At 69.7% G+C, this 55,939-nt stretch carries 55 protein-coding genes and 3 tRNA genes (1 of these 58 cut by a window edge); 13 read left to right on the top strand and 45 right to left on the bottom strand.

Annotation, left to right across the window (positions count from 1 at the left end):
- Together NQ152_RS08845 and NQ152_RS08840 are read right to left on the bottom strand one after the other, a co-directional pair.
- Positions 1-473, bottom strand: partial view of an ABC transporter permease gene (locus tag NQ152_RS08845; RefSeq protein WP_257523710.1) — the 5' portion only. The gene continues 562 nt to the left of window position 1, outside the view; 473 of the gene's 1,035 nt are visible here — the first part of the coding sequence; the start codon lies at positions 471-473; its stop codon lies beyond the left edge, outside the window.
- Positions 474-711: 238 nt separating this feature from the next.
- Positions 712-787 (bottom strand) — tRNA-Glu (locus NQ152_RS08840).
- A gap of 104 nt (positions 788-891) precedes the next feature.
- Between NQ152_RS08840 and NQ152_RS08835 the strand changes: the two genes are divergently transcribed.
- A complete protein-coding gene (locus tag NQ152_RS08835) occupies positions 892-1,530 on the top strand; it encodes an MBL fold metallo-hydrolase (protein ID WP_257501995.1) in 639 nt (212 codons plus the stop codon).
- A 75-nt stretch (positions 1,531-1,605) separates the two neighbouring features.
- On the opposite strand, the gene NQ152_RS08830 is transcribed toward NQ152_RS08835, so the two are convergent.
- The 4 genes from NQ152_RS08830 to NQ152_RS08815 form a co-directional block, all read right to left on the bottom strand.
- Complete coding sequence (locus tag NQ152_RS08830) at positions 1,606-1,875, bottom strand: HPr family phosphocarrier protein (RefSeq protein WP_257501994.1); 270 nt, start codon at positions 1,873-1,875, stop codon at positions 1,606-1,608.
- A gap of 67 nt (positions 1,876-1,942) precedes the next feature.
- Positions 1,943-4,015 (bottom strand): fructose-specific PTS transporter subunit EIIC, encoded by a 2,073-nt coding sequence (locus NQ152_RS08825; RefSeq protein ID WP_257523709.1) that lies wholly within the window; start codon positions 4,013-4,015, stop codon positions 1,943-1,945.
- A 48-nt stretch (positions 4,016-4,063) separates the two neighbouring features.
- Complete coding sequence (gene pfkB, locus NQ152_RS08820; RefSeq protein ID WP_257523708.1) at positions 4,064-5,053, bottom strand: 1-phosphofructokinase; 990 nt, start codon at positions 5,051-5,053, stop codon at positions 4,064-4,066.
- The gene (locus NQ152_RS08815) at positions 5,050-5,835 is read right to left on the bottom strand and encodes a DeoR/GlpR family DNA-binding transcription regulator (protein ID WP_257501991.1); all 786 of its coding nucleotides are present in this window, start codon (positions 5,833-5,835) and stop codon (positions 5,050-5,052) included. Before NQ152_RS08815 ends, pfkB begins: the two co-directional genes overlap by 4 nt.
- Before the next feature lie 88 nt (positions 5,836-5,923).
- On the opposite strand from NQ152_RS08815, the gene NQ152_RS08810 reads away from it, so the two are divergent.
- Entirely contained in the window at positions 5,924-6,829 is a 906-nt protein-coding gene (locus tag NQ152_RS08810; protein ID WP_257523707.1) for a phosphotransferase, read from the top strand.
- Between the two features lie 9 nt (positions 6,830-6,838).
- Here the strand turns inward: NQ152_RS08810 and NQ152_RS08805 are convergent, their stop codons facing one another.
- A complete protein-coding gene (locus NQ152_RS08805) occupies positions 6,839-7,543 on the bottom strand; it encodes a hypothetical protein (protein ID WP_257523706.1) in 705 nt (234 codons plus the stop codon).
- 157 nt (positions 7,544-7,700) lie between these two features.
- On the opposite strand from NQ152_RS08805, the gene NQ152_RS08800 reads away from it, so the two are divergent.
- From NQ152_RS08800 to NQ152_RS08790, 3 genes are all read left to right on the top strand, one after another.
- Entirely contained in the window at positions 7,701-9,185 is a 1,485-nt protein-coding gene (locus NQ152_RS08800) for an aldehyde dehydrogenase family protein (protein WP_257523705.1), read from the top strand.
- Positions 9,186-9,280: 95 nt separating this feature from the next.
- Positions 9,281-10,339: an alcohol dehydrogenase AdhP gene (gene adhP, locus NQ152_RS08795; RefSeq protein WP_257523704.1), complete on the top strand. Its 1,059-nt coding sequence runs from the start codon at positions 9,281-9,283 to the stop codon at positions 10,337-10,339.
- 125 nt (positions 10,340-10,464) lie between these two features.
- Complete coding sequence (locus NQ152_RS08790) at positions 10,465-12,066, top strand: carbohydrate-binding protein (protein WP_257523703.1); 1,602 nt, start codon at positions 10,465-10,467, stop codon at positions 12,064-12,066.
- 198 nt (positions 12,067-12,264) lie between these two features.
- Here NQ152_RS08790 and NQ152_RS08785 read toward each other — a convergent pair.
- From NQ152_RS08785 to NQ152_RS08775, 3 genes are all read right to left on the bottom strand, one after another.
- A tRNA-Gln gene (locus tag NQ152_RS08785) sits at positions 12,265-12,336 on the bottom strand.
- Between the two features lie 77 nt (positions 12,337-12,413).
- Positions 12,414-13,925, bottom strand: a complete 1,512-nt coding sequence (gene gltX / locus NQ152_RS08780) for a glutamate--tRNA ligase (RefSeq protein ID WP_257523702.1) — start codon at positions 13,923-13,925, stop codon at positions 12,414-12,416.
- Positions 13,926-13,984: 59 nt separating this feature from the next.
- Complete coding sequence (locus NQ152_RS08775; RefSeq protein ID WP_257523701.1) at positions 13,985-14,917, bottom strand: LysR family transcriptional regulator; 933 nt, start codon at positions 14,915-14,917, stop codon at positions 13,985-13,987.
- A gap of 81 nt (positions 14,918-14,998) precedes the next feature.
- Between NQ152_RS08775 and NQ152_RS08770 the strand changes: the two genes are divergently transcribed.
- Positions 14,999-16,063 (top strand): aminotransferase class V-fold PLP-dependent enzyme, encoded by a 1,065-nt coding sequence (locus NQ152_RS08770; protein ID WP_257523700.1) that lies wholly within the window; start codon positions 14,999-15,001, stop codon positions 16,061-16,063.
- Here the strand turns inward: NQ152_RS08770 and NQ152_RS08765 are convergent.
- The 5 genes from NQ152_RS08765 to NQ152_RS08745 all read right to left on the bottom strand — a co-directional run bounded on the left by NQ152_RS08765 (position 16,060) and on the right by NQ152_RS08745 (position 22,065).
- Positions 16,060-17,340, bottom strand: coding sequence for an MFS transporter (locus tag NQ152_RS08765; RefSeq protein ID WP_257523699.1), 1,281 nt, complete (start codon positions 17,338-17,340; stop codon positions 16,060-16,062). The genes NQ152_RS08770 and NQ152_RS08765 overlap by 4 nt on opposite strands.
- Before the next feature lie 23 nt (positions 17,341-17,363).
- The gene (locus tag NQ152_RS08760; RefSeq protein ID WP_257501982.1) at positions 17,364-18,128 is read right to left on the bottom strand and encodes a fumarylacetoacetate hydrolase family protein; all 765 of its coding nucleotides are present in this window, start codon (positions 18,126-18,128) and stop codon (positions 17,364-17,366) included.
- Positions 18,129-18,179: 51 nt separating this feature from the next.
- Positions 18,180-19,286: a branched-chain amino acid aminotransferase gene (locus NQ152_RS08755; RefSeq protein ID WP_257523698.1), complete on the bottom strand. Its 1,107-nt coding sequence runs from the start codon at positions 19,284-19,286 to the stop codon at positions 18,180-18,182.
- Between the two features lie 45 nt (positions 19,287-19,331).
- Complete coding sequence (locus tag NQ152_RS08750) at positions 19,332-20,429, bottom strand: 3-isopropylmalate dehydrogenase (RefSeq protein WP_257523697.1); 1,098 nt, start codon at positions 20,427-20,429, stop codon at positions 19,332-19,334.
- A gap of 94 nt (positions 20,430-20,523) precedes the next feature.
- The gene (locus NQ152_RS08745; RefSeq protein WP_257523696.1) at positions 20,524-22,065 is read right to left on the bottom strand and encodes an MFS transporter; all 1,542 of its coding nucleotides are present in this window, start codon (positions 22,063-22,065) and stop codon (positions 20,524-20,526) included.
- A 106-nt stretch (positions 22,066-22,171) separates the two neighbouring features.
- Between NQ152_RS08745 and NQ152_RS08740 the strand changes: the two genes are divergently transcribed.
- A complete protein-coding gene (locus NQ152_RS08740; protein WP_257523695.1) occupies positions 22,172-22,717 on the top strand; it encodes a TetR/AcrR family transcriptional regulator in 546 nt (181 codons plus the stop codon).
- Between the two features lie 15 nt (positions 22,718-22,732).
- Here the strand turns inward: NQ152_RS08740 and serA are convergent, their stop codons facing one another.
- The 3 genes from serA to NQ152_RS08725 form a co-directional block, all read right to left on the bottom strand.
- A complete protein-coding gene (gene serA, locus NQ152_RS08735) occupies positions 22,733-24,337 on the bottom strand; it encodes a phosphoglycerate dehydrogenase (protein WP_257501977.1) in 1,605 nt (534 codons plus the stop codon).
- A gap of 146 nt (positions 24,338-24,483) precedes the next feature.
- Entirely contained in the window at positions 24,484-24,834 is a 351-nt protein-coding gene (locus NQ152_RS08730; RefSeq protein WP_257523694.1) for a bacitracin resistance protein, read from the bottom strand.
- On the bottom strand, positions 24,831-25,322 hold the full coding sequence (locus NQ152_RS08725; RefSeq protein ID WP_257523693.1) for a DNA polymerase III subunit gamma/tau: 492 nt from the start codon (positions 25,320-25,322) through the stop codon (positions 24,831-24,833). The genes NQ152_RS08730 and NQ152_RS08725 overlap by 4 nt, the downstream gene beginning before the upstream one ends.
- A gap of 64 nt (positions 25,323-25,386) precedes the next feature.
- Between NQ152_RS08725 and NQ152_RS08720 the strand changes: the two genes are divergently transcribed.
- A complete protein-coding gene (locus tag NQ152_RS08720) occupies positions 25,387-26,304 on the top strand; it encodes an oxygenase MpaB family protein (RefSeq protein ID WP_257523692.1) in 918 nt (305 codons plus the stop codon).
- Between the two features lie 199 nt (positions 26,305-26,503).
- Here NQ152_RS08720 and ilvC read toward each other — a convergent pair whose 3' ends face one another.
- The 6 genes from ilvC to NQ152_RS08690 are packed head-to-tail and all read right to left on the bottom strand — an operon-like array spanning position 26,504 to position 33,864.
- Complete coding sequence (gene ilvC / locus NQ152_RS08715; protein WP_257501973.1) at positions 26,504-27,529, bottom strand: ketol-acid reductoisomerase; 1,026 nt, start codon at positions 27,527-27,529, stop codon at positions 26,504-26,506.
- Between the two features lie 39 nt (positions 27,530-27,568).
- Positions 27,569-28,078 carry an acetolactate synthase small subunit gene (ilvN, locus tag NQ152_RS08710; protein ID WP_257501972.1) on the bottom strand — a complete coding sequence of 170 codons (510 nt, stop codon included), beginning with the start codon at positions 28,076-28,078 and terminating at the stop codon, positions 27,569-27,571.
- Between the two features lie 3 nt (positions 28,079-28,081).
- Positions 28,082-29,884, bottom strand: a complete 1,803-nt coding sequence (locus NQ152_RS08705) for an acetolactate synthase large subunit (protein ID WP_257501971.1) — start codon at positions 29,882-29,884, stop codon at positions 28,082-28,084.
- Positions 29,885-29,926: 42 nt separating this feature from the next.
- On the bottom strand, positions 29,927-31,636 hold the full coding sequence (gene ilvD / locus NQ152_RS08700) for a dihydroxy-acid dehydratase (protein WP_257523691.1): 1,710 nt from the start codon (positions 31,634-31,636) through the stop codon (positions 29,927-29,929).
- A 9-nt stretch (positions 31,637-31,645) separates the two neighbouring features.
- Positions 31,646-32,443, bottom strand: a complete 798-nt coding sequence (gene otsB, locus NQ152_RS08695; protein ID WP_257523690.1) for a trehalose-phosphatase — start codon at positions 32,441-32,443, stop codon at positions 31,646-31,648.
- A complete protein-coding gene (locus tag NQ152_RS08690) occupies positions 32,440-33,864 on the bottom strand; it encodes a trehalose-6-phosphate synthase (protein WP_257523689.1) in 1,425 nt (474 codons plus the stop codon). The genes otsB and NQ152_RS08690 overlap by 4 nt, the downstream gene beginning before the upstream one ends.
- Positions 33,865-33,995: 131 nt before the next feature.
- Here NQ152_RS08690 and NQ152_RS08685 point away from each other — a divergent pair, with 131 nt between their 5' ends.
- Positions 33,996-34,250, top strand: a complete 255-nt coding sequence (locus NQ152_RS08685) for a hypothetical protein (RefSeq protein WP_257501967.1) — start codon at positions 33,996-33,998, stop codon at positions 34,248-34,250.
- Between the two features lie 60 nt (positions 34,251-34,310).
- Here NQ152_RS08685 and NQ152_RS08680 read toward each other — a convergent pair whose 3' ends face one another.
- Genes NQ152_RS08680 through NQ152_RS08670 form a run of 3 tightly spaced genes read right to left on the bottom strand, consistent with a single transcriptional unit; the run spans position 34,311 to position 36,938 of the window.
- Positions 34,311-35,495 carry an acetyl-CoA C-acetyltransferase gene (locus NQ152_RS08680; RefSeq protein WP_257501966.1) on the bottom strand — a complete coding sequence of 395 codons (1,185 nt, stop codon included), beginning with the start codon at positions 35,493-35,495 and terminating at the stop codon, positions 34,311-34,313.
- The gene (locus tag NQ152_RS08675; protein ID WP_257523688.1) at positions 35,492-36,160 is read right to left on the bottom strand and encodes a CoA transferase subunit B; all 669 of its coding nucleotides are present in this window, start codon (positions 36,158-36,160) and stop codon (positions 35,492-35,494) included. Before NQ152_RS08675 ends, NQ152_RS08680 begins: the two co-directional genes overlap by 4 nt.
- Position 36,161: 1 nt before the next feature.
- Positions 36,162-36,938 carry a CoA transferase subunit A gene (locus NQ152_RS08670; protein ID WP_257501964.1) on the bottom strand — a complete coding sequence of 259 codons (777 nt, stop codon included), beginning with the start codon at positions 36,936-36,938 and terminating at the stop codon, positions 36,162-36,164.
- A gap of 119 nt (positions 36,939-37,057) precedes the next feature.
- Here NQ152_RS08670 and NQ152_RS08665 point away from each other — a divergent pair, with 119 nt between their 5' ends.
- Entirely contained in the window at positions 37,058-37,840 is a 783-nt protein-coding gene (locus tag NQ152_RS08665; protein ID WP_257502225.1) for an IclR family transcriptional regulator, read from the top strand.
- 3 nt (positions 37,841-37,843) lie between these two features.
- Here the strand turns inward: NQ152_RS08665 and NQ152_RS08660 are convergent, their stop codons facing one another.
- The 11 genes from NQ152_RS08660 to NQ152_RS08610 form a co-directional block, all read right to left on the bottom strand.
- On the bottom strand, positions 37,844-38,758 hold the full coding sequence (locus NQ152_RS08660) for an alpha/beta hydrolase (RefSeq protein ID WP_257523687.1): 915 nt from the start codon (positions 38,756-38,758) through the stop codon (positions 37,844-37,846).
- Entirely contained in the window at positions 38,755-39,507 is a 753-nt protein-coding gene (locus NQ152_RS08655) for a 3-hydroxybutyrate dehydrogenase (protein ID WP_257501962.1), read from the bottom strand. Before NQ152_RS08655 ends, NQ152_RS08660 begins: the two co-directional genes overlap by 4 nt.
- Positions 39,504-40,199, bottom strand: coding sequence for a TetR/AcrR family transcriptional regulator (locus tag NQ152_RS08650; protein WP_257501961.1), 696 nt, complete (start codon positions 40,197-40,199; stop codon positions 39,504-39,506). The genes NQ152_RS08655 and NQ152_RS08650 overlap by 4 nt, the downstream gene beginning before the upstream one ends.
- Entirely contained in the window at positions 40,183-41,736 is a 1,554-nt protein-coding gene (locus NQ152_RS08645) for a class I adenylate-forming enzyme family protein (protein ID WP_257523686.1), read from the bottom strand. The genes NQ152_RS08650 and NQ152_RS08645 overlap by 17 nt, the downstream gene beginning before the upstream one ends.
- A gap of 8 nt (positions 41,737-41,744) precedes the next feature.
- A complete protein-coding gene (locus NQ152_RS08640) occupies positions 41,745-42,848 on the bottom strand; it encodes a branched-chain amino acid ABC transporter permease (RefSeq protein ID WP_257501959.1) in 1,104 nt (367 codons plus the stop codon).
- Positions 42,845-43,720, bottom strand: coding sequence for a branched-chain amino acid ABC transporter permease (locus NQ152_RS08635; RefSeq protein WP_257523685.1), 876 nt, complete (start codon positions 43,718-43,720; stop codon positions 42,845-42,847). Before NQ152_RS08635 ends, NQ152_RS08640 begins: the two co-directional genes overlap by 4 nt.
- Positions 43,717-44,469 carry an ABC transporter ATP-binding protein gene (locus NQ152_RS08630; protein ID WP_374113580.1) on the bottom strand — a complete coding sequence of 251 codons (753 nt, stop codon included), beginning with the start codon at positions 44,467-44,469 and terminating at the stop codon, positions 43,717-43,719. The genes NQ152_RS08635 and NQ152_RS08630 overlap by 4 nt, the downstream gene beginning before the upstream one ends.
- Entirely contained in the window at positions 44,466-45,233 is a 768-nt protein-coding gene (locus NQ152_RS08625; RefSeq protein WP_257523684.1) for an ABC transporter ATP-binding protein, read from the bottom strand. The genes NQ152_RS08630 and NQ152_RS08625 overlap by 4 nt, the downstream gene beginning before the upstream one ends.
- Positions 45,234-45,248: 15 nt before the next feature.
- Entirely contained in the window at positions 45,249-46,454 is a 1,206-nt protein-coding gene (locus NQ152_RS08620) for a substrate-binding domain-containing protein (protein ID WP_257523683.1), read from the bottom strand.
- 132 nt (positions 46,455-46,586) lie between these two features.
- Positions 46,587-47,150 (bottom strand): ribonuclease H, encoded by a 564-nt coding sequence (locus NQ152_RS08615; RefSeq protein WP_257523682.1) that lies wholly within the window; start codon positions 47,148-47,150, stop codon positions 46,587-46,589.
- Between the two features lie 124 nt (positions 47,151-47,274).
- Positions 47,275-47,347 (bottom strand) — tRNA-Lys (locus NQ152_RS08610).
- A gap of 91 nt (positions 47,348-47,438) precedes the next feature.
- Between NQ152_RS08610 and NQ152_RS08605 the strand changes: the two genes are divergently transcribed.
- Positions 47,439-48,287: an inositol monophosphatase family protein gene (locus NQ152_RS08605; RefSeq protein ID WP_257523681.1), complete on the top strand. Its 849-nt coding sequence runs from the start codon at positions 47,439-47,441 to the stop codon at positions 48,285-48,287.
- The gene (locus tag NQ152_RS08600; protein ID WP_257523680.1) at positions 48,284-48,859 is read left to right on the top strand and encodes a hypothetical protein; all 576 of its coding nucleotides are present in this window, start codon (positions 48,284-48,286) and stop codon (positions 48,857-48,859) included. Before NQ152_RS08605 ends, NQ152_RS08600 begins: the two co-directional genes overlap by 4 nt.
- 57 nt (positions 48,860-48,916) lie before the next feature.
- Here NQ152_RS08600 and NQ152_RS08595 read toward each other — a convergent pair whose 3' ends face one another.
- The 3 genes from NQ152_RS08595 to NQ152_RS08585 all read right to left on the bottom strand — a co-directional run bounded on the left by NQ152_RS08595 (position 48,917) and on the right by NQ152_RS08585 (position 50,904).
- A complete protein-coding gene (locus NQ152_RS08595; protein WP_257523679.1) occupies positions 48,917-49,549 on the bottom strand; it encodes a class F sortase in 633 nt (210 codons plus the stop codon).
- Positions 49,550-49,579: 30 nt separating this feature from the next.
- Complete coding sequence (locus NQ152_RS08590) at positions 49,580-50,413, bottom strand: DUF4397 domain-containing protein (RefSeq protein ID WP_257501952.1); 834 nt, start codon at positions 50,411-50,413, stop codon at positions 49,580-49,582.
- 113 nt (positions 50,414-50,526) lie between these two features.
- Positions 50,527-50,904 carry a nuclear transport factor 2 family protein gene (locus NQ152_RS08585; RefSeq protein ID WP_257523678.1) on the bottom strand — a complete coding sequence of 126 codons (378 nt, stop codon included), beginning with the start codon at positions 50,902-50,904 and terminating at the stop codon, positions 50,527-50,529.
- Between the two features lie 65 nt (positions 50,905-50,969).
- On the opposite strand from NQ152_RS08585, the gene NQ152_RS08580 reads away from it, so the two are divergent.
- Entirely contained in the window at positions 50,970-51,848 is an 879-nt protein-coding gene (locus tag NQ152_RS08580) for an LLM class flavin-dependent oxidoreductase (RefSeq protein WP_257523677.1), read from the top strand.
- A gap of 15 nt (positions 51,849-51,863) precedes the next feature.
- Here the strand turns inward: NQ152_RS08580 and NQ152_RS08575 are convergent, their stop codons facing one another.
- Genes NQ152_RS08575 through NQ152_RS08560 form a run of 4 tightly spaced genes read right to left on the bottom strand, consistent with a single transcriptional unit; the run spans position 51,864 to position 55,792 of the window.
- Positions 51,864-53,081 (bottom strand): PLP-dependent aminotransferase family protein, encoded by a 1,218-nt coding sequence (locus tag NQ152_RS08575; protein ID WP_257523676.1) that lies wholly within the window; start codon positions 53,079-53,081, stop codon positions 51,864-51,866.
- A 17-nt stretch (positions 53,082-53,098) separates the two neighbouring features.
- The gene (locus NQ152_RS08570) at positions 53,099-54,052 is read right to left on the bottom strand and encodes an FAD-dependent oxidoreductase (protein ID WP_257523675.1); all 954 of its coding nucleotides are present in this window, start codon (positions 54,050-54,052) and stop codon (positions 53,099-53,101) included.
- Positions 54,053-54,098: 46 nt separating this feature from the next.
- A complete protein-coding gene (locus tag NQ152_RS08565) occupies positions 54,099-54,773 on the bottom strand; it encodes a methionine ABC transporter permease (protein WP_257501947.1) in 675 nt (224 codons plus the stop codon).
- Positions 54,767-55,792 carry a methionine ABC transporter ATP-binding protein gene (locus NQ152_RS08560; protein WP_257523674.1) on the bottom strand — a complete coding sequence of 342 codons (1,026 nt, stop codon included), beginning with the start codon at positions 55,790-55,792 and terminating at the stop codon, positions 54,767-54,769. Before NQ152_RS08560 ends, NQ152_RS08565 begins: the two co-directional genes overlap by 7 nt.
- Positions 55,793-55,939: the final 147 nt, after the last annotated feature.

Below are 55,939 nucleotides of genomic sequence, written 5' to 3'. Positions count from 1 at the left end.
CAGATCACACCGGTGTGGCTGTACTCGGCATCCTGTGAGATCCCGGCCACGGTGAAGGTGTCGCCGAAGATGGTGATCTCCTGACCGACATCGGCCAGCAGCGCCTCGTGCGAGCGCTCCGACAGGACCACGGTCCCCGCCTCGGTCGGAATCATCTGATCGGGCGAGATGTCCGCGAAGGAGCTGTCGACTCCGAACAGCGACGCGGTCTGCTCGCGGCCACCCGCTGCCGTGACTCGGCTGGTCAGGATGCCGAGCGGCTCGGCTGCCTCCACGCCGTCCGCCGCGGTCCAGATCGCCGCGGCCTCCGCGCTGATCGTGGAGTCCGAGAAGCTGAGGGACTTGCCGTGCGCGGGCTCCGAGAGCACCACCCTGTCGGCCTGGAAGGGAAGCACCGCCGAGATGTTGGCGTTGGCCAAGCCCTGGGTCAGACCACCGAGGAAGCCGACCAGGAGAGTGATGAGAAGCACCACAGCAGCGATGAGAGCGAATCGGCCCCGGGCGAAGCCGAGATCACGCCATGCAACGAACACAGTGAACCTTACTGACAGTTGTGTCGGTATAACTGCCGTCGCCAGCGTAGCACCGCGGAGCGGAGCCTCTCGCAGGTGGCTCACAGGCGGCGCGAGTGCCCCGGCACTGCGGCCGGGCGGAGCGGCATCCGCGGCCGGATACTCGAAAACCCCCCGGAATCCGGGGGGTTTTCAGTGTTGGTGACCCCAGCGGGATTCGAACCCGCGTTACCGCCGTGAGAGGGCGGCGTACTAGGCCTCTATACGATGGGGCCGCACAGGACAACCGTATAAGTATGCCATGGGCTCGGCGTACCCGACAAATCCACCCGGGTGTCAAGAACTTGCCCCGACCGCCCTCGCCCGGTTGACTCGGACGATGCGAGTCACAAAGCACCTCCACGCCGCGCTCACCGTCCAGGACTCCGGCAAGACCCTGGTCATCGACCCCGGATCATTCACCGACCCCCTGGTAGACCTGGGTGAGGTGGTGGCGATCGTCATCACCCACGAGCACGCCGACCACTGGACGCCGGACCACCTGGACCGGCTCCTGCGCAACGCCCCCGACATCCCCATCTTCGCGCCGGAGGGTGTAGTGAAGGCCGCGGCCGGCTACGACATCACCATGGTGAACCCCGGCGACACGGTGCAGATCGAGCCGTTCACCCTCAGGTTCTTCGGCGGGCAGCACGCCGTCATCCATGAGACGGTGCCCGTGGTCGACAACGTCGGCGTCCTCGTGAACGATCAGTTCTACTACCCCGGGGATTCGTACGCCGTACCCAAGGGCGTGGACGTGCGGCTGCTGGCTGCGCCGTTGGGCGCACCGTGGCTCAAGATCGGCGACGCGATGGACTTCGTCCTCGCCGTCGCGCCCCAGCAGGCGTTCGGCACGCACGACATGACGCTCTCGGTGATCGGGCGGACGATGCACCGCGCGCGGTTGCGCTGGGCCACCGAGAAGAACGGCGGCGAGTTCCTCGAGCTGGAACCCGGGGACGCGACAGACCTGTGAGGCCGGAGACGACGGATGCCGCGACCCCGAGGGCCGCGGCATCCGGGCGTCATCGTCCGATGACGCCCGGACGCATCACTCCGCGTCGAGGTCCGTCTCCAGCAGCGCCACGAGCTCGTCGAGCGCCTGCTCCGATCCCTCGCCCTCGGCTTTGAGCGTCACGACGGTGCCGTGCGAGGCACCCAGGCCCATGAGCGACAGGATGCTTCCGGCGTTGAGATCGGCGCCCCCCTCCACGGCGATGGTGACCGGGATCTTCTTCTCCTGAACGGCCTGCACGAACAGCTTCGCGGGCCGCGCGTGCAAGCCGGAGCTGCTCGCGATGGTTGCCTGACGTTCGCTCATGGGGGTTCACCTTTCGTAGAAGACGGCTGACTCCAGCATTCCGCATCCGAGGCGCGGGGGGCGAGGGTCACGCCGGAACCGCTACCGCGCCGATGTTCTCGGCCACCTTCAGCTCCTTGGGCGCGATGAAGCGCTTGAAGGCGACGACCAGGAAGGCGGTGACGAGCACGCCGGCGATGAGCGCAGCCAGGAAGCCCCAGACGGGACTGATCGCGAAGAGGACGAAGATGCCGCCGTGCGGTGCGTAGGACTGCACGTTGAACACCATGCACAGCGCACCGGTCACGGCGCCGCCGACCATCGAGGCCGGGATGACCCGCAGCGGGTCGGCCGCCGCGAACGGGATCGCGCCCTCGGAGATGAACGAGGCCCCGAGCAGCCACGCGGCCTTGCCGTTCTCGCGCTCCACCGGAGTGAACACGTTCCGGGCCAGGACCGTCGAAGCCAGAGCCATGGCCAGCGGCGGGACCATGCCCGCGCACATCACAGCGCCCATGATCAGCAGCGGTGCGGGGTTATCCGCCGATCCGGCCGCCAGTCCGGCGACCGCGAAGGCGTACGCCACCTTGTTGACCGGACCGCCCAGGTCGAAGCACATCATCAGGCCCAGGATCACGCCCAGGCCGATGGCAGCGCCGCCCGACTCGGTGAGACTGGTCAGCCAGTCGGTGAGCCACATCATCAGTGTCGCGATCGGGCGACCCAGGATGAGGATCATCAGACCGGACGCGATGATCGAGCCCACCAGCGGGATGATCACCACCGGCATCAGGCTCCGAAGCCAGCGCGGCGCCGGCAGGCGGCCCAGCCACCACGCCACCAGACCGGCCAGCAGACCGCCGACGATGCCGCCGATGAAGCCCGCGTTCATCAGCACGGCGACCGCGCCGGCGACGAATCCCGGTGCGATCCCGGGTCGATCGGCGATCGCGAAGGCGATGTAGCCGGCCAGCGCTGAGACGAGGAAGCCCATCGACGTCGAACCGATCATGTAGAACACCGAGCCCAGGTACTGCCCGAGCGCGCCCAGTGGCGAGGTGATCTCCTCGGTCGGCAGATCCCACAGCGAGTTCTGCGTGATCACCGTCGCGGCGTTGGTGGTGACCTCGTACCCGCCGAGCAGGAAGCCCAGCGCGATCAGCAGACCGCCGCCGGCGACGAACGGGATCATGTAGCTGACGCCGGTGAGCAGGATCCGCTGGATGCGCGCGCCGAAGGACAGCGGCGCGGCCGTGGGCGTCGACGCCGCGGTCGCGGTGCCGCTGACTCGTGCGGAGCTCGGATCGTTGGCTGCGGCGACCGCCTCGGCGATCATCTGATCGGGCTGTTCGATCCCCCGCTTCACCCCCGAGCGGACGACCGGCTTGCCGGCGAAGCGCTGCGGTTCGCGCACATCGACATCGGTGGCGAAGATGACCGCGTCGGCGTTGTCGATCACGTCTCGCGGCAGCGCCTGATATCCGCTCGAGCCCTGCGGTTCGACGACGAGGTCGATCCCCGCCTTCTTTCCCGCGGCGGTGAGGGCGTCGGCGGCCATGAACGTGTGGGCGATGCCGGTCGCGCACGCCGTCACGGCGACCACCCGGGCAGGGCGCCCGTCGACGCTCAGCGCAGCGGCGACGGGCGGCGTCGAGGCGGCTGCGCCGGCCGACGCAGCCGAGGTCGCGGTCGTCGCGGGTGCGGCGTCCGTCTCGCCGATGGCCGTGCGCACGATCGCGACGACCTCATCCGCGGTGGTGGCGGCTCGCAGACCGCTGGTGAACTCGTCCTGCATCAGGCTGCGGGCGAGCTTGGAGAGCACCGCAAGGTGAGCTTCGGCCGCGTCCTCGGGAGCGGCGATGAGGAACACCAGGTCGGCGGGGCCGTCGGGTGCACCGAAGTCGACACCGGGCTTCAGCCGTGCGAAGGCGAGTGAGGGCACGGTGACGGAGGGACTCTTGGCGTGCGGAATGGCGATGCCGCCGGGCAGCCCGGTCTCGTCCTTCTGCTCTCGCGCCCAGGCGTCCTGGAACAGCGCGTCGGCGTCGGCTGCCCTGCCCTGCTCGGCGACGCGTGCCGCAAGGGCACGGATCACCGACGCCTTGTCGGCGCCGAGCGGGGTGTCCAGCGACACCAGCTCCGGGGTGATTGTCTGGGACACGATGACCTCCAATGGTCGGGAGTGCGGTGCAGTTGTGGCGGGGGGCGATCAGAGAGCGCGAAGGAGGACCTCGCCGGCGGGCAGGTCCTGCGGTGAGGGGGCTTGGGTGCCTGGAAGCGATGCCGCCGCCGCGCCGTAGCGGACCGCGCGACGCAGCCGCTCGGCCGGGTCGTCGCCGGCCCCATCATGCGGGCCGTCCACGTCCGCGATGAGGTACCCGGCCAGGGCGCTGTCGCCCGCGCCGACCGTGCTGACGACGCGGATCGGGGGCTGCCTGGCCTGCCAGGCGCCGTCGGCGGTGACCAGCACAGCGCCCTCGGCCCCCAGGGTGACCAGGGCTGCGGCAACGCGGGCGGGAACGAGCGCACGTGCGACCGGAAGCACGGCCGCTGCCAGGTCCGTCCTGTCCGCGAGCGCGATGCCGGCCAGCTCGGCCAGCTCCTCCTCGTTCGGCTTGATCAGATCCGGGGCGGCCTCGTCCACGACCGCGCGCAGGGCGGCGCCAGACGTGTCGACGGCGACGTGCGGCGCCTGTGCGCCCCACCGCCGCCGAACGGCGTGGATGACATCAACGTAGAACCGGACGCCGACTCCTGGGGGAAGCGACCCGGCGAGCACCAGCCACGCGGCACCCTCGCTGGCGGCGACCACGGCGGCGATCAGCGCGGTCGCATCCTGCGCCGAGAGAGGCGCTCCGGGAAGGTTGAGCTTCGTGGTCACGCCGGCAGGGTCGGTGATCGTCAGGTTCGCGCGGACGTGTCCGTCGATCTGGACCGCATGCGCGGTGACACCGCTCGAGCGGAGCACCGCGGCGAAGGGATCGTCGCTGGCCAGCGGCAGGACCGCGAGGGTCTGGATTCCTGCCGCGGCGATCACCCGCGCGACGTTGATGCCCTTGCCTCCGGCGTCTTCGCGAGCGGATGCTGCTGCCTGCACCTCGCCGGGACGCAGGGTGTCGCACAGGGTGATCGTGCGATCCAGCGAGGGATTGGCGGTGACGGTCACGATCCTGCCACCGGGCTGCGCGCGCGCACTCATGCCACCCACACCTCCACGTCGGCATCCGCCAGGGCGGCGCCCAACTCGGCGTCCGGCGCAGCATCCGTCACGAGGACATCGATCTCGTCCAGGGAGGCGAAGCTCACGAGGAGGTCATGGCCGAGCTTCTCCGCGTCCGCGAGGACGACGACCCGCCGCGCTGCCCGCACGATCGCGGACTTGACGGCGGCCTCATCGGGGTCGGGGGTGCTCGCGCCGAACGTGGAGGAGATGCCGTTCGTGCCGAGGAACGCGATGTCCGGCCGCAGCCTCTCGATCGCGCGCACCGTATCGGCGCCGACGGCGGCGGCGGTCGCAGTGCGCACCCGTCCCCCGATGACGGTGAGCGATGACTCGGATGCTCCGGCGAGGGTGTGGGCCAGTGTCATGGAGTGCGTGACGACCTCCGCCTGGCCGCCGGTGACCAGCAACCGTTCCTCGAGTTGCGCGGCGACCGCATGCGTGGTGGTTCCGGCATCCAGGTAGAGCGATCCATGGAATCGATCGCCGACCAGCGCCAGCGCGCGACGCGCGATCGCCGCCTTCGCTTCGCTGCGACGGTGGGAGCGCTCCGTGAGCGTCGGCTCGACAGTGCTCTCGCGGTCCCGGACGACTGCGCCGCCGTGGACGCGGCGCAGTGCCCCCATCCGATCCAGCTGGTCCAGATCACGGCGCACGGTCTCGGTGGTCACCTCGAAGCGGCGGGCCAGGTCGACGACCCTCACGCGTCCTTCGTCGAGCAGCAGTCGCTCGATCAGCTCTTGGCGCTCCATCGCGTACACGGTTCCTCCTCGAATTTCCCACAGATTACAACACGTTCCCACACATACACAAGGTCCCTGTTGGGAACGCTTTGGATAGAGTCGATGGGTGCCCGACAAGCCCGCCGCCGAACTGGTCATCTCGGAGGAGCTCGTGCGCCGTCTGGTCAGAGCGCAGGCCGGCGCGGTTCCCGGCGCAGGAAACCTCTCCCTCGCGCATGTCGCGGACGGGTGGGACTGCTCGGTGTGGCGTCTGGGTCAGGCCTGGGCCGTGCGACTGCCCCGTCGGGCACTGTCCGCTCCGCTCGTTCTGCACGAACAGGACGTACTCGGCCCGATCGCGGCGCGTCTCGCCGTCACCGGCGTCGGCGTCCCCGCGCCGGTGGTGAACGGCCGCCCCCAGCTCTCTTTCCCCTGGGCGTGGTCGATCGTGCCCTGGTTCGACGGCGCGGCCGGCCTCGGCATCCCCCGAGCCGAACGCGCGGACTGGGCCGCACCGCTCGCGGCCGCGCTGATCGCCCTGCACGTCCCGGCGCCCGCGGATCATCCGGTCAACCCGGTGCGCGGCGTGCCGCTCGCGCACCGGGACGCCGGTGTGGCCGCGCGCCTGGCGTCGCTGCGAGGGCGCATCTCGAGCGCGGCGCTGGCCCGTGCGGAGATGCTGTGGGCGACCGCGCTGGCCGCGCCCGCGTGGACGGACGCTCCGGTCTGGATCCACGGCGATCTGCACCCCGCGAACCTCATCGCGCGGGGCTCTGCGCTGGTCGCGATCATCGACTTCGGCGATGTGACCGCCGGCGATCCCGCCTACGACCTTGCCGTCGCGTGGCTTGCCTTCGATCCCGTCGGCAGGGCGGAATTCATCGCCGCGACCGGCGAGCGGTACGACGCGGCGACGTGGACGCGCGCGCACGGATGGGCGGCAGCGGTGGCCCTCCTGCTGCTGGACCACAGCGACGACAACCCCGAGTACGCGGCGCTGGCCGCCGAGGCCCTCCAGGAACTGGTGCGCTGACCGCCGGAATCACGCCACGTCGTCCGTTTCGGCGATCCAGACCTCGACTGTTCCCGCGCGCAGGATGAAGCGCACGACACTGAAGTCGGGCAGCTGCAAGCCGTCGACCCGCGTCATGCCGGGGTAGTAGGTCAGGTCGGCAGTCGGGGCGAGCTGCTCGGGAGCGCAGCCCGCTGCCATCCATGCGCCGTCCGCGTCCGTGACGAAGACGCAGGTGGAACCGGCCTCGGTCTCGGCGGACCACACGGTCAGATCGTAGAAGGGCGCGTAGCGCACCGTTGAGGTGGTCGTCACACCGAAGATGTCGAAATCGATGGCGGCACCGTCGAGCGGAACCGAACGCAGGATCACCTGCGGATGCGGGGTGATCGCGCCCGGGACCACGAGCCCCAGGCCCAGTCCGGCGGCGGCCGCGCCGAGAACGAGCACCCACGTCGGGGGGCGGCGGCGCCCGCGTGTCCGCGCCCCGCCGGCCTGGGTGCCGGTGGCGACTACGGACGCTACGGGCGCGGGCGCGGACGCGTCGGGCGCGGCTGCCGCGACCTCGGAAGCCGGAGAGGACACGTCCTCTGCGCGCACCAGATCCTCCAACTCCAGCAGCCGGGCCACGGCCGCGGAGTCCTGCTGGATGTCGGCATCCGGCCCGTACGCCCGCGTGCGCAGCGCGGCCAGTTCGCGCGCGCGCTCTGAGGAGGACGACACGGCAGCATCCATGGCTTCATTATGATCCCGTGCCTCTTGTCACGCTGATGCCTTTCAGCGAGACTGACAGACCACGGATCGCTGCAACCCGGCGCACGACCCGACCCGGATCACGCAGCGCTGCGCACGATCGGTTCCTTCCCGTCAGGGCTCTCGAAGAGGAGAAGAAGTGACTCAGACGACGGCCGCGGCCGCACCCGGGATCCGCACGGATCTGATGATCGCAGGTCGCTGGCAGGAGGCGGTGGACGGCGCCCGCATGGAGGTCACCAATCCGGCGACGGGCGAAAGGCTCGGCGAGGTCGCCGCGGCATCGACGGCCGACGTGGATGCCGCCGTCCAGGCCGCGCGAGCCGCGTTCGACGCCGGCAGCTGGTCGAGGATCTCGGGACGAGAGCGCTCTCGCGTACTCCTGCGCGTGGCCGCGCTGATCCGAGAGCGGGCCGAAGAACTGGCGCAGGCCGAGAGCCTGGATGTCGGCAAGCCCATCCTGTTCGCGCGGATGATCGACGTGCCGACCGCCGCGGACCAGTTCGAGTACTTCGCGAGCCTGGCGCAGCACCTCGACGGATCCGTCCGGGAGACGCCCCTGCCCGCGTTCGCGTTCACACGACGTGAACCGCGAGGGGTGGTCGCGGCGATCAGTCCGTTCAACTTCCCGCTGATCCTCTCCAGCTCCAAGCTCGCCCCCGCGCTCGCGGCCGGCAACACCGTCGTTCACAAGCCCGCCCCGCAGACGCCGTTGAGTGCGCTGCTGATGGCCGAGATCCTGCACGACGCCGGCGTCCCGGACGGGGTCTACAACCTCGTCGTCGGACCCGGGGCCGAACTGGGCGACGCCCTGGTGCGGCATCCGGGCGTCGACATGATCGCCTTCACCGGGTCCACGGCCGTCGGCCGGATCGTGGCGCGCACCGCGGGAGAGCACCTCAAGCCGATCGTGGCGGAGCTCGGCGGCAACGCCGCCAACATCGTCTTCGCCGACGCGGACGTGGACAAGGCGATCGGGGCCGTGATCAACGCATTCGTGTTCAACACCGGCCAATTCTGCATGGCCGGTCCGCGGCTGCTGGTGGAGCGTCCGCTGTACGACACCGTCGTGGGCATTCTGGGTCAGGCCGTCGGTGGTGTCCCGCTGGGTCGTCCGAGTGATCCCGGCACCGTCATCGGGCCACTGGCCAGCCGGGTGCAGTTGGAGAAGGTCGAGGAGATGGTGCAGGATGCCGTCGCCTCGGGCGGCACGATCATCACCGGCGGTCATCGCGTCGAGCTGGACGGCGGGTTCTACTTCGCCCCCACCGTGATCGCCGGGCTCGGCAACGACGCGGTCGCCGTGCAGGAAGAGGTATTCGGCCCGGTGCTGACGGTCCAGCCCTTCGACACGGAGGATGAGGCGATCGGCCTCGCCAACAGCACCGCGTACGGGCTGGCGGCCGGCGTGCAGACCGGCAGCATCAGCCGCGCCCACCGCGTGGCCAACCGGCTGGAGGCGGGCATCATCTGGATCAACGGCTGGGCGATGCTCGATCCCGCCGTCCCGTTCGGCGGGGTGAAGTCCTCCGGCTGGGGGCGCGAGAGCGGGCCGGAGGCGCTGGAGTCGTTCACCAGGTCCAAGTCGGTGATCATCGCGATCGATCCCGCGGACGTCTCGTAGCCCGGATCCGGAACGGGCGACGGGACCTTCGGCACGCGCGCACGGACCTCCGTACGGACAGACTTCGTCCATACGGGTCCGAACGAGGAGGAATCATGCGTGCAGCGGTCGTCACAGCCTTCGGGTCACCGGCGCGAGTCGAGGAGCGTCCCGTTCCTCAACCGGGCCCAGGCCAGGTTTTGGTCCGGCTCGAAGCCTGCGGTCTCTGTCATACCGACATCCACGCGATGCACGGCGACTGGCCCGTCAAGGCGCATCTGCCCCTCGTTCCGGGGCACGAAGGCGTCGGGATCGTTGAAGAGCTTGGGGAGGGTGTGACGACGCGGCGCGTCGGTCAGCGCGTCGCCATGCCGTGGCTCGGCCACGCCTGTGGGGAATGCCGCTACTGCATCGACGGACGGGAGAACCTGTGTGAAAAGCAGTTCAATAACGGGTACGCCGTCGATGGCGGCTACGCCGAGTACATGCTCGCCGACGCACGCTTCGCCGTCCCGGTTCCGGACAACGTCACGCCCTTGGACGCTGCACCGTTGACGTGCGCGGGCGTCACGACCTATGCCGCCATCAAGAACGCCCGCATCACCCCCGGGGAAACAGTCGCGGTGTTCGGCATCGGAGGCCTCGGTCACCTGGCGGTCCAGTATGCCCGGCTCGTCGGCGCCAAGGTCATCGCGGTCGATGTCACGGAGGAAAAGCTGGAACTGGCCACCGAACTCGGCGCTGACTTCGTCGTGAACGCACGTCGCGAGGATCCGGTACAGGCGATCCGCAACCTCGGCGGTGCGGACGCCGCGATCATCCTCGCGGTAGCGCCGGCCGTCTTCGGTCAGGCCTTCGACGCGCTCAACCGCGGCGGGCGCCTGGTCCTGGTCTCACTGCCCGCCGAGGGAACGCTTACGGTGCCGATCTTCGACACGGTCCTTAAGGGCATCAGCATCATCGGCTCGATCGTCGGGACCCGGCAGGACCTCGCAGAGGTCTTCGCCCTTCACGCCGCGGGACGCACCCGCGTGATCACCGAGACGCGCGAGCTGCAACAGGTGAACGACTCGGTCGACGAGGTGCTTGCCGGTACGGTGCCCGCACGGCTGGTCTTCATGTACCACACCGCCGACCTCGTTCCGGAGGGGGACGGCAGCGGCGGGGGAAGATGACTGCGGCCTGAGCGTCGAGCCGTCGGCGGCGCAGTCAATACCGACTCGTGATATGGCGGATTCGTGTCACCACTAGACTCGGCGTCAGTCGGTGCGCCAACCGGCCATTCGGGGGAGGCACGGGCATGTCGACGACAACAGAGGAGTCTTCGCGGCCTGGCCGCCTGCACCGCGTGGTGACGCTGATCGCCGTGCTCGGGCTGGTCGCGAGCGGTACGATCGCGGGCGTGTCGACATCCGTCTCGACCGCATCCGCCGCCGAGACCACCGGATGCGCGCCCTTCCACCAGCCCTACTCCGGCGACCCCGCGTACGTGAAGGGCGACAAGGTCACCTTCAGCGGCAAGGTCTACGTGTCGTCGTTCGCGCCGAACTGGTGGTCGCCGAGCGCCGCACCGCAGTACTGGAGCGAGACGACCTGCGGCACGGTCGCCGGCACGCCGACGTCCACCGCGACGCCGACCCCGACGGCCACTCCGACACCGACCTCGACGCCCACACCGACCGTGACCCCGCCGGTCTGCCGCCCCTTCGTGCAGCCCTACTCGGGAGACCCCGCCTATGTGAAGGGCGACAAGGTCACCTTCAACGGCAAGCCCTACGTGTCCACCTACGCTCCGAACTGGTGGTCGCCGAGCGCCGCACCGCAGTACTGGAGCGAGACGACCTGCGGCGGCACCGCCACGCCGACACCGACCCCCACACCGGCTCCGACACCGACTCCGACCCCGGCCCCCGGCGGCGGCACACCGCCCTCGACGGGCACGCCCAGCGGCATGGTCTTCAGCCCCTACAAAGACATCGCGCAGGCGATGTTCTGGAGCACCGGCTACACGATGGGGACCACGGCCGCCAACGGCTCCCCCACCCCGCTCGTCGGCACCGGCACGACGCTGCAGTCCACGCTGCCGCAGCTGAACACCATCACCCTCGCCTTCGCCACCGGTGAGTGCGGCGCCGAGAACTGGGCTGGCGTCTCCGGCCCCGATTTCGCCGCCGCCAACGTCGCCGGCCTCGATGCGGCCGACTACGACTACATCCTCGGCACCGGAGGCGCGGCGGGCAGCTTCACCTGCGCATCGGCCGCCGGCATGCGCACCTTCATCGACCGCTACGCGAGCGACAACCTCATCGGCGTCGACTTCGACATCGAGCGGGGCCAGTCGGCCGCCGACATCCGCAGCCAGGTCGCAGCGGCGGCCGCCGTTCAGGATGTCTACCCGAACCTGCGCTTCTCCTTCACCATCGCCACGCTCGGCGCCTCCGACGGCAGCTTCGGCGGGGTGAACGACACCGGAGACACGGTCATCAAGGCAGTGCTCGCGTCCCCGCTGCGCAACTACACGATCAACCTCATGGTGATGGACTACGGCCCCGCGTCATCCTCGGTCTGCGTGATGTCGGGTGCGATCTGCGACATGGGCAAGTCGGCCATCCAGGCGGCGAAGAACCTGCGGCACAGCTACCCCGCCGTGCCGCTCGACAAAGTCGAGCTCACGCCCATGATCGCCCTCAACGACATCCCCGACGAGACCTTCACGCTGCAGGACATCGACGAGATGACCGCCTACGCCGTGGCCAACGACCTCGCGGGCCTGCACTACTGGTCACTCGACCGCGACGTGCCGTGCGGTTCGACCGCCCTCTCCAACACCTGCAACTCCACTCCTTCGGTGCCGGCCCTCGCCTACACGAAGCGCTTCCTCACGGCTCTCGGCCGGCTCTAGGGCGATCGCCCCGGGCGTCGCTCGACGACTTCGGGTCGGGCCGGCAGCACGTCAGCCGGGTCGTAGCGCACGTGCCTGCCGAGCCTCAGATACTCGCGCGAGCATCCGGTCTCGTTTCTGGTCTCCGGGCCGTTCAGGCCGAGCGGAGAGCCCTCAAACGAGGAGAGATTCTGTGGCAGAATCCTGCGAAATACACTGCTGGGGTACCTGGACTCGAACCAAGAACAACGGTACCAGAAACCGCCGTGTTGCCAATTACACCATACCCCAAGGCGCTCGGTGCAACCCGGTGCCAAGGGTCAAGTCTAGACGACTCGAGCGGCCCGACCAAACCGAGACGCGTCTGCTCAGCTCGCGCGGAACGCCTGGAACGCGGCCAGACGGCGGATCGACTCCGTCTTGCCCAGCAGTTCCATGGACTCGAACAGCGGCGGGGACACCCGGCGACCGCTGACGGCGACCCGCAGCGGTCCGTACGCGATCCGCGGTTTCAGCCCGAGACCCTCGATCAGCGCCGATGACAGCGCCTCCTGGACGGCAGCGGCGGTGAATTCCTCCTCGCGCACCTCCTCGAGCGCGCCGACGGACGCAGCAAGCACGACGCCGGTGTTCTCCGGCAGCCCGGCAAGCGCATCCTCCTCGTAGAAGATGTCATCGGTGAAGAGGAAGCGCAGCAGCCCGGGCGCGTCGCCCAGCAGCGGCAGACGCTCCTGGATCAGCGGCGCCGCCTTGGCCAGCAGCTGTGCGTCCGCGTCGCTCAGCGGCACCGTCACCACGCCGGCGGAGGCCAGGTAGGGGACGATGCGCTCGGCGAAGTCGGCCGGCTCCAGCATCCGGATGTGGTCGCCGTTGATCGATTCGGCCTTCTTCTGGTCGAATCGGGCCGGATTCGGGTTCACATCGACGATGTCGAACGCGGCGACCATCTCGTCCAGCGTGAACACGTCGCGGTCGTGACCGATCGACCAGCCCAGCAGCGAGAGGTAGTTCAGCAGCCCCTCGGGGATGAAGCCCTTCTCTCGCTGCAGGAACAGATCCGCGCGCGGGTCGCGCTTGGAGAGCTTCTTGTTGCCGTCGCCGAGGACCAGCGGCATATGTCCGAAGCGCGGGATGAACGTGGTGACCCCGGCGTCGATCAGCGCCCGGTACAGCGCGAGCTGGCGCGCCGTGGAGGGCATCAGGTCCTCGCCGCGCAGCACGTGGGTGATCCCCATCAGCGCGTCATCGACGGGGTTGACGAAGGTGTACAGCGGGATGCCGCCCGCCCGGAAGATCACGAAATCCGGGAACGATCCGGCCGGGAAGGTGACCTCGCCGCGGATCAGGTCGACGAAAGTGAGATCCTCATCCGGCACGCGGAGACGGTACGCCGGCTCGCGGCCCTCGGCGCGGAACGCGGCCCGCTGCTGGTCGGTCAGGCCGCGGTCGTGGTTGTCGTAGCCGAGCTGCTTCGCACGGCCGGCCGCCTCGTTGCGCGCGTCGATCTCGGCGGCGTTGGAGTAGCTCTCGTACACCGCGCCGGCCTCGATCAGGCGGGCGAGCACGTCGCGGTAGATGTCGTGGCGCTGGGACTGGCGGTACGGCGCGTGCGGTCCGCCGACCTCGACGCCCTCGTCCCAGTCGATCTTCAGCCACCGCAGCGCGTCCAGCAGCTGCAGGTAGCTCTCCTCGCTGTCGCGGGCGGCATCGGTGTCCTCGATGCGGAAGACCATGGTGCCGCCGGTGTGGCGGGCGTACGCCCAGTTGAACAGGGCGGTGCGCACGAGGCCGACGTGCGGAAGGCCGGTGGGCGAGGGACAGAAGCGCACGCGCACGTCGATGCCGGAGGCGGTCGTGGTGCGGGGATCGGGGATAGACATCGCATCCCAGCTTAGTTCGCGCGGGCCAACCCCACCGTGGCTGCCGTCCCCGACCCGCGTCAGTGCAGCACGCGGGCCAGTGCGGCGAGGGTGGTGCGCACCGCTGGAACGCGCTCGGCCCCGTGCGCCGTGACGACGTGGATCGTCCGCGCCTCGGCCGCCGGCAGCGGCGCGGTCACGATGCCCGGCAGCAGAGGGAAGGACTCCACCGCCATCCGCGGCAGGGTCGCCACGCCGATCCCCTGTGCGACCAGCCCTTCGACCGCGACGAAGTTGTCGGTCTCGAACCCGATCCGCGGTTCGAACCCCGCGCGGCCGCAGACCTCGAGCAGGTGACCGCGGCACCGCGGGCAGCCGGCGATCCAGTTCTCCCCCGCCAGCGCCGCCATGTCCGCCACCCCTGAGCCGGCCGCCGGATGGCCGGTCGGCAGCACGGCCAGCAGCTCGTCCGTCCCGATCGCGCTCACCGCAAGGCCGCTCGCGCTCGATCCATGCGGGTCGTCGCGGTCGCCCGGATAGCTGAACGTGAGTGCGATGTCGGCGCGATCTGCGCGGACCGCCTCCACCGCCTCGGGCGGTTCGGCCTCGACGTAGGTGATCGTGACGCCGGGGTGATTCTGGCGAAGGTCGGCGAGCAGCCGGGGTACGACCGTCGGTGACGCGGACGGAAATCCGACCAGGCGAACGCGCCCGGCGCGAAGCCCCTGCAGCTCCGCGAGCTCACCCGCTGCGGCATCCAGCGCCGTGGTCACGGCGGGCGCGTGGCGAGCCAGCACGCGTCCCGCTTCGGTGAGCCGCACGCTGCGGCCGACGCGTTCGACGACGGCGACCCCGAGGCGCGCTTCCAGGCGCTTCAGCTGCTGGCTGACCGCGGGCTGGCTGTACCCCAGTGCCGCCGCCGCGGCGGTGATCGAGCCCCCGTCGCCGATCGCTTTGATCACGCGCAGGCTCCGCGCGTCGAACTCGGGATCATCCAGTCCGCGATCGGTCACGCCGAAAGCATAACGTCCGTGCATGATTCGCATCGAATACCTGCCGTAGACGAATGCCCCAGAGGCGAGCACCCTGGGGGCATGTCCACTCTCGCCCCGCCCGACCTGCGGGCCGCCCGCGCGGAGTTCACGGGCGGCCGTTCCTACCTCGCCGCCTGCACCGTGGGGTTGCCCACCCGCGGCACGCGCGCCGCCGTCATCGCCGACCTGGATGCCGCGGGCGCGGGCCGCGCGTCCGCGGTCGCCTACACCGCCGCCGTGGAGCGCACCCGCGCCCACTTCGCCCGCCTGGTGGGCGCGGATCCTGCGCGGATCGCGATCGGATCGCAGGCGTCGGTCTTCGCCGGCCTCATCGCGGCGTCGATGCCGGAGGGCGCCGAAGTGTTGTGCGCCGAGGGCGACTTCTCGTCGATGGTCCTGCCGTTCGCGCACGCCGGCCGCGGCATCCGTCTGCGCACCGCGCCGCTCAGCGAGCTTGCCGCCGCGATCACGGCCGACACCCGGCTGGTGGTCTTCTCCGTCGTGCAGTCCGCCACCGGCGACGTCGCCGACGCCGCCGAGATCCGCGCTGCGGCCCGACGGCACGGCGCACGCACGCTGTGCGATGCCACCCAGGCGATCGGCTGGCTGCCGGTGCAGGCCACCGACTACGATGCCGTGATCTGTCACGCCTACAAATGGCTGTGCGCGCCGCGAGGCGTCGCGTTCCTGGCGATCACCGCGGACTTCGCAGCCACCGTGCCGCCGATCTTCGCCGGCTGGTACGCGGGCGCGGACCCGTGGACCTCCTGCTACGGGCGAGAGGTCGAACTGGCGGCCGACGCCACGCGCTTGGACGTCTCCCCCGCCTGGCAGGCGTTCATCGGCGCCGAGCCCGCTCTGGCGCTGTTTGCCTCCCTTCCCGCCGCAGCCCTGTATGACCACGCGACGGGGCTGGCCGACGCCTTCCGGGCCGGAGCCGCGCTCCCCCCGGCTGATCGTCCCAGCGCGATCGTCACCTGGAGCGACCGGGACGGCTCGGACCTCGCCCGGCTCGCCGCGGCCGGCATCGTCGCGTCGGGGCGCGCGGGTCGCGCTCGCGTCGCCTTCCACGTCTTCAACGACGAGCAGGACGTCGCCGACGCGGTGGTCGCGCTGCGCGGCTAGCTCCGGGCGAGCAGCGGACGACGACCGAGGAAGGACAGCGCCGTCACGACGGCGACCACCGCCAGAGCGCACAGGGCCAGGCCGCCGTATCCGATCCGGCCCAGCACGACCCCGGCCAGGACCGCTCCGGTGGCCGCGACCAGGTTCATGATCAGGTCGCTGCGCCCCTGGCGGCGGGTGCGCAGATCCTCGCTGGAGGACTCGGTCAGCAGCACAGCGCCGGACACGGTGGAGGCGCTCCACCCCAGTCCCAGCAGGATCAGCGCGACCGTGACCGCGGATGCCGAATCCTGCCCGACTGCGGCGAGGATCAGCGACGCGGTCAGAAGCGCTTGCCCGACGAGGATGGTCGGAACCCGTCCGAGCCGGTCGGCCATGATGCCGAACACCGGTGACAGCGCGAACATCCCGGCGATGTGCAGGCTGATCGTCAGCCCGATGACCGTCAGCGTCGCCCCGTGATGCAGCAGGTGGACCGGAGTCATCGCCATCACGGCCACCATCACACCGTGCGCGCCCGCGATCGCGATGATCGCATAGCGCGCAGCGGTCGGCCGGTCCGCGCGCGCGATCGCCGCGGCGCCGCCGGCGACCGCGTTCGCGATCCGCTGCGCGAGCAGCAGCGGATCCGGCCGCAGGGCGGTCGCGTACAGGGTGATGGCGGCCAGCTGGGCGACGATCGTGAATACGTACGGGCCGGTGAGCGCCGGCATCCCGAGCGTCGCGCCCAGAATCTCGCCCGGACCGACGAGGTTCGGCCCCAGCACAGCCCCGAGCGTGGTCGCCCACACCACGATCGACAGGTCGCGACCGCGCGAGGCGTCCGTGGCGAGGTCCGCCGCGGCGAACCTGGTCTGCAGGTTGGCCGCCTGGCCTGCTCCGATCAGCGCGAACGAGAGGAGCAGCAGCGGGAAGGACACGGTCGCCGCCGCCAAGATGACGCCCACCACCCCCATCAGGGCCAGAAGCATGCCCGAGGTCAGCGAGATCCGGCGGCCTCGGCGGTGCGCGAGGTGAGCCAGCGGCACCGCCAGCGCCGCGGCACCGAGTGTGATGAAGGCGGTGGCCAGGCCCGAGAACGCCTCGTCGCCGGAGATCTCCGCCGCCAGGACCGCGCCGAGCGACACCGTCGCGCCGAAGGCGACCCCGCCGAGCACCTGCCCGCTGGAGAGGACCCAGAGCGTGCGACGCCGGATGCGGATCAGTTCCTCCGGCGAAACGCCGCCGGGCGGCGCGGCATCCGTCTGAGCCGGGGATGAGGGTGCGGGATCGGACATGGGTTCCGGGTGGGCGATCCGGGTCACGCGTCCCGCGCCGTGTTGCGCAGCGTGCCGAGACCGGATATCTGGACTTCGATCGTGTCGCCCGCGACGAACGGACCGACCCCGGAGGGCGTTCCGGTCAGGATGACGTCCCCCGGCAGCAGGGTGAAGGCAGCGGACGCATAGGCGATGATGTCCGCGACCGAATGGATCATGTCGGTCAGCGGCGCGCGCTGCGCGACCTCGCCGTTCAGACGCGTCTCGAGCGTCGCCGAAGCGACGTCGAAGTCGGTCTCGATCGCCGGGCCGAGCGGGCAGAAGGTGTCGAACCCCTTCGCGCGCGCCCACTGCCCGTCGGTCTTCTGCAGGTCGCGGGCGGTGATGTCGTTGGCGATCGTGTAGCCGAAGATGACCTCGGAGGCGCGGTCCGCCGAGACGTTCTTCGCGATCGATCCGATCACCACGGCCAACTCCCCCTCGAACGAGGTGAACGTGGACTGGGGCGGGCGCACGATCGTATCGCCCGGGCCGATCACCGCGGTGTTCGGCTTGAGGAACAGCAGGGGCTCGGCGGGCACCTCGTTGCCGAGCTCCTCCGCGTGGGCGCGGTAGTTGCGCCCGACGCACACGATCTTCGAGCGCGGGATGACCGGGGCCAGCAGCACCACGTCGCCGAGCGGAACACGCTCCCCCGTGGTGTCGAAGCCCGCGAACATCGGATCGCCCTCGAGCACGACGAGGTCGATGTCGTCGACGATGCCGAAGCGGATGGCGTCCTGGTGGCTGAAGCGCGCGATTCTCACCCGTTCAGCCTACTCAGCCGCGGCATCCTCGGAATGAAGACCGTGCGGCGCTCAGGCGTCCAGTCGCAGCAGCCAGCCGTGCTTGTCCTCGGCGCGGCCGTACTGGATGTCCGTGAGCTCCTTGCGCAGCTCCAGCGCGAGGGTGCCGAGGGGCTGCTGGTCGAAGAAGTCCGCGCCCTTAAGCACGCCGATCGGGGTGACCACGGCGGCGGTGCCGCAGGCGAACACCTCGACGATGTCGCCGGATGCCACGCCCTGACGCCATTCGTCCAGCGACACGGCACGGCCCTGCACCGTGTGTCCGCGGTCGCGTGCGAGCTGGAGGATGGAGTCGCGCGTGATGCCTTCCAGGATGGACGGGGACTCGGGCGTGACGATCCTGCCGTCCTTGTAGACGAACACGATGTTCATGCCGCCGAGCTCTTCGACGTTGCGGTCCTGGTCGAGGAAGACGACCTGGTCGCACTCGTGCTCGTAGGCCTCGGACTGCGGGAGCAGGGAGGCCGCGTAGTTTCCGCCGGTCTTGGCCGCGCCGGTGCCGCCCTTGCCCGCGCGGGCGTAATCCTCGCTGAGCCAGATGGAGACCGGGTTCACGCCGCCGTGGAAGTACGCTCCCGCGGGCGAGGCGATCACGTAGTAGTTGACCTTGTGCGCCGGCCGCACGCCGAGGAAGGCTTCCTTCGCGAACATGAAGGGCCGCAGATACAGGCTCTGGTCCTCGCCAGAGGGAACCCAGGCGCCGTCGACGGCGATCAGTTCCCGCAGCGACTGGATGAAGTACGACACCGGAAGCTCCGGCAGCGCCAGACGCCGGGCCGACCGCTGCAGGCGGCGGCCGTTCTGGTCGGGGCGGAAGGTGTGGATGGACCCGTCCGGGTGGCGGTACGCCTTGATGCCCTCGAAGATCTCCTGCCCGTAGTGCAGCACGGCGGCGGCGGGGTCCAGGGTGATCGGCCCATAGGGCTGGACGCGCGGGCGATGCCAGCCGCCGCCGACGGACCAGCAGATGTCGACCATGTGGTCGGTGAAGTTCACACCGAAGCCCGGGTCGCTCAAGATCGCCTCGCGCTGCGCGGGATTCTTGGCGGCGAGGTTGCGGGTCACGGCGAACTGCAGGGGTGCGAGTCCGGTGTCGGGGTCGGTTCCGATGAGTGTCATGTCACGTCCAAGTTCGGTTGCGCTCACCAAGCGAGCGGTTTCAGATTACGCCTGCAGTCGCTCGACGATCGCGTCGCCGATCGCGGACGTCGGGCGTGCGGCGCCGTCGCGCGCCTGGATGTCCTCCTCCACAGCGCGGGTGACACGCTGCGCCTCCTCGTGCAGCCCGAGATGATCGAGCAGGAGCGAGACGGACAGGATCGCGGCAGTGGGATCGGCCTTCTGCTGCCCCGCGATGTCGGGCGCCGAACCGTGGACGGGCTCGAACATCGACGGGTACGCGCCATCCGGGTTGATGTTCCCGGACGCTGCGAGGCCGATGCCACCGGTGACGGCGCCGGCCAGGTCGGTCAGGATGTCGCCGAAGAGGTTGTCGGTGACGATCACGTCGAAGCGGGACGGGTTCGTGACCAGGAAGATCGTTGCCGCATCGACGTGCAGATAGTCTACGGCGACGTCCGGGTGCTCTGTCGAGACCGCGCTGACGATCCGCTGCCACATCCCGCCCGCGTGCACGAGCACGTTCGTCTTGTGCACGAGGGTGAGCCTGCTGCGGCGTCGCTCGGCCAGCGCGAACGCGTACCGGACGACGCGCTCGATGCCGTAGGCGGTGTTGACCGACGTCTCGTTGGCGACCTCGTGCGGCGTGCCCGTGCGGATCGATCCGCCGTTGCCGACGTACGGTCCTTCCGTGCCCTCACGGACCACGACGAAGTCGATCTCGCCCGGGTCTGCGAGCGGACCCGGCGCGCCGGGGTAGAGCTTCGAGGGACGCAGGTTGACGTAATGATCGAGCTCGAACCGCAGTTTCAGCAGCAGTCCGCGCTCGATGTTGGCGTCTTCGAGCCGCGGATCGCCGGGCACTCCCCCGACGGCTCCGAGCAGGATCGCGTCGTGCGCCTTGATGGCGGCCAGGTCGTCATCGGTGAGTGTGTCGCCGGTGTCGAGGAATCGCGCGGCACCCAGCGAGAAACGCGTCTTGTCGAAGCGGATGCCGGATCCTGCCGTCACGGCATCCAGCACCTTCTCTGCCTCGGAGATGACTTCGGGACCGATGCCGTCACCGGGGATGACGGCCAGTCGCACGGTCCTGGACTGCCCCGCCCGTTCTGCATCCGACACTGTTACCTGAACGCCCGACATCGCTCTCCTCTTGTCCCTGCCAGCGTACCGGCGGGCGAGCCGCTCCGATCGCCGGCCCGCGTGCCTGCCCGGAGCAGGGCACCTGGCCTGCGGCTCAGCGGTTCGCGCCGGCCCGGCCGCCGAGCGTGAAAGCGGCGATCACGGCAGCCACCACGATCAGCGCCGCTCCGATCAGGGCGGTCACGCCCACTCCGGTGTCGAAAGCGGATGCCGCGGCATCCCGAAGCGCCTGGCCGAGCGTGGCGTCCAGTTCGTGCGAGGCGGCGACGGCACCGGCTAGGGTCTCGCGGGCGGCGTCGGCAGCAGCGCCGGGCAGAGCATCCGGCAGGACGAGATTGGCGCGGTAGAACGCCGCCAGCAGGCCGCCGATGATGGTGGTGCCGAGCACGGCTCCCAGCTCGTACGCCGTCTCGGAGACGGCGCTGGCCGCGCCGGCCTTGGCGGCCGGGGCGCTGGCGAGGATGAGCTCGTTCGAGACCGTCTCGGCTGCGCCGATCCCCACTCCCAGCGACACGAAGGCCGCGATCAGCAGCGGCAGCGAGGCCGAGGTGGTGCTGACGGCGACAAGCACGTATCCGAGGACGGAGAAGCACAGCGCGAGCGGCACGACCAGGCGCGGCGCTGCACGCTTGGCGATCGGCACGACGCCGATGCCGGCCACGATCATCGCCAGCAGACCCGGCACCAGGGCGAGGCCGGCCTGCAGCGGCGAGAGCCCGACCACGAGCTGAAGGTGCTGGGCGACGAAGTACAGGAAGCCGACCAGCCCGATGACGCTGAGCAGGTTCACCAGGACCGAGCCGGTGAAGCTGCCGCGGCGGAAGAGCGCCATGTCCAGCATCGGCGTCTGCAGCCGGTTCTGCCGTCGCACGAACAGCACCCCGAACAGCATGCCTGCACCGATCAGCACGAGCGGCAGGGGACTCTCCGCGCCGTGCACGGCGAACTCCTTGATCGCGTAGACGATCGGCACCATGGTCGCCAGCGACAGCACGACGCTGAGCGGGTCGAAGCCACCCGGGCTCGGGTCCCGGCTCTCCGGAACGAGGATCGGGACCAGCACCAGCAGGGGCACGAGCACCGGAACGGCCATCAGGAACACGGACCCCCAGGCGAAGTGCTCCAGGAGGACGCCGCCGACGATGGGTCCGAGCGCGGCACCGGCCGAGAAGCCGGCAGCCCACACCGCGATCGCCATGCGGCGCTGGTCGCGATTGGTGAAGATGGTGCGCAGCAGGGACAGCGTCGACGGCATCAGCATCGCACCGAACACGCCCATCGCCGCGCGAGCCGCGATGAGCCACTCGGGGCTGGGCGCGAAGGCCGCCAGCGCGGAGACGGCACCGAACCCGGCCGCGCCGATCAGCAGCATCCGTCGTCTGCCGAATCTGTCCCCGAGCACGCCCATGGTGACCAGAAGGCTGGCCAGGACCAGCGGGTAGGCGTCGATGATCCAGAGCTGCTGTGTCGCGCTCGGTTCCAGGTCCAGCGCGATCTGCGGCAGCGCGAAGCTCAGCACCGTGTTGTCGACCGAGACCAGCAGCACCGGCAGCATGAGAACGACCAGGGCCGCCCAGCCGCGCCACCCGACGCGGGCGCCCGCCGCCGTCGGCGTGCGGGTCAGTGTGTCGGTCATGATCTTCCTCGTCCGTTGTCCGGGCGATTCAGGTAAACCGTCCAGCCGGTATAGTAACAGGCGTGAAACCCTCCCCGCTGATCCGGTGCTGGATAGCATCGAGCGCATGAGCCGTCCGCCGCGGGCCAGACAGAGCGTGCTCGACGCCTTCGAGACCATCCTGATCGACGCGGGTGAACGCGCGGCGACGCTGGAGGCGACCGCCCGCGCGGCGGGTGTCTCCAAGGGCGGGCTGCTCTATCACTTCGCCTCGAAGGACGCCCTGGCTGCCGGGGTCATCGAACGTCTGCGCGCCCTCGTGGACGCTGACGTCGCCGCGATCGGCAGCGCGCCGGAGGGACCCATCGCCTATTTCCTGCGCTCCTCCGCCCTGGAGAACGATCCGCTCGACCGCGCCCTCATCGCCGTGTCACGCCTCGCGCAGGGCGGGCACACGCCGGCCAGCGCGGCGCTGCGGGAGGTGCGGGCGGAGTGGGGCGAGGCGATGCGTCCGCATGCGAAGGACGCGGCATCCTTCGACCTGATCATGCTGATCAGCGACGGGCTCTATTACAACAACGCTCTCAAGGGCGACGGCATCGCCGGTCCGATACCCCGAGGGGCGGCGATGGATGACCTCATCGCGCTGGTGGAGCGCGCCGCCCACGGGTGAACGGCGCGCCGCAGCTCAGGACTCGGTGATCTCGATCTGGCGGAACAAGTCGGCGTGGATGGCGCTCTGCACGTCGTCGAGCAGCTCGTCGCTGACCGGCGAGTCCAGGGTCAGGATGCTCAGAGCCTGCCCGCCGGCGCTCGTGCGGGCGATCTGCATGCCGGCGATGTTGATGCCCGCCTCGCCGAACTTCTGCCCGTAGATCGCGACGATCCCGGGGCGGTCGGTGTACAGCATCACCACGTGGTGCTTCTCGATCGGCAGCTCGAGAGCGTAATCGTTGATGCTGACGAGCTTCTCGATCTGCTTGGTGCCGGTCAGGGTGCCCGAGACCGACAGCTGCGAGCCGTCCGAGAGCGCGCCACGCAGCGTGATCACGTTGCGGTACTCGTCGCTGACGTCATCGACCAGCAGGCGCACGTCGACTCCGCGCTGCTCGGCCAGCAGGGGCGCGTTCACGTACGAGACGCTCTCGCTGACGATGTTCGTGAACAGCCCCTTCAACGCCGCGAGCTTGAGCACACTGACGTCGTACTGGCTGAGCTCGCCGTGCACCTCAACGTCGAGGCTGGTCAGCGGCGAGTGCGACAGCGATGCGAAGATCTGCCCGAGCTTCTCCACGAGCGGGATGCCCGGGCGCACGTACGGGTCGATGATCCCGCCGGCGACGTTGACGGCATCCGGAACCAGCTCGCCGCCCAGCGCGAGGCGGACCGAGCGTGCGACGGAGACGCCGGCCTTCTCCTGGGCCTCTTCGGTGCTGGCGCCGAGATGGGGTGTGACGACGACGTTGGGCAGGTCCAGCAGGCGCTGCGCGTCCGAGCCGGCGGCGGGAGGCTCTGCGCTGAAGACATCCAGGCCGGCGCCGGCGATCTCACCCGCGGTGAGCGCGTCGTACAGTGCGCCCTCGTCGATGAGTCCGCCGCGGGCGACATTGACCACGAACGCGGTCGGCTTCATCCGACGCAGCTGCTCGGCGCCGATCATGCCGGTCGTCTCGGGGGTCTTCGGCATGTGGATCGTGACGAAATCGCTCTGCTCGATCAGCTCGTCCAGGCTGACCAGCTGGACGCCCAGCTGCTGGGCCCGAGCGCTCGTGACGTACGGGTCGTACGCGATCACACGCATGTCGAACGCGTTCAGGCGCGCGGCGATGAGCGCGCCGATCCGGCCCAGGCCGATGATCCCCACCGTCTTCTCGAACAGCTCGGTGCCGGTGAAGGACGAGCGCTTCCACTGGCCCTGCGAGAGCGACCCGTGTGCGGCGGGGATGCGGCGCGCGAGGCTGAGGATGTGCCCGATGGTCAGCTCTGCGGCCGAGATGATATTGGAGGTCGGTGCGTTCACGACCATGACACCGGCAGTGGTCGCGGTCTTGATGTCGACGTTGTCCAGGCCGACGCCCGCACGGGCGACGACCTTCAGCAGCGGAGCAGCTCCGAGCGCCTCGGCGTCGATCTTGGTCGCGGAACGCACCAGCACCGCGTGCGCGTCCGAGAGGGCCGCGAGCAGGGCGGGACGGTCGGTGCCGTCGACCTGGCGGACATCGAAGTCCGGCCCGAGGGCGTCGATCGTTGCGGGTGAGAGTTCTTCGGCGATGAGCACGACAGGCTTCGGCACGGCAGCGGATCCTTTGGAGCAGTGGGCACGCGAGATGCGGCCTGAAGAGGGGTGGATGCTGCGCCGCACGCCATCGGGGCGCATACAGGTGCCACTCTATCGGCTCGCCCGCATCCGTCCCGGCCGGATGACGACGCCGCCGACCTTCAGGCCAGCAGCGACGCGGTGTTCAGGGTGGTGTACGCGACGACGTTCAGCCAGAACACGGCGACCAGCCCGAGGCCGCTCAGCATCACCAGGAGGAACTCGTGCGGCCGGCGCTTGTAACCCGCCGCGAACGCCGCGCCCCAGACGATGACGGGAAAGAGGATCGCGAAGATCCAGATGAACCAGCCCAGCCCATTGAGCCCCAGCGGCGCCGCCTGCACGAGGTTGCCGACCGCGTTCCACACGGCATACGCGTAGAACAGCCCGAGGGCGCCCGCTATGGTGGCGACCAGCCAGGTGGGCATCGCCCGGACACGGGATTCGGTGCCTTCTGCGGTCCTGCGGATCACCGTCCCACCGCCCCGATCATCACGAACGGCCATGGCAGCAGAAGCGCGACACCCGCGAGCAGCCAGGCGATGCGCACCCACGGCTTGGCAGCCGTCGTCAGCAGGAACACGGTGCCGAACCAGAGCACCGGGGCGAGGACGGCCAGCCACAGGCTGCCCTGGTACATCACATCGCTCACGAGGTACTGCCGCGCGCCCTGCAGACGCAGACCTCCGATCAGCCAGCCGATCGCATACAGCAGGTAGACGCCGCCCAGGATGCCGAGCGTGATGAGGGTTGCGTTGCCCATCGGCACCCGCTCCTGCGGCATCGTGACCGAACCGTCATCGTGCACGCGTCCGACGTCTGCGCTTCCTCTGCCCACGGCGGTGAAGCCGTCCGGCAGGGCTGCGAGCGGGGCATCCGCGGCCGGACCGGCGCCCACATCGAGTGTGGGATCGTCGTCACCATCCCATGCGAGGGCGTCGTCGTCTGTGCCGCGGGCCATGGCTCCAGCGTAGCCGTCGGTCGCGACCGGCCCCACCTGTCTGAGCGCATGGTGTACTGGCGTTATGGCGACCGTGCGCGACCGCTGGCGATCCCACCTGCTGCAGACGCTCTCCGGAACGGATGACGGGTCACCGCAGTGGGTGCGCAACCTCGCTGGGGGGGACGACGCCGGCTTCTTCGGCCCCGGATCGGCCGCGTGGGCGGTGCACGGCGGGATGGCGACGATGGTCGCCGGCATCCGCGCCCTCCTGGTCCAGGCCCTGCACCCGGGCGCGATGGCCGGCGTGCACGACTGGTCGCGCTACCGCGAAGACCCGCTCGGGCGGCTGACCGGCACGATCCGCTGGCTGATCACCGTCACCTTCGGCGATCGCGCGACCGCCGAACGCTCCTCGGCCCAGGTCCGCGGCCTGCACCGTCGCGTGCAGGGTGAGTACGTCGACGCGTTCGGCGCCCCGCGCCCGTACCGCGCCAGCGACCCGGAGCTGATCGAGTGGGTGCATCTGGCCTTCACCGATTCGTTCCTGACCTGCCACGAGATCTGGGAGAGCGAGATCCCCGGCGGCCCGGACGCCTACGTGCGGGAATGGGCGACCGCCGGCGAGCTGATCGGCCTGTCCGACCCACCGCTGACCGCGCACGAGCTGCGCGGCAGGCTGCGCGCCATCGCCGACGCCGGCGTCCTGAAGACCGACGCCCGCGTCCTGGATGTCGTGCGGTTCATCCGCACCCCGCCGCTCGCGAAGGGCATGATCGCGCCGTACCGCGTCATGTTCGCCGGCGCGGTGGCGTCCCTCGATCCGTTGCACCGCCGGATGCTGGGACTCCCCCGACCCGGATTCCTCGCCGTTCCCGCCACCGGCGCTGTGCTGCGCACCGCGCGATCCCTGCTGGGCGAGCGGTCCACATCCGAGGATGCCGCGCAGGCGCGGATCGCTCGCCTGCGTGACGCCTCCGCCGGGTCGCAGCCCGCCGCCTGACCGTCAGCCCTTCCCAGATTCGGAGACAGGTATCGGATTCGGATGCGCACGGCGACAGCATCCGAATCCGGCGCCGCCACCCGAATCAGACACCGCTCGGCCCAGCGGCCCCACCGCAGAGCGGCAGCACACCACAGCCCTGGAAACACCACCGGCGGGCACCCCACAGGGCGCCCGCCGGCGTATCGCGTGCGGAAGGTCAGCGCGCTGCGGAGCCTTCGGTGTAGTCCGAGTCGGTCTGCTTCCACGCGAACAGGGCGCGCAGCTCCTTGCCGGTCTCCTCGATGGGGTGCGTGGCGCCCTTTTCGCGCAGTTCCAGGAACTCGGGTGCACCGGCATCCTGGTCTGCGATGAAGCGCTTCGCGAACGCGCCGGACTGGATGTCGCCCAGGACGGCCTGCATGTTCTCCTTCACCCGCGGGTCGATGACGCGGGGCCCGGAGACGTAGTCGCCGTACTCGGCCGTGTCCGAGATCGACCAGCGCTGCTTGGCGATGCCGCCCTCCCACATCAGGTCCACGATGAGCTTGAGCTCGTGGAGCACCTCGAAGTAGGCGATCTCGGGCTGGTATCCGGCCTCGACGAGGGTCTCGAAGCCGTACTGGACGAGCTGCGAGGTGCCGCCGCACAGGACGGCCTGCTCGCCGAACAGGTCGGTCTCGGTCTCTTCGGTGAAGGTCGTCTTGATGACGCCGGCGCGGGTGCCGCCGATGGCCTTGGCGTACGACAGGGCAACATCCCACGCCTGGCCGGATGCGTCGCGCTCGACGGCGATGATGTCCGGGATGCCGCGGCCGGCCACGAACTCCCGGCGCACCGTGTGGCCGGGCGCCTTCGGGGCGATCAGGATGACGTCCACGCCCTCGGGCGCGTCGATGTAGCCGAAGCGGATGTTGAAGCCGTGGGCGAAGGCGAGCGTCTTGCCCGGCGCCAGGTTGTCCTTGATCGAGTCGGTGTAGATGCCGCGCTGGTGCTGGTCCGGCGCGAGGATCATGATCACGTCCGCCCAGATCGTCGCGTCGGCGACGGAGAGGACCTCGAAGCCGTCCTCCTGGGCCTTGGCGGCGGACTTCGAGCCGTCCTTGAGCGCGATGGCGACCTCGACACCCGAGTCACGGAGGTTCTGTGCATGGGCGTGGCCCTGGGAGCCGTAGCCGACGATCGCGACCTTCTTGCCCTGGATGAGCGAAAGGTCGGCGTCGGCGTCGTAGAAGAGTTCGGCCATGGGGATGTGTTCTCCTTGTGTTCTTGGTCTCTGTCCGAGTCAGCCGCGCAGGACGCGCTCGGTGATGCTCTTGCCGCCGCGGCCGAGGGCGAGGAGCCCGGACTGCGCCAGTTCCTTGATGCCGAACGGCTCCAGAGCGCGGAGGAACGCATCCACCTTGCCCTTGTCGCCGGTCACCTCGACCACGAGCGCATCCGGCGCGTAGTCGACGATCGACCCGCGGAACAGGTTCACGACCTCGAGGACGTTCGAGCGGCTGGCGTTGTCGGCGCGCACCTTCACGAGCATGTGCTCGCGCTGCACCGACGAGGTCATGTCCAGCTCGACGATCTTGATGACGTTGACCAGCTTGTTCAGCTGCTTGGTCACCTGCTCGAGCGGCAGCTCGTCGACGTCGACCACGACCGTGATGCGGGACAGCCCCGGCACCTCGGTGACGCCCACCGCGAGGGATTCGATGTTGAAGCCGCGACGGGCGAACAGCCCCGCGACACGGGTCAGCAGACCCGGTTTGTCCTCCACCAGGAGACTCAGCACGTGGCTCGGCATGGCTCAGGCCTCCTCATCGAACGCCGGCGAGTGGTCTCGGGCGTACTGGACGTAGCTGTTGCTGACACCCTGCGGCACCATCGGCCAGACCATGGCGTCGGCGCTCACGACGAAGTCGATGACGACGGGCCGGTCGTTGGTCTCCAGCGCGAGCGTGATCGCGGCATCCACGTCCTCTTCCTTCTCGACGCGGATCGCCAGACAGCCGTACGCCTCTGCGAGCTTGACGAAGTCGGGGATGCGGACCGTGCCGTGTCCGGTGTTCAGGTCGGTGTGCGAGTACCGGCCGTCGTAGAACAGGCTCTGCCACTGGCGCACCATGCCCAGCGAGGAGTTGTTGATGATCGCGACCTTGATCGGGATGTTGTTGATGGCGCAGGTGGCCAGCTCCTGGTTGGTCATCTGGAAGCATCCGTCGCCGTCGATCGCCCACACGTGACGGTCCGGCTCGGCGACTTTGGCGCCCATCGCCGCCGGCACCGAGTAGCCCATCGTGCCCGCGCCGCCGGAGTTCAGCCACGCGTTCGGACGCTCGTACTTGATGAACTGCGCCGCCCACATCTGGTGCTGGCCGACGCCGGCGGCGAAGATGCCCTCCGGCCCGGTGAGCTCGCCAATGCGCGAGATGACGTACTGCGGAGACATGAGTCCGTCCGTCGGCTGCGTGTAGCCGAGCGGGAACTCATCGCGCAGCCCGTCCAGGAACGACCACCATTCCTCGGTGTCCGCCACGGCGCCGTCGGCCTGGCTGCGGTACGCGGCCTCGAGGTCGACCAGCACCTCCTTCAGGTCGCCCACGATGGGCACGTCCGCGGTGCGGATCTTGCCGATCTCGGCGGGATCGATGTCGACGTGCACGACCTTCGCGTTCGGCGCGAACAGCGCCGCCTTGCCGGTCACGCGGTCATCGAAGCGCGCACCCAGCGAGACGAGCAGATCCGCTTCCTGGAGCGCCAGTACCGCGGGCACCGTGCCGTGCATTCCGGGCATGCCCAGATGCTGAGCGTGCGAATCCGGGAACGCGCCGCGGGCCATGAGCGTGGTGACCACCGGCGCTCCGGTCGTCTCGGCGAGGGCGAGCAGCTCCTCGGACGCCTGCGAGCGGATCACTCCGCCGCCGACGTACAGGACGGGCTTCTTCGCGTGGGCGAGCAGCTGTGCCGCCGCCTGGATCTGCTTGCCGTGCGCCTTGACCACCGGCCGGTACCCCGGCAGGTCCACCTTGGGCGGCCAGACGAACGGCACCTCGGCCTGCTGGGCGTCCTTGGTGATGTCCACCAGCACCGGGCCGGGACGACCGGTGCCGGCGATGTGGAAGGCGGCCGCGATCGCGCTGGGGATGTCCTCGGCACGCTTGACCAGGAACGAGTGCTTCGTGATCGGCATCGTGATGCCCACGATGTCCGCTTCCTGGAAGGCGTCCGTGCCCATCAGGTTGGAGAACACCTGTCCGGTGATGCAGACGATCGGCACCGAATCCATGTAGGCGTCGGCGATGGCGGTCACGAGGTTGGTCGCGCCCGGGCCGGACGTGGCGATGGCGACGCCGACCTTGTTGGATGCTGCGGCGTAGCCTTCGGCCGCGTGACCGGCGCCCTGCTCGTGGCGGACGAGGATGTGGCGCAGCTCGGTGCTGTCCATGAGCGGGTCGTACACAGGCAGGATGGCGCCGCCCGGCAGACCGAAGACGTCGGTGACGCCCAGCAGTTCGAGCGAGCGGACGACCGCCTGCGCGCCCGTGAGCACGGGCGCGGGCGCGGTGCGAGCGGGTGGCCGGGGAAGGGCCGTGGCGGATTCGGCGGACATGATGATGATCCTCTGTCGAGAGATGAGTGTCTGGGGCAGGCCTTAACCCGTGACCGCGCCCTCCGCAGCGGAGCGCACGAGCTTCGAGTATTTGGCAAGAACGCCACGGGTATAGCGCGGAGGAAGCGGCTCCCAGCCAGAACGGCGGGAACCCAGCTCGGCCTCGTCGACGAGTAGGTCGAGAGTTCGAGCCGCGATATCGACCCGTATCAGATCACCATCGCGCACGAAGGCGATCGGACCTGCGTCCACCGCTTCGGGAGCTATGTGGCCGATGCACAGGCCGGTTGTGCCGCCCGAGAATCTGCCGTCCGTCAACAGTAGTACATCTTTTCCGAGGCCGGCGCCCTTGATGGCGGCCGTGATCGCGAGCATCTCGCGCATCCCGGGGCCGCCCTTCGGGCCCTCGTAGCGGATGACGACGACGTCGCCGGCGCTGATGCCGCCCGCCTCGAGGGCATCCATGGCGGCGCGCTCGCGCTCGAACACGCGGGCGGGTCCTTCGAAGACGTTCGCGTCGAAGCCGGCGGACTTCACGACCGCCCCCTCGGGGGCCATCGTGCCGTGCAGGATGGTGATGCCGCCGGTCGCGTGGATCGGGTTGTCGAGGGTGTGGATGACGGTGCCGTCGACCGGGTCCGGGTTGAGCTCGCGGAGGTTCTCGGCCAGCGTCTTGCCGGTCACCGTGAGGGCGTCTCCGTGCAGCAGACCCTCATCGAGCATCGCCTTCATGATGACCGGGATGCCGCCCTGCCGGTCGACGTCGTTCATGACGAACTGGCCGAAAGGCTTCATGTCGGCGATGTGCGGCGTCTTGTCGCCGATGCGGTTGAAGTCGTGCAGGTTCAGGTCCACCTGGGCCTCGCGGGCGATGGCCAGCAGGTGCAACACCACGTTGGTCGAGCCGCCGAGCGCCATCGCCAGCGCGATCGCGTTCTCGAACGCCTCCTTGGTGAGGATGTCACCGGTCGTGATGCCGAGCTTCAGCAGGTTGACGACGGCTTCGCCGGAGCGGTGGGCGTAGTAGTCACGGCGGCGGTCGGCGGCCGCCGGTGCCGCGGATCCGGGCAGGCTCAGTCCGAGCGCCTCGCCGACGGCGGCCATCGTGTTGGCCGTGTACATGCCGCCGCAGGCGCCCTCACCGGGCGCGAATGCGCATTCGATCCGTTTCAGGTCGGCCTCGGTCATCCGCCCGGCCATGCACGCGCCGACTCCCTCGAAGGAGTCGATGATCGTGATCTCCTTCTCGGTGCCGTCGCTGAGCTTGACCCAGCCGGGCGCGATCGATCCGGCGTACAGGAACACGCTGGACAGGTTCAGCCGCGCGCTGGCCATCAGCATTCCGGGGATCGACTTGTCGCAGCCGGCCAGGAGCACGGTGCCGTCCAGTCGCTCGGCCATGACGACCGTCTCGACCGAGTCGGCGATGACCTCGCGGGAGACCAGCGAGAAGTGCATGCCCTCGTGGCCCATCGAGATGCCGTCGGAGACCGAGATCGTGCCGAACTGCAGCGGATAGCCGCCGCCGGAGTGCACGCCCTCTTTGGCGCCCTGCGCGAGCCGGTCGAGGCTCAGGTTGCACGGGGTGATCTCGTTCCAGCTGGACGCGATGCCGATCTGCGGCTTGTCCCAGTCGGCGTCGCCCATCCCGACGGCGCGGAGCATGCCTCGCGATGTCGTCGCCTCGATGCCGTCGGTGACGACACGGCTGCGGGGCTTGATATCGATGCTGTTGCCGGGCTCAGAAGACATTCCTCGATCCTATTCCCGTGCGCTGGTGCGGATTCGCGCGAGCAGCTGCAGCGCGGTGGCCAGTGCCCGGATATCGGCGACGCGGACCGTCGCGGCCGTCTCGCCGCCGCCCACCCGGATGCCGAGATCGTCCGGGCCCAGACTGGCCAGGGCGTCTTCGTCGGTGACGTCGTCGCCTGCGAACAGCACGGCCGTCGCGCCGAGCCGCCGGCGGAGGGTGGCCACCGCCGAGTCCTTGCCTTCGTGGCGGAAGGAGTACTCGACGATGTTGTGGCCGGTGCGCCGCCGCCAGTGCGGCGCACGCTGATGGACGAGCCGGTCCGCGGCATCCCTCGCGAACTGCGCGTCCTCGGCGCCGGCCAGACGAGTGTGGATGCCGAAGCCGAACGTCTTGGGCTCGACCCACACCCCGTCCAGGTGCGCCAGCCCGGCCGTCATCGCCTCGCGCAGCTCGTCCCGGAGGCCATCGGCCTCCGGAACGAGCTCGATCGCGACCGTGTCCTCGCCGGGAACCCAGAACTCGGCGCCGTGCGAACCGGCCAGATGCACCGGCGAATCCTCGACGTGCTCGGCGATCTCTCGCAGATCGTGGAGGCTGCGCCCCGAGACGAATGCCACCGGCGTGTCCGGGATGGCGGCCAGCGCCGCGACCGCGGCGGCCGCCTCGGGCAGCGCGCGCGCCTTCATCGGCTCGTCCTCGAGCGGGGCGAGCGTGCCGTCGAAGTCGAGGGCCACCAGCAGGCGCTCGGATGCCGCGATCCTGCGCAGCGCGTCTTCGATCGCCGCCGGGTCTTCGAGTGCGCTCATCGGTCGGTCTCCGTAGTGCTGCGGAACTGCGCCAGCGCGTCCAGGAACTCGCGCGACCAGTCCTCGACACTGTGCTCCAGCACGCGTCGGCGTGCCGCCCGCATGCGGCGTCCCTGCTCGGCCGCCGGCATCTCCACCGCCCGCATCATCGCGTCCTTGAGCCCTTCGATGTCGTGCGGGTTGACCCGCACGGCGGTGCCCAGTTCGTCCGCCGCCCCGGCGAACTCGCTCAGGATGAGCACGCCCCGGTTGTCCACCCGCGATGCGACGTATTCCTTGGCGACCAGATTCATGCCGTCACGCAAGGCGGTCACGAGCATCACGTCGGCGGCGAGGAACAGCGCGACCATCTCTTCGCGCGGGTAGGCCTGGTGCAGGTAGCGGATCGCGGTGTGACCCATCGTGTCGAAGTCGCCGTCGATGCGGCCCACGGTCAGTTCGATCTCGTCGCGCAGCTGGATGTACGCCGCGACGCGTTCGCGGCTGGGACTAGCCACCTGCACCAGCGTGGTCTCCTCGACGTTCAGGCGCCCTTCGGCCAGCAGCTCGCCGTAGGCCTTGAGCCGGTGGCTGATCCCCTTGGTGTAGTCCAGCCGGTCCACGCCGAGGAAGATCCGCTTCGGGTTGCCCAGGGTTTCGCGGATCTCGCGCGCGCGGGCCTTCACATCCTCGCGATGGGCGAGCTCGATGTACGAGGACGCGTCGATCGAGATCGGAAAGGCCTTGGCCAGCGCCACGCGCGTGGTGCCGTCGCCGCGAGGCACCGAGATGCCGGACGCCTTGGTGTCGTAGCGGAGCTGGCGGCGGACCGCGCGGGCGAAGTTGCCGGCATCCGCCACCCGCTGGAATCCGATGACGTCCGCGCCGAGCAGTCCTTCCAGCACCTGGCGCCGCCACGGCAGCTGCGAGAACAGGCCGTATGCCGGGAACGGGATGTGGTGGAAGTAGCCGATCGTGACGTCCGGCCGCATTTCGCGGAGCATCTTCGGAACCAGCTGCAGCTGGTAGTCCTGCACCCACACGATCGCGTTCTCGGCCGCCGCGTTGGCGGAGGCCTCGGCGAAGCGCTGGTTGACGCGGACGTACGCGTCCCACCAGACGCGGCTGTAGCGCGGCTCGGAGATGACGTCGTGGTACAGCGGCCAGATGGTGTCGTTCGAGAAGCCCTCGTAGTACAGCTCGACGTCCTCCGCGGTGAGCTTCACCGGGACCAGGTGCGTTCCTTCGAAGTCGAAGGGCTCCGCGTCCAGATCGGGCTGGCCGGCCCAGCCGACCCAGGCGCCGTCGGCCTTCTGCATCACCGGCTCCAGTGCGGTGACCAGACCACCGGGTGAGCGCCGCCATGCGTCCGAGCCCTCATCGTCGACGGTCCGGTCCACGGGCAGTCGATTGGCGACGACGACGAACTCTGCCTTGGTCACGAGGCTCCTGACGGTTGACGAGACGCTGGACTTCCAGGTTACCGTCCGGCACCGGCCCATCCGGCGCTGGCGGGTGAGGCGGGGGATGTCAAGAGGCGGCAGGATTTTCGGCCGCGCGCTAGCGTGGGGGCATGCGCAAGTATCTGTTCGGCACCGGCATCCTCACCGCGATCACCGGCGGCATCACGCTGCTGCGCGGCCTGCGAGAGGACGCCCCGTTCACCTGGCGCACCGCCCTGGGGTGGCTCAGCTGGGGCATCACACTGGCTCTGGCGATCGGCGCGATCGTGGACACCCGGCGCGCGTCGCACGGCGCCGTCATCGCCGCCGACTCCCCCGTCCACGGCAAGGAGCAGAAGCTGCTCAAGAAGCAGCTGCGGCGGTAGTCGCGAGCGGGATCTCGTACTGCACGAAACCCGAGTGATGTGCGGAAGACTCCAGCCGCGTCAGCGGGTCAGGATCAGGGCGTCGCCCTGCCCGCCGCCGCCGCACAGGGCCACGGCCGCGGTCCCGCTGCCGCGACGCAGCAACTCGTGCACCACGTGCACCACGAGTCGGTTGCCGGACGCGCCGATCGGGTGTCCGATCGCGATGCCGCCGCCGTGGATGTTCACCACGTCCTCAGCGAGCCCCAGTTCGCGCTGCGAGCGGACCACGACCGCACCGAACGCCTCGTTGATCTCGACCAGGTCGAGATCGGCGGGGCTGATCCCCTGCTTCCGGCATGCCTTCTCGATCGCCCGCGCGGGCTGCGCGTGCAGCGAGTTGTCCGGTCCCGCGACCTGACCCGAGGCACCGACCACGGCCAGAACCGGCCAGTCGTTGGCATCGGCATGGGAGCGGCGGGTCAGCACGACCGCGGATGCGCCGTCGGAGATCTGCGAGGAGTTGCCGGCGGTGATCGACCCGCCCTCGGCGAACGCGGCGCGCAGTCGGCCGAGGGTCTCCACCGTCGTGTCCGGACGGATCCCCTCGTCGGTGCTCACGACGAGCGGATCCCCTTTGCGCTGCGGGATCTCGACCGGCACGATCTCTGCATCGAACACGCCGGCCTCGGTCGCCGCGGCGGCGCGCTGATGCGAGCGGGCGGCCACGGCATCCTGCATCTCACGGGTGACGTCGAAACGCTCGTTGTGGCGCTCGGTGGAGGCGCCCATGCTCTCGCGGTCATACGCGTCGGTCAGCCCGTCGTACGCCATGTGGTCCAGCACCTCGACCGAGCCGTAGGCCCAGCCTTCGCGGGAGTTCATCAGCAGATGCGGCGCGCGCGTCATCGACTCCATGCCCGCCGCCACCACCACGGTGGCGTCACCGAGGGCGATCATGCGCGCTGCGTCGATGATCGCCGTCAGTCCGGACAGGCACACCTTGTTGACGGAGCCGGAGTGAACGTCCCAGGGGATGCCGGCGCCGACCGCCGCCTGACGCGCGGGGTTCTGGCCGACTCCGGCGGGCAGGACCTGTCCGATCAGCACCGCGTCGACGGCATCCGGGGCGATCCCGCCCTGCGCGAGGGCTCCGCGGATCGCGGCGCTGCCCAGCTGCACCGCGGTGAGCGCAGCCAGCTGACCCTTCAGCCTGCCCTGCGGGGTGCGGGCGGCAGCGACGATGACGACGTCCTCGGTGTTCATGCGTCCACCTTAACCGCGGTGGTGGTGAGGTGCTCCGAGACGGTCAGCGGCGGTTCCGTGGCCGCGATCACCTCGTCCACGCTCACGCCGGGCGCGGTCTCGACCAGCACGAGCCCGGCATCCGTGACGTCGATCACGGCGAGGTCGGTGATGATGCGGTGCACCACGCCCTTGCCGGTCAGCGGCAGGGAGCAGGAGTCCACGATCTTGGCCGAGCCGTCTCTGGCGACGTGCTCCATCAGCACGATGACCTTGCCCGCGCCATGCACCAGATCCATCGCGCCGCCCGGGCCCTTCACCATCTTGCCGGGGATCATCCAGTTCGCCAGGTCGCCGGTGGCCGAGACCTGCATGGCTCCGAGGATGGCCGCATCGATCTTGCCGCCGCGGATCATGCCGAAGCTCGTGGCGGAGTCGAAGAAGGCGGCGCCGGGCAGGACGGTGACCGTCTCCTTGCCGGCGTTGATCAGGTCCGGATCCACGTTCGCCTCGGTCGGATAGGGCCCCACCCCGAGGATGCCGTTCTCGGACTGCAGCACCACCGTCACGCCGTCCGGCACGAAATTGGGCACCAGCGTGGGCAGGCCGATGCCGAGGTTGACGTACGAACCGTCGCTCAGTTCGGCGGCTGCGCGGGCAGCCATCTCGTTGCGGCTGAGAGCCATGTCAGTTCCCTTCCGTCGTCGTGACGGTGCGGCGCTCGATGCGCTTGTCGATGCCGGTGCCCACCTCGAGCACGCGGTGCACGTAGATGCCGGGCAGATGGACCTGGTCCGGGTCGAGCTCGCCGGGTTCGACGAGCTCCTCGACCTGCGCGATGCAGACGCGCCCGGCCATCGCGGCCAGGGGGTTGAAGTTGCGGGCGGACTTGTTGAAGACGAGGTTGCCGTAGCGGTCACCGCGCAGGGCGTGCACCAGCGAGAAATCCGTCTGGATCGCCTCCTCGAGCACGTATTCGCGGGGCTCGCCGGACACGTCGAGGATGCGCACGTCCTTCACCGGCGACGCGATCGCCACTCCCCCCTGACCGTCGTAACGGCGCGGCAGGCCCCCCTCGGCGACCTGGGTGCCCACACCGGTCTGCGTGTAGAACGCGCCGATTCCGGATCCGCCCGCACGCAGCTTCTCCGCGAGCGTGCCCTGCGGCGTGAGCTCCAGCTCGAGCTCTCCGGAGAGGAACTGCCGCTCGAACTCCTTGTTCTCTCCCACGTACGACGAGGTCATCTTGCGGATGCGCTTCGCGTTGAGCAGGATGCCCAGGCCCCAGTCGTCCACACCGCAGTTGTTGCTGACGATGCTCAGGTCGGTCGTGCCCTGCGCCAGCAGCGCCTCGATGAGGGCGATCGGATTGCCGGAGAGCCCGAAGCCGCCGACGGCCAGCGATGCGCCGTCCGGGATGTCCGCGACCGCGACTGCGGCGGAGGCGTAGGTCTTGTCGATCACGTGCGACTCCTGTGTCTGGATGAACTCTTGCCTCCATCCTGCGCTCCGCAGCCCACGGCAGCCACGACCGCTGTTGCCATGTGGATCACGCACCGCATAGTGTCCATATCGTGGACACAATGCGGGATCGGTCGGTCCCCGGCGCGCAGTCCGTGGCGCGCGCGGCACGTCTGCTGCGCCTGGTCACCGGTGCCGGTGAGGGCGGACTCAGCGGTGCGGAGCTCGCCCGCCGCGCGGACCTGACCCGCCCCACGGCCCACCGCCTGCTCGCCGCGCTGGGCCAGGAGGGGCTCGTCGACCAGGACGAGCGGACCGGACGGTGGATGCCGGGCCCCGAACTGTACCTGATGGGCTCGGTCGCGGCATCCCGGTACGACATCACCGGCATTGCGCGCGATATCGTGCGCTCCCTCGCCGTGCGGACGGAGGAGAGCGCGTTCCTGTCGGTGCGGCGCGGCGACGAGACGGTGTGCCTGCTCCGTGAGGAGGGCAGCTTCCCGATCCGCTCGTTCGTCCTGTCCGAGGGGGTGCGCTTCCCCCTGGGGGTCGCATCGGCGGGCCTGGCGATCCTCGCCTTCCTGCCGCCCCACGATGTGGACGCCTATTTCGAGCGGCATCCCGAGCTGTCCGGCAGATGGGGCGCCGCGCATGGCGAGCAGCGGCTGCGGACGCGCCTGCGCGAGACCCAGGAGCGCGGGTACGCGCTCAACCCCGGGCTCATCGTCGAGGGCAGCTTCGGTCTCGGCGCGGCGGTGTTCACCCGCGAGGGGCATCCGCAGTGGGCGTTGAGCCTGACCGGAGTGCAGTTCCGCTTCGGGCCGGACCGGCTCGCGGACCTGGGGCGCACCCTGCTCGCCCACGCCCACCAGCTGACCACGCGGGTCGCGGCCAGCTCGCGCTGAACCTCAGCGCGAAACGGCGGACGAGGCGACCTGGACCTGGTCGCGGACGACGTCGGCGACCGCATCCGCCCCGCGCTCGGACAGCACGATGGTGTAGTGATTGACGTCGGGCACGGCGGCGTGGACCAGCGCGGGGTACGCGCGCAGCAGCTCCGGGAGGCGTTCGGCGGCATACAGCGCCGGCAGCTGATCCAGCAGCCCGCGCTCGGCGGTCAGCAGCACGGTGGGATGCCGCATCCGGGCCAGCGCCTGGCCGATCGCCGCCCCGGTGTTCTGGTCGATCGAGTCCTCCTCGAGCGTCGCGTAGCTGGTGGCCGGGCGCAGCTCCGGCTCCTCGCCGACGAGGTCGTAGGCGAGGTAGGCCTCCAGCTGGGGCGTCCAGTCGCGCGAGAACGCCGGATGCGCGCGCCAGAAATCCAGGTAGGCCTCCACCGTGGCGAAGCGCATCGCCAGCCGTTCTGCGGTGGGTCCGAGGACGAGCCGGATCACCTCGTCAGTGGGAAGCTCGTCCGGCACATCCAGCGGGAGCCCGCCGTCGACCAGGACCAATCGGGATATCCGCTCCGGGTACCGCTCCCCCAGCACCAGCGCGACGAAGGCGCCCATGGAGTGGCCGACCACCACGGCGCGGTCCACGCCGAGAGCGTCGAGCACGGCGAGCAGGTCCCGCGCGTGCGCGTCCAGCCCTGCCGGGCCGATCAGCGCGTTGCTGCGGCCTCGACCGCGCAGGTCCGGGGCGATCACGCGGGCGAACGGCAGTCGCGCCGCGACCAGCGGCCAGGACAGGTGGGATGCGGTCACCCCGTGGATCAGCAGGACGACGGGCGCGGCATCCGCCGGTGTGCCCTCGGGTTCCCAGATGGCCACGTGCAGATCGCCGCCGGCCACGGCGACCTCCGCCGTGCGGTAGCGGCTCATCGCGCCGTCCATCCGCCGTCCATCGTGTAGGAGGCGCCGGTGACCATTCCGGCGTTGTCGGAGACGAGCCAGCCGACCAGCGAGGCGACCTCCTCCGGTTCGATCAGGCGCTTGATCGCGTTCTCGGTCAGGAGCACCTTCTCCAGGACCTCGTCCTCGGGGATGCCGTGCACGCGCGCCTGGTCGGTGATCTGATGCTCGACCAGCGGAGTGCGCACATACGAGGGGTTGATGCAGTTGCTCGTGACGCCGTGCGACGCGCCCTCGAGCGCGGTGACCTTCGACAGCCCTTCCAGACCGTGCTTGGCCGTGACGTACGCGGACTTGAACGCACTGGCGCGCAGCCCGTGTGCGCTGGAGACGTTGATGATCCGCCCCCAGCCCCGGCGGTACATTCCGGGCAGCACCGCGCGGATGAGCAGGAAGGGGGATTCCACCATCAGGCGCTGCATCAGCCGGAAGGTCTCCGGGTCGAACTCCGGAATCGGGCTCACGCGCTGGATGCCGACGTTGTTGACGAGGATGTCGACGTCGAGTGAGAGGTCCTCCAGCTCCTTCGTCTCGGCCAGGTCCACCAGCCAGGGGTCGCCGCCGACCCCGTCCGCGATGGACTCGGTGAGGTAGACATGGTGATCGGCGACGATGACGTGGGCACCGCGGGCGGCGAACTCCTGCACGCACGCGAGCCCGATGCCGCTGGCACCGCCTGTGACGAGGGCCCGTTTGCCCGCCAGATCCTGATCCGTCATAGCTGCGTCTCCCCTGTCTCGGATGTCATCGTGTTCGGACGCGGCGCGAGGGCGTTGTCGATGAACCTCATCATGTCGTCGAATACCTTCGGATCCAGAACCGAGGGCGGTTTTCCCGCCGTGTCCCGCTCCCACAGCAGGAAGCGCATACCGATCAGCTCGCCCATGCCCATCAGCGCCCACGCGGTCACCTCAGGGTCCAGCGCGCGGTCCACGTCACCGGTCGCCTGTGCGGCACTCAGCCCGGCCTCGTAGCCTTCGACGATGCGCGTGTAGTGAAGGCGGAGCGTCTCCGGGGAGACGAACTCGGCCTCGCGGACCACGCGGTACAGAGCCGGGTGCTCGGCGGTGAATCGGAAGAACCCCGTGAAGCCCGCCCGCTCGGCCTCCAGTCGCGAGGATGCTCCTGCCATCGCCTCGGACATGGAGTGACGCACGCGGCGGTTCAGATCGATCACCAGCGCCTCGAAGATCGACTGCTTGCTGTCGAAGTACAGGTAGAACGTGCCCAGGCCGATCCCGGCGCGCTCGGTGATCTTGACGATGGATGCCTCGTGGTAGCCCTGCTCGGCGAAGACGACCTCGGCGCTCTCGAGCAGTCGGCGACGGGTCGCCTCACCGCGTTTGGTCAGCGGCCGTCCGGTCGCGGACGAGACCGGCCTCGCCTCACTGCGCTCATCGGGAATCGTCATACCGTGCACCTTCCACGAGCTCTCGGGCACGCTCGCGCAGTCGCGGACGTGCCAGTTTCTCGATCGTGGAGCGCGGCAGCGCCGTCACGATCTCCACGTGCACCGGGATCTTGAACGCGGCGAGGTTGCGACGGGCGTGGGCGAGCACCTCGTCCACCGAGAGCACTGCACCCGCGGTGGGGACCACGAACGCCACACCGCGCTCCCCCCATACCGGGTCGGCCACACCGACCACGGCGGCGCTGTCGATCAGCGGATGCAGGCACAGCGCGAGTTCCACCTCGGCGGGAGCGACGTTCTCGCCGCCGGAGATGTAGATGTCCTTGATGCGGTCCACGACGCGGAAAACTCCGGAGGAGCTGCGGTGGACCAGGTCGCCGGTTCGCAGCCACTCACCGGCCATCGCCGTCGCGGTCGCCGCCTCATCCTCCAGATAGCCCGCGAACACGCTCGGCCCCCGAACCCACAGCTCACCGGTGGCCTCTCCCTCCAGCGGCAGCAGCGACTCCGGGTCGGCGATCAGCACTCCGACGTGCGGGTAGGGCCGCCCGACCGCGCCCGGATGCGCCGCTGCCTCGTGTGCGGGCAGGTGCAGCACGTTCGGCGCCGCCTCGGTCAGTCCGTAGCCCTGCGTCAGTGACAGGCCTCGCGCCGCCCAGGCGTCGTGCAGCTCTGGCGGCACCGTCGCGCCGCCGACGAGTGCCAGACGAAGGCAGGACACATCCGTGGCCGCCCACTCGCGGTCGGCGGTGAGCATCGCGTACTGCGTGGGCACGCCCATCATGGCCGTCACCCGCCGGTCGCCGATCAGCTGTAGCGCCCGCGCCGGCTGGAACGAGCGCTCCAGCACGACGGTGGCACCGATCCACCAGGCCAGCAGCGGCTGGCAGTTCCACGCGGCGACGTGGAACTGCGGGAGCATCGCCAGGACGACGTCGTCCTGGGTCAGCGGCAGGGCCTGCCCGAGCGCCAGGTTGTTCCAGAAGCAGTTGGCGTGGGTGAGCACGACGCCTTTGGGGGCAGCTTCGCTGCCCGAGGTGAAGATGATCAGCAGCGGGTCATCGTCGCGGACGTGCCGCGTCGGACGCGCCGCGCGCGGCAGGGGCACGGCCGCCTCGACGCCCGTGGAGCCCAGGGCGGTGACCGGCGGGGTCTCCTCCAGCCCGCGGAGCGCCTCTGCGGCAAGCGACGCGTACTCGTCGTCGACGAGCACGAGCGCCGGGTCGGTGCGACGCAGCAGGTCGCCCAGTTCGCGCGCTGTCAGCCGCCACGACAGCGGCACGAACGCGACCCCGGCGAGCGCACAGGCGAAGAACGCCACGACATGGTCGATGGAGTTGCCCGAGATGGTCGCCAGCCGCGAGCCCGGGCCGTAGCCGACGCGGCGCAGTCCGTCGGCCAGGTCGACGGCCCGCGCCGCGAGGCCGGCATAGTCGATCGTGACGCCGCGGTCATCGATCGCGATGCGCGCGGGCGACTGCGCGGCGCGGTCGGTGAGCCAGCGCCCGATCGTGTGCGACCCGTCCTGTCCGGCCATGCCCCCGCTCATACCCGTACCTCAGCGGGGACCTCGGTATCGGCATCCGAATCGTCGATGCTCTGCAGCGACAGGCGCACGCGCTCGCCACGGCGGCGACGCCACCACGCGTCGATCGTGCCGGCGATGCCGCCCGGCAGGAACATGACCACGAGGATGAACAGCACGCCGAGGAGGAAGAGCGGCTCGGACAGCGGGATCCGCAGGACGTCGGGAAGGCCGGCGACAGCCTCCGAGCCGGCGACCACGGTGAGGCGCTGGTCCAGCAGCGTGTACAGCACGCCCCCCACGATGGCACCCCACCGGAAGCCCACGCCACCGAGGACCACCATCACCAGAATCGTGATCGTCAGGTCGGCCGAGACCGCGCGGGGCACTGTCCCGGACTGCAGCAGCATGTACGCCACTCCAGCCAGGCTCGCCAGCACGCCGGCGATCACGAAGACCAGCAGCTTCGCCCGGTAGGGGCGCAGACCGAGCACGCGGACGCGCTGCTCGTTCTCGCGCGTGGCGCGGGCGAGGTGACCGAGCCGGGAGGTGTCGACCCAGAGCGTGACCAGGTAGACGATCACCAGGACGGCCAGCGCGAACCAGTACAGGTTGCGGGTGTTCACCACCCCGACCAGCAGGTCGGGAACCTGCTCGGTGTTCAGGCTGAGCCCCTCTTCGCCGCCGGTGATGCCGGAGTTGCGCCGCACCAGCACCGATCCGGCCTGCGCGAAGGCGAGCGTCACCATCGCGAACGGGATGCCGGAGACCCGCATCGCGACCGCGCCGGTCGCGAGGGCTATGCCCATGCCGCCGATCAGCGCGACGAAGATGCCGGGAAAGAGCGGGACACCGAAGTGCTCGAGCGCGATGCCCAGGCCGTAGGCGCCGGCGCCGAAGTACAGTGCGTGGCCGAAGGACAGCATCCCGGCCGATCCGAGGAGCAGGTTGTACGACAGCGCCAGGGCGGCGAACACCATGCACAGCGACAGCAGGGCGAGGGTGCCCGGCATATAGGTGGGGGTGGGCAGGATGCCGGGGATAGAGATGTTCAGCAGCGGCAGCACGGCCATGAGCACGACCAGCGCGGCGCCCAGGCCGAACGGAAGCCAGCGGCGCATCATGCCTTCTTCCCCAGAATGCCCGACGGTCGCACCAGCAGCACGAGCGCAAGGAGGATGACGACGATGAAATCGCCTGTCCCGTTGAGATAGGTGTTCGCGAACTGCTGCAGGATCGCGACGAGCACCGAGGCGATCGCCGCGCCGGCGAGCGAACCGAGCCCTCCGATCACCGTGACGATGAACGCGAAGATCAGCAGAGTCGAGCCCAGGTGGGCCGAGACGAACGTCGTGTAGTGCATCGCGAGGACCCCGCCGATGCCGGCCGCCGCACCGCCGATAGCGAAGACCAGGGTGAAGGAGCGCCGCACGTCGATGCCCAGCGCGGTCACCATCGCCCGGTTCTCCACCCCGGCGCGGATGATCATGCCGTAGCGGGTCTTCTGCAGGAAGATCACCAGTGCGCTGAGTACGAGCAGCGCGGCGATCATGAGCACCCAGTAGGTGTTCGGAATGCGGGCGCCGAGCACCTCGGTGGTCTGCTTGAGCCACGGCGGGCCGGCGATGTTGACCGGATCTGTGCCCCAGATCCCCTCGAAGAGCGCGACCGCGGCGAAGGACAGCCCGACGGTGACCAGGACCTGCTCGATGTGGCGTTCGTACAGCGGCCGGATCAGCACGAGCTCGGTGACCGTCGCGAACACCGCCCCGACCAGAGCGCCCACGGCGATGGAGAGCAGGAACGACAGCCACGACTGCGTGCCGAGTGCCTGCGCGACAAGCCAGCCGATGAACGCGCTGAGGGTCAGGAACGCGCCGTGCGCGAAGTTCAGCACGTGCATGAGCCCGTAGATGAGGCTGAGGCCCGAGGCGACCAGGAAGTAGAGGGCGCCGAGGCCCACGCCGGTGATGAGGGTGAGGACGAGCATGCTCATGCGGTGCCCTCCTCTGCCGGGTGCGGGACGGTTTCGGCGTGCACCCCGAGCAGTCGGCGGGTCAGGGCGTCGTCGTCGAGGATCTCGCGCGCACTGCCGGTGTGCACCACGCGGCCACCGGCGATCACGACCGCGCCGTTCGCGAGGCGCCGCACGACGTCGAGGTTCTGCTCGACGAGCAGGATCGGGACGATCTTGGACGCCTCCGCCAGAGCGTCGGTCACTTCGGCGACGACGCGCGGAGCGAGCCCTTTCGTGGGCTCGTCGACCAGGAGCAGCTGGTTGTCGTTCAGCAGGGCGCGGGCCACCGACACCATCTGCTGCTGACCTCCGGAGAGTGTGCCGGCCATCTGGTCGCGGCGCTGGACGAGGTCCGGGAACAGCGCGTCGACGTAGTCGCGGCGCGGGTTGCGCTGCCGTTCGGCCAGTGCCAGGTTCTCGGCGACCGTCAGCTTCGCGAACACCTCCCGGTCCTCGGGCACGTAGCCGACGCCGCGCTGCACGATCCGGTGCGTGGGGAGGCCGTCGATGCGCTCTCCGGCCAGCGTGATCTCGCCGCGACGGGTGATCAGCCCGAGTATGCCGCGCAGCGTCGAGGTCTTGCCGACTCCGTTGCGACCGAGGACGGCGGTGATCCCGGCTGCCGGAACCGAGAACGTGACATCCTCCACGACCTGCTGGCCGGCGATCGAGCAGCGCAGATGGCGCACCTCCAGGATGCTGCCGGGCAGAGGATTTGCGGAGGTCACGCCGCCGCCGTCCCGAGGTACGCGCGCTGGACGAGCGGGTCTTCCATCACGTTCTGCGGGGTGTCGTAGGCGATGATGCTGCCGAAGTACATCACCGCGACCTTCTGCACCAGTCCCATCAGCACGTCGATGTGATGCTCGACCATCAGCACGGTGCACCCGTTCTCGCGCTGCATGTCGCGGATGTTCTCGACCAGACCTGCGACGTCACCGGAGCCGACGCCCGCCATGGGTTCATCGAGCAGGACGATGCCGGCGTTGGTCACCAGCAGCACGGCGATCTCGAGCTTGCGCTTGTCGCCGTGCGAGATGTCGCCGGCCGCGTGGTCGAGTTTGTGGGTGAGCCCGACGGCCTCGAGCTTGGCCCGTGCCAGATCGGTGGCGGCATCCGTGCGCCGGGGGAATCGCAGCAGCGAGTAGTCGCCGCCGAGGGAGACCTGCGCGGCGAGTCGCACGTTCTCCAGGACGCTGAGTCGCGGGAACAGGCTCGACGTCTGAAAGGTGCGCCCCAGTCCCGCCCGCGCCCGCGCAGGGACGGACGCTGAAGTGATGTCGTCACCGTTCATCAGGACGCGTCCTGACGTGGGCTTGATCAGGCCGGAGATCACGTTGAACAGCGTGGTCTTGCCGGCGCCGTTGGGGCCGATGACCCCGACGAGCGAGCCGGCGGCGACATCGAGCTCGACGTCCTTGAGGATCGTCGCACCGCCGATCTGCAGGCCGAGGCCCTCGATCTTCAGCGCGGACGGGATGGGGGTGCTCATCTCGTGCCTGCGGCGCTACTTGGCTTCGGCCGGAGCGACCGCTGCGGCGTCCGCCGTGTCGACCAGCTCGGGAACGAACGTGCCGCCGTCGGCGGCGAGTTTGGTCTGGTACATCTCCTGGATCAGGGCGTGGTCGCCGACGCGCACCTCCATCGCACCCTTCGGCCCGTCGAACTGGAAACCCTCCAGCGCCGCGATCATCGCGTCGACGTCGCCCTTTCCCTCCCGGATGGCGTGCACGATCATGAGGGCGGCGTTGAAGCCGTCAGGGCTGAACAGATCCACCGCCCCGCCGGCGTCCTCGATGAGCTCGATCATCGCCGCGTTCACGTCGTTGTCGTTGGCACCGGGGAAGTAGTGGTTCAGAAAGCTGATCTTCTCGGATGCCTCGCCGTAGGCGCCGAACGTCGCGGCGTCGCCGAGACCGGTCACGACGGGGATCTCGTCCAGCACGCCCTGCTGGCTCATCGCCTGCCACATCGCACCGGATGTCGCACCCGCCCATGCCACGAAGACCAGATCGGGACTGCCGGCGAGCACCTGCTGGGCGAAGGGCGTGAACTCCGTCACGTCTTCGGCGACCAGCACCGAGTTGACCGTGGCGCCCTGCGCTCCGAGAATCGCCTGGACGGCGGCTTCGTTGCCCTGTCCGAAGGCGTTGTTCTGAGCGAACACGGTGATCGTCTTGCCCTCGATGTCATCGAGGAAGGTTCCTGCGGTCGCGACGTCCTGCGCGCTCTGGCGGCCGGAGCGGAACGTGTACTCGTTGATGCCGGTGATGGCGTCGGCGGCGGCCGGGCCCGAGACGAAGAGCACTTTGTTCTGCGCGGCCTGCTCTGCGACGGCCAGGGCAACCCCCGATGAGGCGCTGCCGGCGATGATCGTGACGCCCGCTCCGATGAGCTCCTTGACTGCGGTGACCGCCTTGTCGGGATCCCCGGCGTCGTCCTTGTACTCGACGGTGATCGCGGTGCCGTCCACCTCGTCGGTGCCGTCCGTCGCGTAGTCCAGTCCGGCCTTGAAGGCGTCCAGATACTGCTTGCCGTACCCGGCGAGGGGTCCGGTCTCGCTCGTGACGATGCCCACCGTGATCTCGGCGGGGCCGCTCGGCGTTTCGGACCCGTCGCCGCCCGGGGCGGAGGCCTGCGGCGCGCAGGCGGCCAGGACGAATGCCGCGGCGGTGACCACGGAGCCCAGGAGCAACTTCTTCGTAACCCGCATGTGCGTGCCTTTCACCATCGGAAGGGAATACATGAAACCTGATTCAGGTACTCGTAACCTAGGAACACGGAGGGCGCGCTGTCAAGGGGCGATCCCTGTGGGAGCACGGCGCTGCGCGGGGCGGCGGGCGGGCTAGGTCGCCGTCGCCGCCGTCTTGCGCCGGCGGACCTTGTCGCCGCCCGCCTTGGGCGCGTCGACGCCGACGTCGAGAAGGGGCTGACCCCGATCGGTGGACCAGATGGCTCCGAGCCCGCGGTCGCCGTGCTGCGAGGCGCGCACCGCCCGTTCGTCGGCCCAGCCGTTGAGGCGGTGGCCGGCGTGCCCCCGGACGTGCTCGAAGGTCACGTCCGGCATCCCTGCCGCGCGCCGGCCATCGCGGGCGTCGATCAGCGCACGCAGGATGTCCGCGTTCTTGGTCGGCTCCCCCGTGCTGGTCTTCCAGCCGCGTCGCGCGTGCGCGTCCATCCAGGACCGGTAGGTGTTGATGGCGTACATCGAGTCGGCCTGGATGTGCAGTTCCGCCAGGTGCGCGTGGTCGCGAATGGCGTAGAGCACCGCGAGGAGCTCGCCGATGTTGTTCGTGCCGGCCTCGAGGGATCCGGCCGCCCAGCGCCCGTCCTCACCGACCCACGCCCATCCGGCCGGACCGGGATTGCGCATGCACGCGCCGTCCGTCGCGACCGTGTACCTGCTCATGACTGGTCCTCCCGGTGCCGCACCCGTGCCGGCTCGCCATGCCGAACTGACATCGCACGGACCTCGCTACCGCCCAGCAGAACAGCCCCGGAACCACTGGCGAGTGGATTCCGGGGCTGATCCGTGCACCCCCTGGGACTTGAACCCAGAACCCACTGATTAAGAGTCAGTTGCTCTGCCGATTGAGCTAGAGGTGCATGATTCGCGAGGGCGAACCGAGGCTAAACATTACCATCACGATTGCGTCACTCGGAAATCGGGTGGGCTGCGGCCGGTATCCTGGACACCGTGACCTCGCCCTCCGCTTCGGTGTCCTTCCGCGCACCCTTCGACGGGGATCTGCGCGAGGATCTGACCCTCGCGCTGCAGATCGCGGATGCCGCGGACGCGGTGTCCATGGCTCGATTCGACGCGGCCGACCTGGACGTGCAGCTCAAGGCCGACGCGTCCCACGTCACCGAGGCCGACCTGGCCACCGAGCGGGCGATCCGCTCGATCCTGGAGACCGAGCGGCCCGACGACGGCGTGTTCGGCGAGGAGTACGGACGCACCGGCGACTCGAGCCGGCAGTGGATCGTCGACCCGATCGACGGCACCGCGAACTATCTCAAGGGTATCCCGATGTGGACCACCCTGATCGCTCTCTCGATCGACGGCGTGCCCCGGGTCGGCGTGGCCAGCCAGCCCGCTCTCGGCCGCCGGTGGTGGGCGGCGACCGGCCTCGGTGCGTGGACGAACACACCGGAGGGCACCCCGCGCCGACTGGCCGTCTCATCGGTCGGCGCGATCTCCGACGCGAGCGCCAGCTTCCAGAGCATTCGGCAGTGGGACGAGGCCGGACAGCTGGACGCGCTGGTGCGCCTGTCCCGTTCGGTGTGGCGCGATCGCGGCTACGGCGATACCTGGCCCTACATGCTGCTGGCCGAGGGGCGCCTGGAGTTCGTCGCCGAGTTCGGCGTGCAGGAGTACGACATCGCCGCCCTGGTGCCGATCATCACCGAAGCCGGCGGCCGTTTCACCTCCTATGCCGGCGAGGACTCCATCGCAGACCGGTCATCGCTGGCCACCAACGGTGTGCTCCACTCCGCATTCCTGGACCTGCTGGGCGCCACCTCGGAGTCGAGGAGCACGCCATGAGGCGCCGTCGCTCGCTCCTGGGCGGTTCGGTCATGATCGCGGCCGCGCTGCTGGTGGCGAGCGGGTGTGCGAGCACGCCGCCCGCACAGCCGGAGACGTCCCAGACCCCGGCCCCGGCACCGACGTCACCGACACCGACGCCCGAGACCGAGGCTCCGCCGACGCCGGCGGGGGACCCGACGTGCGAGACGATCATTCCGGACCAGACCGTCACGGATTTCGAGGCCGTCGGCTGGACCGCGCGGGCCGAGCCGTTCCGCGTCGGCGAGCTGGAGCTGCCCGAGGGCGTCCAGTGCATCTGGGGTGATTTCTCGACCGCCACCGACCACGTCCAGATCTACGGCTGGGCGCCGATCACGGCCAAGCAGGCCGCGGATGCGCAGAAGTATCTGAAGGACGCGGGCTGGCGTGTCGAAGAGTCAGCCGAGGGAGTGATGCTCACCGAGAGCGCGGACACCACCGTCGCGACCGACGCAGACGGCTACGGTCTGACGTATCTGTTCGGCGACGAGTGGGTGAAGTACGCCGACACCAAACAGGGCCTTCTGCTGGTGGTGTGGCCATTGCCCTGATCTGAGTCCGCCCTGATCTGAGTCCGCCCTGATCTGAGTCCGCCCCACCCGGTTCAGCTAGACCCGAGGCGCGGCCACGACGACCACGTTGTCGGCATAGCGTCCCGTGGAGCTGTCGAAGGCTCCCCCGCACGTGATCAGCACGAGCGCCCTGGTGCCCCCACGGGCGAAGATATCGTCCGTGGGCAGGTCCTGCTTGGGATAGTAGGTCACCGACACCACGTCGTAGACGGCCGCCGCACCGTCCCCTCCCAGCACGGTCACTTCGCTGCCGGGTGCCAGTCCGCGCAGCTCGGCGAAGGGCCCGATCGGATACTCGGGGGCGTCGATGTGGGCGGAGATGACCGTATTGCCGTCCGGGCTCCACGGATCCGACCCGAACCGGTACCACCCGGCGATCGCGGGGTTCTCCGGCAGCTCCATGAAGCCGCCGGCCTCGACTCCGACCGGGATCACCTCGATGTCGATCCCGGCAGCGCCGATCTGGACCCGCACGGGCGGGACGGCCTCACGAACAGGGGCAAGGGTGCTCTGCGCGATCGGGACGTCGACAGCGGCTGTCGGGGCGGGGGTGGGCACGGCCGACGGTGTCGGTGGCGCGGGTGCGCCCGCCCCGGTGGGGGCCGGGGCGGGCGCGCACGCGGAGAGCGCGAAGACGAGCGCAACGGGTGCGATCAGTCGTCGTAGCACGGGTATCCCTCCGCGTGGTCGGTCGGTCGTTCAGGCGTCGGTCTTGGCAGCACGTGAACGACGTGCGAGCACGACCGTCACGGATGCCGCCGCCGCAGCGAACGCGATGCCCACGATCCAGCCGGCCTGCATCGCGGTGTCACGCTCGGCGGCATATCCTGCGGTGCCCGAGTTCACTCCACCGGGCGCGGTGTGTCCGACGGTGACGTTCTGCACGGCGAGTGCGAGGTTCCCTGCCTCGGCGCTTCCCCACGCGTAGACGATCGTCAGCACGCCGTCCTGGATGGCGACATCTGCCGGTCCGAGCACGGGCTCGGTCGTGCCCGCCAGCGCGACGGATGCCGAGACGGTGCCGGCCGGGAGGTTCAGCGTCGCCTCATTGGGGTTGACCAGGTCTTCGACCACTGGCGCCCCGCCGGCCAGGATGTCCACCGCGGGTGCGGCCGCCACGTGGCGAACGGTCAGGCGACCTTCTCCGGCAGCGGTCGTCTGGGTGTCGTTCGTGAAGAGCTTCGCCGTGGGATCGCCCGCCTCATCCAGGAACGCCACCGCGGTGTAGCTGGTGTTCGCGGCCAGCGACAGCGTGATCGGCCCCAGAATCGGAGCGCTGGCGTCCGCGGCATCCGTCGCGGTGAGGGCGACCTCGTAGTCACCCGCGGGCAGGTCGAGCGGACCGGCCAGATCGCCGGGCTGGAAGTCGTCGAGCGTCAGTTCCCCGTTGACATAGACATCCACCGGTGTGTCGGGTATGCCGTGAAGCACCGACAGATCGGCCGTGGTCGCCGAGATGGCCTGGGCAGGGGCGATGAAGCCCGCTGCGAGGGCGAAGCCGGCGACGACGCCGGCTGCGATTGTCTTGCGCACTGTGTCCTCCTTCAGGGGCGGCTCTTTCCGCCCTGCACGGAGTACTTCGGCGTCGTCCCTGAATTGGATTCAAATGCATGGACAAATCTCTCCTGAGCGCGCCACGGCGCTGCTCAGGCCTGATCCTCCCGGACCGGACCGGGTTTCATGTACCACTCCACGAACGACCGGGCGCGGCCGTCGTCGGCGAGGCTCACCACCCACAGGTTGGCGTAGATCCGCCCCTCGGACGGATAGTCGGTGCGGCCCTGGATCACGCCCACGCCGTCCGAGAATGCGAGCGGCTCGCCCTGGAACGTCCACGTCCCCGGCTCGTCCCTATGAGCGAGCCAGCCCTCGACGATGGCATCGCGCCCGATCCAGGGCTCCGGGTCGAACGGGCCTCCTGCATAGGTGGCGTCCTCGACGAAGAGCGCGCGGATGTCGTCGGGCTCGTTCGAGGACCACGCGAGGAGATAGCGGTCGAGCCAGCTCTGAAGTTCATCGGCCATCCCCTACGACTACCCCGACGACCGCCTGCGGTCAAGACGTCCGGAGAGCATGACAAGGTGGTCGCATGAACCGCGTCGGAGCGATCTTCACGCCCTACTTCCCGCCTGAGGTGCTGCGCGATGCCGCGCAGACCGCCGACGAATCGGGTGTTCCCGAACTGTGGCTGTGGGAGGACTGCTTTCGCGAGTCCGCGTTCGCCGCGGCATCCGCTGTCCTGGCCTGGACCACGCGACTGCGGGTCGGGATCGGCGTCGCGCCGATCCCCTTGCGCAACGTCGCCGTCACGGCGATGGAGATCGCGACCATCGAGCGGATGTTTCCCGGGCGGCTCGTCCCCGGGGTCGGCCACGGCGTGCTGGAGTGGATGGGGCAGGTGGGCGCGCGGGCCGCCTCGCCGCTGACCCTGATGCGTGAGTTCGTGCCTGCCCTCCGGGCCCTCCTGGCCGGCCAGGAGGTCAGCACCTCGGGTCGCTACGTCTCGCTGGATCGGGTCCGGCTGGACTGGCCCCCGGCGCAGCCACCGTCCCTGATGGTCGCCGGCGAGGGGCCGAAGACCGTCCGCCTCACCGGCGAGGTCGGGGATGGAACCGTCCTCCCCGCCGGGAGCACTCCGGACCGGGTCACCCGGACCCTCGCTCTCGCCCGGGAGGGGCGAGCGGCCGCCGGGCGCGACGGCGCGCACGAGCTCGTCGTGTTCGTCTCGGCCGCGTTCGGCGGAGGGACGGCCCGGGCCCAGCTCCGCGACGAGCTGATCCGCGTGGCTGGTGGTGCGGACCCCGCCTTGATGGTCGTCGGCGACGCCGAGGCGGTGATGGCGGCGATCGCCCCGTTCTACGCGGCCGGGGCGACCACGGTCGTCCTGCAGCCCCGCGAGGGCGAGAGCGACCTGGCCGGTTTCATGCAGAACGTCGGCGAGGTCGCCCGGATGGTCGAGGCCGGGTGAGCCCCGGCTGCAGCCTCAGCGACCGCCCTCGTCGCGCCACGCCTGCGCCAGCCGGTTGACGCCCTCCCGGAGCGAGTCGACGTCGGGCTCCGCGAAGGACAACCGCACGAAGCCGCGGAACTGCTCGGCACCGGCGGCGAACCACTCGCCGCGCTGGTAGGTGACCCCAAGGTCCTGCGCGGCCTCGAACACCTTCGCGAAGTCCACGTCGCCGCGCAGGCGCGCCCACACGAAGAACCCTCCGGTCGGATCGGACAGCTCCACCCGGTCACCGAACTGCTCGCGCAGCGCCGACGTGAGAACGCGGGCCTTGTCCGCGTATACCGTGCCGGCGCCGGCGATCGCCGGATCCAGGCGGGGGTCTGCCAGCATGCGCCCGACGAGGTCCTGCAGGACGCCGCTGGTCTGACCGTCCAGCCGGTTCCGCAGCTTGGTGAAGCCCGCTTCCAGCGCCGTCGGGACGGTCAGCCAGCCCAGGCGGAGCCCCGGTCCGAGCGTCTTGGAGAAGGAGTTCACCGCGATGACCCGGTCGGTGTCGCGCAGCCGCGGTCGGTCGGGGACGACTGTGCCGGGGAACGCGATCTGCCGGTATGGGTCGTCCGAGAGGATCGTGAATCCGTACTGCTCGGCGAGGTCCACCAGCGCCGCCGCCCGTTCCGCGGTGAGGGTGGCGCCCGAGGGGTTCTGGAAGGTCGGCACCGTGAACAGCGCCTTGGGACGAAGGCCCGCGCGCAGCCGGGCGGCCAGGACATCGATGTCGATGCCTTCGGCGGTGACCGGGATCGCCTCGATGTGCACACCGACCAGGTCGAGCACACGCAGGAAGAGCGGATAGACCGGATCGTCCACCACGATCGTGTCGCCCGGGTCGAGCGTGCCGAGCACTGCCAGCGACAGCCCGTGCGCTCCGCCGTCCGTGACGATCACCCGGCCGGGGTCCACGCCCTCGCGGGCAGCGATCGCCGCGCGGAACGCGGGGATGCCTGCGGAGGCGGAGTACCGCAACGTCTCCGGGAAGTCCGCGTCGGCGGTCACGGCGGCCGCGGCATCCCGGTAGAGGTCCCTCGGGAGCACGTCGACGGACGGATTGCCGCCACCCAGGTCGATCGAGCCGGCCGAGAGCCTGACCAGCGTCGCGTCGCCGAACCCCTGGCGTTCCGGCAGGTTCGCCAGCAGCGCGCTGGCTCCCGCGAGCAGTTCTCGCGAACGTGCGTCCTGCAGCGTGTCAGTCATGTCGGCATCCATTCGGGTCAGGGGCGGTAGGGACCAAGACGCGCGTCGGCGTCTCCGAACACGTCGCGCGCGGCGAGGTCGGCGAGCAGGGGCGCCAGCGTCACGCCGCTGTGGGCGAGCAGGACGTAGATCCGATCGGCGATCCAGCCCAGCACCGGCAGTCCGTCCGCAGACATCGGCCGTTCCGCCTCATCGATGCTGATCAGTGCGTCCTCGGGAATCTCGCGGTCCAGTGCGGCCGCGGTCCGGGTGCGAAGCTCGGCCCAGGTCGTCTCGACGGCGGCGCGTTCACCGCTCGCGGCCTGCATGCGCTCCAGGGGCAGGCTCTGGACGGCCAGGATGCCGTCACCGTCGGGGCGCAGCTGCAGTCCGCCGGTCGATTCGACCCGGGTGACGGCGTGGTCCACGCGCAGGCGCGCCAGGAATCCGCGGGCGCCCGGCGCACTGCCCAGGCGGTGCGCGACGGCGCCGGCGGATCGGGCCAGAGCGGCGGTTCCGGTGCCGGCGGCGATCAGCACGGCATCCGCCACGATGTGATCGCCGGACACATCCGAACCCTCGCTCTCGATCACGATCTCGGACCCGCGTCTGCGGAGTCCGCGCGCCCGGATTCCGGCGCGCACCGCGCCGCCCGCCGCGACCAGCTGGGCGCGGTGAACGGCGATGAACCGCGTGATATCAACGTACCCGTCCTCGGCGGCGACGATCCCGTCCGCGGTCGAGCCGGTCTGAAAGAACCATCCCGCGCCCACCCCACGCTGGGCGTGGACGGCGCGAGCATCGCCCTTCACCGCGGCGTACGCGGGTGATGTGGCGATCGCATTCACCCAGGCGAGGCTGGCCGCCGAGACCCGCGTCGTGCCCGTCGGGTCATCCGTGATCAGCGTCACGGCGTCACCGCGCTCGGCCAGGGCTGCGGCAGCGGATGAGCCGAGCACGCCGCCGCCGACCACGACGATGCGGCGCGTCACCTGCCGGCCCGCCCGCCCGCGACCTCGCCGAAACGCGTGGCGGCGGTCATCCGTCGATGAACCGGCGCGCGATGCGGTTGCCGACGAACTGCACGAGCTGCACGAGGCCGATCAGGACCAGGATGATCAGGATCATCACGCCGTAGTCGAACCGTTGATACCCGTAGGTCAGCGCCAGGTTTCCGAGACCGCCGCCGCCCACCGCGCCGGCCACGGCGGTCGCGTCGATCAGCGCGACGAAGATGAACGTCAGCGACAGCAGCAGCGGCCCGAACGCCTCGCGGACGACGAATCCGAACAGGATGTGCAGCGGCTTCGCGCCCACGGCGGTGGCCGCCTCGACGACACCCGGGTCGACGGCGACCAGATTGGTTTCGGCGACACGGGCGATCCCCACCGACGCGGCGATGGTCAGCGGCAGGATCGCGGCGGCCGGTCCGATGCTCGTCCCGATCAGCGCGCGCGTCAGCGGTGTCAGCGCGATCAGCAGGATGATGAACGGGATCGGCCGGAGCGTGTTGACCACGACGTTCAAAACCGTGTGCGCGACCCGGCTGTGCAGCAGCTGCCCGGGTCGGGTGGCGAACAGGAAGATCCCCAGCACCAGACCGATGATCGCGGCGAAGAAGAACGACACCGTGACCATGAACAGCGTCTCGCCGAGCGCTTTGGCGACCTTGGGGACGACGACGTCCACGTCGACGAACTGTGGGATCACCACGTCGTCACCTCGGTCTGCGCGCTCAGCTCGGCGGTGAAGCGGTCGATGGCATCGTCATCGCCGTAGAGCGCCAGGCTCAGCTGTCCGTACGGCTGGTCCTTGACGCGGGCGACGCCGCCCTGGATCACCGCGAAGTCGACGCCGTGCCCCCGCGCGAGGCGCGACAGCAACGGGCTGTCCACCAGCGTCCGATCCACGGTGACGGAGATCTTCCGCCCGTCGAATCGGTCCCGCAGCGCGCTCTTCTCGGCGTCGGTCAGGGCTGTGCGCGTGTACGAGCCGACGAGCCCCTGCGTGACCGCATGCTCAGGGCGCGCAAGGATCTGGTGGATGTCGCCGGACTCGACGACGCGCCCCTGGCTGAGGATCGAGACCCGGTCGGCCAGACGGCTGATGACGTCCATCTCGTGCGTGACGACGACGATCGTGATCCCGAATTCGCGGTTCACCGATCGCAGCAGGTCGACGATCTCGGTGGTGGTCTGCGGGTCCAGTGCGCTGGTCGCCTCGTCGGCGAGCAGGATCGAGGGCCGGCTGGCGATCGCGCGGGCGATTCCCACGCGCTGCTTCTGCCCGCCGGACAGCTGTCGCGGACGCGCGAAGGCCTTGCCGCCCAGTCCGACGAAGTCCAGCAGCTCGCCGACCCGGCGGGAGATGTCCGCCTCCTTCCACCCGGCGATCTTCAGCGGGGTGGCGATGTTGCCGTAGACGGTGCGGGAGTTCCAGAGGCTGAACTGCTGGAACACCATCCCGATGCCATGGCGCAGGGTACGCAGCTGGCTCGGGGAGAGCCGCTGCACGTCCACGCCGTCGACCAGCACCTGCCCGCTGCTCGGAGCCTCGAGACCGTTGATCATCCGCAGCAGCGTGGACTTTCCGGCGCCTGACCGCCCGATCAGGCCGTACACCTCACCGGCCTCGATCGACAGGTCGATGCCGTCCAGCGCGAGCGCAGGCGTCGCCTTCTTGCGCGTGGGGTACTGCTTGGAAACACCGGTGAGGCGGATGCGCTCTGACATTGAGGACTTTCGATCGGGATGCACAGGGACGTCACGGCGGGCGGCGGCACAGAGCCGCCGCCCGCCGGAGACGACTACTGCGCGGTCAGCTCGGCCAGCGCGGCGCGCAGGTCGGCGACCGGCAGCTGGACGATTGTGGCCTCGCCG

This window comes from Microbacterium sp. zg.B48 (assembly GCF_024623505.1).
Taxonomy (GTDB): Bacteria; Actinomycetota; Actinomycetes; order Actinomycetales; family Microbacteriaceae; genus Microbacterium.
This window is presented reverse-complemented; position numbering and strand designations above follow the sequence as displayed.

What these genes read in the sequence shown, in the direction of transcription:
- NQ152_RS08740 (WP_257523695.1), top strand. Translation starts at nt 22,172, where the DNA reads ATGAGCCGTCCGCCGCGGGCCAGACAGAGCGTGCTCGACGCCTTCGAG.
- NQ152_RS08580 (WP_257523677.1), top strand. Translation starts at nt 50,970, where the DNA reads ATGAACCGCGTCGGAGCGATCTTCACGCCCTACTTCCCGCCTGAGGTG.
- NQ152_RS08645 (WP_257523686.1), bottom strand. Translation starts at nt 41,736, where the DNA reads ATGGCCGGACAGGACGGGTCGCACACGATCGGGCGCTGGCTCACCGAC.
- NQ152_RS08575 (WP_257523676.1), bottom strand. Translation starts at nt 53,081, where the DNA reads ATGACTGACACGCTGCAGGACGCACGTTCGCGAGAACTGCTCGCGGGA.
- NQ152_RS08620 (WP_257523683.1), bottom strand. Translation starts at nt 46,454, where the DNA reads ATGCGGGTTACGAAGAAGTTGCTCCTGGGCTCCGTGGTCACCGCCGCG.
- NQ152_RS08675 (WP_257523688.1), bottom strand. Translation starts at nt 36,160, where the DNA reads ATGGCTCTCAGCCGCAACGAGATGGCTGCCCGCGCAGCCGCCGAACTG.
- gltX (WP_257523702.1), bottom strand. Translation starts at nt 13,925, where the DNA reads ATGTCTATCCCCGATCCCCGCACCACGACCGCCTCCGGCATCGACGTG.
- pfkB (WP_257523708.1), bottom strand. Translation starts at nt 5,053, where the DNA reads ATGAGTGCGCGCGCGCAGCCCGGTGGCAGGATCGTGACCGTCACCGCC.
- NQ152_RS08650 (WP_257501961.1), bottom strand. Translation starts at nt 40,199, where the DNA reads ATGACGATTCCCGATGAGCGCAGTGAGGCGAGGCCGGTCTCGTCCGCG.
- NQ152_RS08705 (WP_257501971.1), bottom strand. Translation starts at nt 29,884, where the DNA reads ATGTCCGCCGAATCCGCCACGGCCCTTCCCCGGCCACCCGCTCGCACC.
- NQ152_RS08680 (WP_257501966.1), bottom strand. Translation starts at nt 35,495, where the DNA reads ATGAACACCGAGGACGTCGTCATCGTCGCTGCCGCCCGCACCCCGCAG.
- NQ152_RS08770 (WP_257523700.1), top strand. Translation starts at nt 14,999, where the DNA reads ATGTCCACTCTCGCCCCGCCCGACCTGCGGGCCGCCCGCGCGGAGTTC.
- NQ152_RS08560 (WP_257523674.1), bottom strand. Translation starts at nt 55,792, where the DNA reads ATGTCAGAGCGCATCCGCCTCACCGGTGTTTCCAAGCAGTACCCCACG.
- NQ152_RS08805 (WP_257523706.1), bottom strand. Translation starts at nt 7,543, where the DNA reads ATGGATGCTGCCGTGTCGTCCTCCTCAGAGCGCGCGCGCGAACTGGCC.
- NQ152_RS08600 (WP_257523680.1), top strand. Translation starts at nt 48,284, where the DNA reads ATGAGGCGCCGTCGCTCGCTCCTGGGCGGTTCGGTCATGATCGCGGCC.
- NQ152_RS08765 (WP_257523699.1), bottom strand. Translation starts at nt 17,340, where the DNA reads ATGTCCGATCCCGCACCCTCATCCCCGGCTCAGACGGATGCCGCGCCG.
- NQ152_RS08755 (WP_257523698.1), bottom strand. Translation starts at nt 19,286, where the DNA reads ATGACACTCATCGGAACCGACCCCGACACCGGACTCGCACCCCTGCAG.
- otsB (WP_257523690.1), bottom strand. Translation starts at nt 32,443, where the DNA reads ATGAGCGCACTCGAAGACCCGGCGGCGATCGAAGACGCGCTGCGCAGG.
- NQ152_RS08725 (WP_257523693.1), bottom strand. Translation starts at nt 25,322, where the DNA reads ATGGCCCGCGGCACAGACGACGACGCCCTCGCATGGGATGGTGACGAC.
- NQ152_RS08685 (WP_257501967.1), top strand. Translation starts at nt 33,996, where the DNA reads ATGCGCAAGTATCTGTTCGGCACCGGCATCCTCACCGCGATCACCGGC.
- adhP (WP_257523704.1), top strand. Translation starts at nt 9,281, where the DNA reads ATGCGTGCAGCGGTCGTCACAGCCTTCGGGTCACCGGCGCGAGTCGAG.
- NQ152_RS08660 (WP_257523687.1), bottom strand. Translation starts at nt 38,758, where the DNA reads ATGAGCCGCTACCGCACGGCGGAGGTCGCCGTGGCCGGCGGCGATCTG.
- NQ152_RS08640 (WP_257501959.1), bottom strand. Translation starts at nt 42,848, where the DNA reads ATGATGCGCCGCTGGCTTCCGTTCGGCCTGGGCGCCGCGCTGGTCGTG.
- NQ152_RS08585 (WP_257523678.1), bottom strand. Translation starts at nt 50,904, where the DNA reads ATGGCCGATGAACTTCAGAGCTGGCTCGACCGCTATCTCCTCGCGTGG.
- ilvC (WP_257501973.1), bottom strand. Translation starts at nt 27,529, where the DNA reads ATGGCCGAACTCTTCTACGACGCCGACGCCGACCTTTCGCTCATCCAG.
- NQ152_RS08615 (WP_257523682.1), bottom strand. Translation starts at nt 47,150, where the DNA reads ATGAGCAGGTACACGGTCGCGACGGACGGCGCGTGCATGCGCAATCCC.
- NQ152_RS08745 (WP_257523696.1), bottom strand. Translation starts at nt 22,065, where the DNA reads ATGACCGACACACTGACCCGCACGCCGACGGCGGCGGGCGCCCGCGTC.
- NQ152_RS08635 (WP_257523685.1), bottom strand. Translation starts at nt 43,720, where the DNA reads ATGAGCATGCTCGTCCTCACCCTCATCACCGGCGTGGGCCTCGGCGCC.
- NQ152_RS08720 (WP_257523692.1), top strand. Translation starts at nt 25,387, where the DNA reads ATGGCGACCGTGCGCGACCGCTGGCGATCCCACCTGCTGCAGACGCTC.
- NQ152_RS08665 (WP_257502225.1), top strand. Translation starts at nt 37,058, where the DNA reads ATGCGGGATCGGTCGGTCCCCGGCGCGCAGTCCGTGGCGCGCGCGGCA.
- NQ152_RS08750 (WP_257523697.1), bottom strand. Translation starts at nt 20,429, where the DNA reads ATGTCGGGCGTTCAGGTAACAGTGTCGGATGCAGAACGGGCGGGGCAG.
- NQ152_RS08830 (WP_257501994.1), bottom strand. Translation starts at nt 1,875, where the DNA reads ATGAGCGAACGTCAGGCAACCATCGCGAGCAGCTCCGGCTTGCACGCG.
- ilvN (WP_257501972.1), bottom strand. Translation starts at nt 28,078, where the DNA reads ATGCCGAGCCACGTGCTGAGTCTCCTGGTGGAGGACAAACCGGGTCTG.
- NQ152_RS08835 (WP_257501995.1), top strand. Translation starts at nt 892, where the DNA reads ATGCGAGTCACAAAGCACCTCCACGCCGCGCTCACCGTCCAGGACTCC.
- NQ152_RS08625 (WP_257523684.1), bottom strand. Translation starts at nt 45,233, where the DNA reads ATGAGCACCCCCATCCCGTCCGCGCTGAAGATCGAGGGCCTCGGCCTG.
- ilvD (WP_257523691.1), bottom strand. Translation starts at nt 31,636, where the DNA reads ATGTCTTCTGAGCCCGGCAACAGCATCGATATCAAGCCCCGCAGCCGT.
- NQ152_RS08655 (WP_257501962.1), bottom strand. Translation starts at nt 39,507, where the DNA reads ATGACGGATCAGGATCTGGCGGGCAAACGGGCCCTCGTCACAGGCGGT.
- NQ152_RS08790 (WP_257523703.1), top strand. Translation starts at nt 10,465, where the DNA reads ATGTCGACGACAACAGAGGAGTCTTCGCGGCCTGGCCGCCTGCACCGC.